This is a genomic window from Amycolatopsis sp. NPDC026612 (genome assembly GCF_040638285.1).
Lineage (GTDB): Bacteria > Actinomycetota > Actinomycetes > Mycobacteriales > Pseudonocardiaceae > Amycolatopsis.
Window position 1 is genome coordinate 1 of the sequence record NZ_JBEZYB010000050.1, and the last position, 56,015, is coordinate 56,015.

The window sequence follows — 56,015 nt, forward strand, 5'->3', positions numbered from 1 at the left end:
CCCGCCGCCGTGCGGGCGTGCGTCGTCGGCATGGCCGGGGTCAGCAAGCTGAGCGACCCGGCCGTGGCGGCGGTCTTCGACGCGGCGTGGGCGCGGATCGGCCTCACGTGCGCGGTCCGGACCGTCGCCGACGCCGAGGTGGCGTACGCGTCGGCGACGTCGGCGCCGGACGGGACGGTCCTCGTCGCCGGCACCGGCTCGATCGTGGGCCGGATCCGGAAGCGGCGGCTCGCCGGGACGACGGGCGGCTACGGCTGGCTGCTCGGCGACGAAGGGTCCGCGTTCTGGCTCGGCCGGGAGGCGGTCCGTTCCACTTTGGAGGCACTCGGGCGCGGGCGGGCGCTCGACGGGCTCCCGTCGGCGGTGCTGGCCGCCGCGCTCGGACTGTCCGGTGTGGACGTCCGCGGCGACGCCGAGCGGCTCGCCGCGTCCCGGGCGTTGATCACGGCGGCCAACGCCGAGGCGCCGGTCCGGCTCGCCCGGTTCGCCCCGTTGGTGAGCGCGGCGCACGACGCGGGTGAGCCCGCGGCCCGCGAGATCGTCGCCCGCGCGGCCGACCTTCTGGTCGCGAACGCCCTCGCCGCGCGCGAGCCCGGCGAGGCGACCCCGGTCGTGCTCGTCGGCTCGGTCCTCACCGGAACCAGTCCGGTCGGCGCGCTCGTGCGCCGCCGGTTGGCCCGGCTCGAGGTGCTGACCAGCTCCGATGGGGTGCTCGGGGCGGCCTGGCTCGCCGCCGTGGACGCCTTCGGCGAGGCGGCGCCGAGACCCCGGTCCCCGGCTTCTTGAGCAAAACGCAGCGCAAAGCCGCGAAAACGTCGACTGAACCCGGGTAGGCCGGGTACCGTAGGCAGTGGCCCCCGGACCCTCCCCCCTCGCCGGGGGCCGCCTTATGCCCTGGGTACGTCGTCCGATCGGGTTTCCGGAGCCAGGCGCAGGCCGGGATGCTCCGGCGGCAACGCCCGGTAGAGCACCCAGCCACTGACCGCGACGGTCAGCGCGACGAGCGGCCACGACAGCACCGTGCGGGCCACGCCGAGCGCGATCACCTGGCCTGCCCACCACAGCAGGCCGTAGACGACCACGCGCACCGTGTACTGGAGCACCCACACCCAGCTGGCCCGGGAGTACGCCCTCAGCAGCACCCGGTCGCGGCGCCAGCGCGTCTTCTGCCCCAGCAGCAGGCCGACGACGACGCCGAGCAGCGGCCAGCGCACGACGATGCTGGCCGCCCACAGCAGCGCGCTGGCCACATTGGACATCAGCTGCAGCAGGAAGAAGTCCTGGGCGCGGCCGGTGTGCAGGGCAATCAGCGCGGCGGCGATGACGGCGGCCAGGCTGACGACCAGCGCGCGGATCTTGCCGCCGCGGACGATCCGGTAGGTCCCGACGGCAACGGCGACGGCGACGGCGGCGCCGGCACCCCAGGCGATGGACTGCCCGGCCGCGAGCCAGCCGGCGACGAAGCCGACGGGCGGGATGCTGGCGTCGAGCGCGCCCCGGCGCCCACCGAGGATCTGCGCGAGCGATTCACGGGGTTCTCCGGCCACGGGTCCAGCCTGCCGGATCCGGCCCGGAACGCCCCGGGCGGGGAGATTTTCGCCACATCGGGTGCCCGCTTTGCCTCCGAGCGTGCGGTTTCACGGCACGTCGAAGGTGAAGACTACGTAATAGAGAGGCGCAGAAGGCCGACAAGATAAGACACTGTGACCGCAGGCTGAATGCTCGGGGCGGAGCGGGTTTGTGGCCGATGGTTAGTTGAGGTGTACAACTACATGTCGGGGTGTGTCGGCCGCGGAGACGGGAAGGGGACCCAACGTGTTCGGAATCGACAGCTACGTAGCCCTCGGTGACAGCTTCACCGAAGGACTCAACGACGACCTGGCGGACGGCTCCTTCCGGGGATGGGCCGACCGGCTCGCGGAAGTGCTGGCGGCGGGCCGGAGCGACTTCCGGTACGCCAACCTGGCGCTGCGGGGCAAGATGCTCGACGAGATCCTGGACGAACAGCTGCCGATCGCGTTGGAACTCAAGCCCGACCTGGTCACGCTCTGTGCGGGCGGCAACGACATCATCGTGCCCGGCGCGGACGTCGACGCGGTCACCGAACGCCTGGAGGAGGGCGTCGCGAAGCTGCGCGAGGCCGGCATCCCGGTGCTGATGTTCAACGGCCCGGACACCAAGGTGCTGTCGGTGATGTCGGTGCTGCGCGGCAAGGTGGCGATCTACAACACGAACCTGTGGGCGATCGCCGAGCGGCACGGCGCCCGCATGGTCGACCTGTGGACGATGGACCCCCTGCACGACCGCCGGGCCTGGAGCGACGACCGGCTCCACTTCTCCCCCGAGGGCCACCGCCGCATCGCCCTCCGGGCGGCGGAGGTGCTAGGCATCCCGGCGCCGGGCGACTGGCGGGAGCCGTGGCCCCTGGAGGCGGCGCCGAGCCGCTGGATCGACTCGCGGCGGTCGGATCTGACGTGGACCAAGGTGCACCTGCTGCCGTGGATCCGGCGGCAGCTGCGCGGCCAGTCCATGGGGGACGGTTTGTCGCCGAAGCGCCCGCAGCTGGTGCCGCTGGTACCCCTGGACGTACTCGAGGTCGCGGACGTGCTCGAGGTGCCCGACAACGCTCGCCGGCAAGCCAGCTGACCTTTCTTCCCGGAGGGACGTACCGCACCGGCCGGCGACCCTGGCGCCGCGAATGACTCATTGGCGACGTTGAGCTCGACCGCGGAAGGCCCAAGTCGGCGAATCCGCGCGCCTTATCGGTCGCCGATGCAGCCAACTCACCACCCACCGCGGCCAACTCACCGGAAGCCCGGGCGAGTTGGCCAGTCCGGGCAGCGAGTTGGCCACGGCGGTCGGCGAGTTGGCCAGGGCGGTCGGCGAGTTGGCCAGGGCGGTCGGCGAGTTGGCCGGACACGACCCGAAAGAACACCTCCCCGGGACGGGCAGGGTTCCGGCAAAGTTCGGCCCCTTCCGACGGAAAGTGTCCGGACGCTCACCGTCCCGCAAGTTGTCCACATGTCGACTCGCCTGGGGACAACTTGTGGATGACCACCCGGATTCAGCTCGCCAACCCGCGGCGCCCGGCTTACAGTCCCCTTATGTCCGGTGGTCGGCGCTGGATCCTCGTGGTCCCGGTTGCGGTGCTGGTCACCGCGCTGCTCGCGGGGGTCGTGACCTGGGCGCGCGCCGGGAACATCGAGCAGGACCTCACCGCGCGGAGCCAAGCCGCGCTGGCCGCCGCCGGGCTGCCGCCGGGGAACGTCAGCTTCGACGGACGAGACGCCACCCTCAGCGGCTTCCCACCCGGACAGGCCCTCCGCGCCCTCGAGGTCGTGCAGGGCCTCGACGGCGTCCGGGCCGCCAAGGTCGACGGCGATGTGACGCCCGTGGCGCCGAGTCCCACCAGCAGCGCACCCGCGCCGCCGTCGAGCACCACCCCGAGCCCGCCGCCGACCACCAGCACCACCGCGCCGCCGCCCACCGACAAGGCCGGGGTGCAGGCCGAGATCGACCGGCTGCTCACCGAGGCGCCGATCGCCTTCGAGCCGGACACCGCGCGGCTCACCCCCGACGGCGAACAGGCCGCCCGCAGCATCGCGATCGCCCTCGCCAAGGCGCCGGCGGCCTTCCGGTACCGCGTCACCGGCCACGTCGCACGCGGCCCCGGCGGCGAGAGCGCCGCGTTGAAGCTTTCCCGGGACCGCGCCCGGGCCGTCGCGCGGATCCTCACCACCAACGGGCTGGCGGCCAAGCGCGTGACGTACCGGGGGCTGGGCGATTCCCGGCCGGCCACCGGCGGGGAAGAGGACAGGCGCGTCGAGATCACGGTCGTTTGAGGGGTGATGAGCAGATGGTGTGGCTGTTCGGGCAGATCTGGCTGTGGCTGATCGTCGCCTTCGCCCTCGGTGCGCTGACCTCGTGGCTCGTGCTGCGCACCGCCGCGGGCGCCAAACCCGGCTCCGAGCCGGCGTACGAGTCCACACCCGAACCCGATGACGAACCGCGGTACGAGCCGGCACCGCCGCCGTTGTCGGTCGAACAGACGCAGTTCATCCCGGCCGCCTGGGCTCAGCACGAACCCGGCCCGCGCGCCGACGTCCACGACGACGAGGAACCCGATCCCGTCGGCCACCGCGAAGGAAACCTGCCACTGCCGCCGCAGCGCGGCCCGCAAGCCGAGGACTGGCCCACCGAGGAAGAGCCGGCCTGGCCGCAGGCCGACGAGCCGCCGGACGCCGCCCGGCAGTGGCCGCCGGCGCCGCACCAGCCTGGGCGCGGCGGCTGACACCCATCCTGGTAAATTCGGCTACGCACTGTGAGCGAGGAATGAGGAAGGGGTGGCGTGGCGCTCCCCCATTGGACGTCGCAGCAGGTCCTGCCACCGGGCCGGCACCCCGGCGACCTCGCGGACGTCTACGAACGCCTGGTGTTCGACGCACCGCACCAGAACGACCGCGAGATCCTGTTCAGCGCGCTCAACAGCTACCTCGGCGTCGCCCGGCGGATCATCCCGTCCGGCCGCGCCTGGATCGGCGGCGAGCTCATCACCCGGACCGCCCACCCGCCGCAGAGCCTCGACGTCGTCCTCATCCCGGACGAGTGGGGCGCGCTCAAACGGCTCGACGGCGCCGGCCGGTCCGCGCTGTACGGCCTGCTCACGCTGCGGGGCGTGATCGTCGGGCAGCCGGCGATGTACCTGGACCAGGTGCAGCCGGTCGGGGGCATGCTGGACGGCTTCCTGTGCCGCCCCGGCGACGAGGACGTGTGGGCCGAGGTCTGGGCCGAAGGCGGCAGGGGCTACCCGGAGATGATCTGGTGAGGAACGAGTTCCGGCGCATCGCCGACGAAATCCCCGGCGGTACGTGGCTCGACGACCTGGCCCGCGCGTCGGCGATGGCCGCCAACGCCAAGTTCGAACGGACGTCCCGCTCGCCGCTGCTGCACGTCTCGGTGATCGGCGAACAGACCATCGACGCCTACACCTTCTCCGACATCAGCCGCGCCCTGCAGGACGCGACGGCGAAGATCGGGCACATCATCCGGAACCCGTCCGGCGAGGTCACCCAGGTCCAGCAGACCGACCGGGACAAGGCGCCGCTGATCCAGCGCGGCCAGGCGGGCAACGCGATCTTCTTCGGCTTCCCCGAGCTCGACGCCGTCGACGACGCGCTGATCGTCGACGGCATCGAGACGCTGTCCGAGCGGGCCGTGAAGGAGCTGTGCGACTTCCTGCCGGCGAACGGCTCGGACGACGGCGCGCTCGACGCCGTGCTGCTCCAGCGCGACACCGTCCGCAACGCGGTGAGCGACATCGTCAACGCCGTCGCGAAGAACGCCGGCATCGGGATGGCGCTGACCCCGACCGCGGGCGAGCAGGTCACCCGCAGCATGACCACCGAGCAGGCGCGGATCCTGCAGGGCAGCCTCCGCGAGTCCCGCGAGGAGGTCGGCTACGAGACCGTGCGGGGCCGGCTCGACGGCGTCCGCACCCGGCGGCGCATCTTCTACCTCGACCGCGAGTCGGGCGGCACGATCCAGGGCGCGGTGGCTCCGGACCTGCTCGACGAGATCAAGGAGAACCTCGACCGGCCGGTGACCGCCCGGCTGCGCGTCGTGCGCACGACGACGATCGACGGCCGCCGCGGCCGGCCGGTGTTCGAGCTGCTCGAAATCACCCCGGAAGTCAGCCTTTTCGACTGAGAAGTCCGATATGCGACTTCCGTCTTGAACGCCGTTACCTACGGTCGTCGTAGGCCTCACGGTGGTTCCGGGATGCCCGTACGGTATTTACGATACCGGCTGCGAGGTCGCAAAAGACCGCGGAAAACAGTGGGAACTCCGATATTCTTCCCATTGATCACCTGGCCACACCCTGCCCGCGATGTCAGGAAATACCGATACCTGACCCAAAATGGTGGGACAATGACTTTTTCCAGAATGTAACAATTTCGTTCGGGACCACACTTATGGGTTAACGTCGTCGCACTCCCACCCGAAGGGGTTCGCATGATGACCGACCCGCAGTACCCGCCGGCCACCGCGCGCCACGGAAGACCCGCGCCGCCGGTGACGGCCACGGAGCGTCGTCAAGCCAATGCGAAACGTGGGCGGAACTTCCTCGCGATCGCCGGCTTGGTGCTCGGCGTGGCGGCACTGGCCGTCACGTTCGTCCCGGACATCGAGTTCGTCGCGTGGCCGCTGGGCGGGCTGGCGCTGGTCCTGGCGATCTCGGGGCTGGTCCAGGTCAAGAAGGGCGCGGTGGGCGACCGCGGGCTGGCGATCACCGCCATCGTCGTCGCGGCCGCCGCGCTGCTCACGACGGCCGGGGTGCTGCTGTATTCGACCTTCCTCGGCGGCGGCGAGTCCGGGCTGCACCTGCCCGCCGTGGCCGGCGACAAGCACGCCGTGACCTTCCAGGTCACTTCGGCCGGCGGCGCCACCGTGCGCTACGGCAGCCTCAGCGACCAGCGCACCGAAAACGCGCCCGCCAGCACCGACGCCTGGCAGGGACAGGCGTCCTACAACAACGGCTCGTACCTGCTGACGCTCACCGCCGACACCCGCAATGCGAGCGTCGACAACGAAATCAACTGCGCCATTCTGGTCGACGGCAAGAAGGTCGCGGAAAACAGCGGGACGACGATCGCGCTCTGCACCGCGAACGTGAACTGAGCGGGCCCCGCACCGCCTGGCGACCGGCCGGCCTACCCCCATCTCGGCCGGCCGGGCCGCCACGAGCCGCTCCTGGCGGCTCCGGACCCCGCCGCGGTTTCCCGTGCGGGGCCTGGCGCCGGCATCTCAGCCTGCCCCTCCCCTAGGGCTCCGCCGGCACCGCCGAACCTACGCGGACACCGCCCGCGCCCACTAAGAATCCACTAAGGATTCAGCGTGCCGGCGGGGTCGTGACCCATTCGCAACCGAATTCCCGCCACCAATCCGAGCCGTCGACACCGCGTTGCCGCAGTTCGGACGAGGCCGGAAAGCCGTCATTGCAGATCGGCGAGTTCGGCGCGGACCTCACCGACGAGCTTGGGGTGGACGCGCTCGTAAATGCGCACGGACAACGCGAGTTGTTCGCGCGCGCCATCGATGTCGCCCCGGGCCCGCAGCACCCGGCCCAGGGTCAGCCGGAGCGCACCCTCCCGCGCGACGAACTCGCGGCTGATCGCGAGGTCGATCGCTTCCCAGACGTACCGCTCGGCCGCCTCGTGGTCCCCGGCCAGCAGGCTGAGCTCGGCCAGCTTGTCCAGCGAGACGACGACCTGGTCGTCGCTGCCCAGTTCGCGGTCGATGCGCAGGCCGGCCAGCTGGTGGGCGATCGCGTCGGGGAGCAGGCCCGCCCGTTTCTCCGCCTGCGCGCAGCTGCTGAGCGCCTGCCCGCGCAGGGTGACGTCGGGAGCGTTCGCGACCGCCGCGGCCAGCCGCTCGATGGCCTTCTCGTGCTCGCCGAGCCGGCTCAGCGCGCGCCCGAGGTGCAGGTCCACCGCCGCGCGCAGCCGCTCGTCGGCCAGTGCGGCGGCCAGCTCCGCCGCCCGTTCGGCGTCGGCGAGGCCGAAGCCGGGCAGCTCGAAGGTCAGCGCGATCTCGCACCGCGCGAGCCGCAGCCAGCACTGCCCCGCCACGTCGCCCGCGGCTTCGGCGGCGGCGACGCCGAGATCGGCCATCCGCGACCACTCGTCCAGCAGCGGGCAGCCGACGCGGTAGGTGTGCCCCAGCCGGGCCAGCCGCCAGACGTCGTCGTGGCGCCCCGAGGCGTACGCGGCGTCGAGGACAGCGAGGAGGTTCGGCCACTCGGCCGCGAACCAGTCCTGTGCCTCGGCGAAGCCGGGAAGCGGCGGCATCGCTTCGTCGGCGAGCACACCGGCGAAGTCGAGTGGGTCGACGACCCGGCCCAGCCGGCGCCGCGCCCGGTCGGCCGCCGCCTGGTAGTAGCGGACCGTCCAGCCGAGCGCTTCGTCGCGCTCCTTCTCGCCGAGCTCCTGTTCCGCGAGTTCACGCAGGTAGAGCGCGACGAGGTCGTGCGGCACGAAGACGTCACGCGCCGTCTCGGCGATGAGGTTGTGCGCGGCCAGTACGCGCAGCCGCCGCCGGGCCTCGGCCACCGGGATCTGCGCGACCGCCGCCATCACGTGCGGCCCGACCAGCACCCCGGGCACCGCGCCCAGCTGCAGGAACGTTTCGGCGACGTCGCCGGGCAGGCCGCGGAAGGACACGTCGAAGGCCGCGCGCACGCCGTCGTCGGCGCCCTCGACCTGCAGCCCGGCCAGCCGGGTGCGTTCGTTGCCGAGCTCGTCGACCAGTTCCTCCGCGGTCCGCTGCGCGCTCGCCGACAGCCGCGCGCCCGCGATCCGCAGGGCGAGCGGGAGGTAGCCGCAGAGCCGGGCCAGGGCGTGGTTGAGGCTCGCCGGACCGGCGAGCTCCTCGATGAGCCGCACGGCGTCGTCGGGCGCCAGCGTGCCGAGGACGCGCTGCTTGGCCGCGTTCGACACGGCGAGCCCGTCGAGGCGCGACCGGCTGGTCACCACCGTCATCGTCCGCGCGCTCGGCGGGAGCAGCGGGCGCACCTGCTCGGCGGTGCGGGCGTCGTCGAGCAGCACGAGCATCCGCCGTCCGGCGATCAAGGACCGGTACAGCGCGACCCGCTCGTGCAGCAGCTCCGGGATCTTCGCGGTTTCGACCCCGAGACCGAGCAGGAACTGGGTGAGCAGCTCGGCCGGCTCCAGCGGCGGGTGGTGCGGGTCGAAGCCGCGCAGCGACGCGAACAGGACCCCGTCCGGGAACCGCGCCGCCACCCGGTGCGCCCACCACACGACCAGCGAGCTCTTGCCGACGCCGGCCGTACCGGTGACCACGGCGATCGTCGTCTCCCCGGCCTCGACGCGGGTGACGAGGCCGTCGAGCCAGGCCAGTTCCTCGGTGCGCCCGGCCAGGCTGGGCACGGCGGCGGGCAGCTGCGAAATCGCTTTCGCCGGCTCGGCACCGGCGGCCGGGGCGACGACGTCCCGCGCCGGGAGGTCGTCGTTGAGGACCCGCTCGTGCAGCCAGCGCAGCTCGGCGCCGGGCTCGACGCCGAGGGTGCGCAGCGTCGCGCGGGAGACGGTCCGGTACAGCTCGAGCGCGTCCCCGCGGCGGCCCGCGTGGTACAGCGCCCGCATCAGCTGTCCCGCCGTCCGCTCGGCCAGCGGATCGGCCCGGACGATCGGGCTGAGCTCGACGATCAGCTCCGCGTGCCTGCCGAGTTCGAGGTCGGCGTCGACCCGGGCACCGCGCACGGCGAGGCGGAGGTCCTCCAGTTCGGGGGCCCGCAAGGAGTCGGGCACCCCGCCCAGCGCGGGGCCCTGCCACAGCGCGAGCGCTTCGGCCAGCAGCGCGGCGGCGACCTCCGGCGGGGCGAGCGACGCGCGGTCCAGCAGCGTGCGCGCCCGGTGGACGTCGATCCGGTCGGGCTCGACGTCCAGCCGGTAGCCCGGCGGGGTGGTGAGGATGCGCGGCCCGTCGATCTCACGCAGGATCCGCCGCAGGTGGGAGACGTTGCCGTGGACGATGGTGCGGGCGGTCGCCGGCGGGTCGTGGCCCCACAGCGCGTCGATGATCTCGTCGAGCCCGACGACCTTGCCCACCTTGAGCGCCAGCAGGGCGAGCAGGCCGCGGACCCCGGGTCCGCCGATCGGGACGGGCTCGTCGCCGTGGAGCAGCTGAACGGGCCCGAGCAGCTGGAGGCGGGTTTGGGCCATGCTCGCGCCCACCTCCCCTGTCCCACGGTGTCCGGCGTCGCCCCCGCCGGAAAATTCAACCTACCGTGATCGCCGGCCGACGAATACCGCCCCACCGGCCGGGGACCAGGACGTTTGCCCGCAGTGCGGATTCCGCAGCGGCGGTGTCCCGGCCCTGCGATTGACGCCGGAATGACAGAACCCCGCACCACCGGTCCCGATCCGGTGGTGCGGGGTCCTGCTGAAACTTCCGGCCGGGCCGCCAGGGGGCCGGTCCGCCCGTCCGCCACCGAGGGCAACCGGGCGGGTGGGCTCACCCCGAGCGAAGCACCGCCGGTCGTCCGCGAAGACGTGTTGCGCGGACCACACGCCCACGCGGTGGCGACACGGTAACAAAGCGCATCGGGACGGTCACCGGCGGGGCCGGGATCTCACTTTCCGGGGACTCCGGGGGCGGCCCGGGACGACTCAGCGCGTGATCGGTGTCGAGTCCCGGCCGGCGATGAACGTCGGCCGCGGTGCGCTCGCCGCGTACGGCTGCTCCAGGGCGTTCTCCACGCTGTTGAACACCAGGAAGATGTTGGAGCGCGGGTACGGGGTGATGTTGTTCCCGGAGCCGTGCATGATGTTCGAGTCGAACCACAGCGCCGAACCGGCCTGGCCGGTGAACTGGTCGATGCCGTGCTCGGCCGCCAGCTTCGTGATGTCGTTCTCGCTCGGCACACCCACCCGCTGGTCCTTGAGCGAGCTCCGGTAGTTGTCGTCCGGCGTCTCGCCGGCGCACTGCACGAACGTCCGGTGCGAGCCCGGCATGATCATCAGGCCGCCGTTGAACGGGTGGTTGTCGGTCAGCGCGATGGAGCAGCTCACCGCGCGCGGGGCCGGCATGCCGTCCTCCGCGTGCCAGGTTTCGAAGTCCGAGTGCCAGTAGAACCCGGTGCCCTTGAAACCGGGCATGTAGTTGACCCGGCTCTGGTGGAGGTACACCTCGGAGCCGAGCAGCTGCCGCGCCCGGTCCAGCACCCGCGGGTCACGCACCAGCTCGGCGATCAGGCCCGAAACCTCGTGGACGTCGAAGATCGACCGGACCTCACCGGTCTTCGCCTCGGTGATCACCCGCTCGTCACGGGCGAACTCCCGGTCGGCGGACAGCCGCACCAGCTCCTGCCAGTACGTCTGGACCTCCCCGACGGAGAGCAGGTCGTCGACCACGGTGTAACCCTTGGTCTCGTGGTTCGCCAGCGTGGCGGCGTCGACCGGGCCGTCGGCTCCGGTACCCCACACCGTCGGGTGCACGCGCGGCAGGTGAGCCGGCGTACCGGTGATCCGGGTCGGGTAGCGGTCTTCGACGCGGGTGTCCGTCAGCGTCACGGGCTTCGCCTCCTGGTTCGTCTCTCCGGTTCCTACGCGTCCTCGGTGATCAGCGGGTACACGCCGTTTTCGTCGTGGACTTCGCGGCCGGTCACCGGGGGGTTGAACACGCACACGCACTTGATCTCGGTCTTCGGGCGGACCTGGTGCTTGTCGTGGTCGTTGAGCAGGTACAGCGTGCCGGGCTTGAGCTCGTACACCTTGCCGGTGGCGAGGTCTTCGATCTCGCCCTCGCCGGAGGTGATGAACACCGCCTCGATGTGGTTGGCGTACCAGAAGTCGTTGACCGTCCCCGCGTAGAGCGTGGTCTCGTGCACCGAGAAGCCGACGCCTTCCTTGGCGAGGATGATCCGCTTGCTGCGCCAGTTCTCGGTCTTGATGTCGGCGTCGGTGTCGGTGATCTCATCGAGCGTGCGGACGAGCACGTCGTACTCCTTTACTTCTTCAGGACGGCCTTGACGGACTCGTCGATGATCGACAGGCCCTGCGTGAGCTCGTCGTCGGTCAGGGTCAGCGGCGGCAGCAGCTTCATGACTTCGCCGTCGGGGCCGGAGGTTTCCATCAGCAGGCCCCGCGCGAACGCCTCGGCGCAGACGCGGCCGGCCAGGTCGCCGTTCTCGAACTCGAGGCCGCGTGCCAGGCCGCGGCCCTTGGCGAGCAGCTTCGCTTCCGGGTAGGCCTCGACGAGGCCCGAGAACGCGGTGGCGATGCGCTCGCCCTTCGCCTTGGTCGACTTCTCGAGCTCGTCGTCGCTCCAGTAGGTGTCGATCGCTTCCTTGGCGGTGACGAACGCCGGGCTGATGCCGCGGAAGGTGCCGTTGTGCTCACCGGGCTCCCAGACGTCGAGCTCCGGCTTGATCAGCGTCAGCGCCATCGGGAGGCCGTAGCCGCTGATCGACTTCGACAGGCAGACGATGTCCGGCGAGATCCCGGCGTCCTCGAAGCTGAAGAACGGGCCGGTGCGGCCGCAGCCCATCTGGACGTCGTCGAGGATCAGCAGGATGTTGTGCCGCTTGCAGAGCTCGTCGAGGCCCTTCAGCCATTCCAGGCGCGCGGCGTTGATGCCGCCCTCGCCCTGCACGCCTTCGACGATCACCGCGGCCGGCTCGTTGAGCCCGCTGCCGGAGTCCTGCAGGAGCTTCTCGAAGTAGAGGAAGTCCGGCATCGCGCCGTCGAAGTACCGGTCGTACGGCATCGGGGTGGCGTGCACCAGCGGGACGCCGGCGGCACCGCGCTTCATCGAGTTCCCGGTGACCGACAGCGCGCCCAGCGTCATGCCGTGGAAGGCGTTGGTGAAGTTGATGACCGACTCCCGGCCGGTCACCTTGCGCGCCAGCTTCAGTGCCGCCTCGACGGCGTTCGCGCCGCCCGGCCCGGGGAACACGACCTTGTAGCCGAGCCCGCGCGGGTCGAGGACCTTGTCGCGGAAGGTCTGCAGGAAGTCGCGCTTGGCCACGGTGTACATGTCGAGCGCGTGGGTGACGCCGTCGCGCTGGATGTAGTCGATCAGGGCCTGCTTCAGCCGCGGGTTGTTGTGCCCGTAGTTCAGCGCGCCGGCCCCGGCGAAGAAGTCCAGATAGGGCTTTCCGCTCTCGTCGTGGAGCCAGCTGCCCTGCGCGCGGTCGAACACGACCGGCCAGCCGCGGCTGTAGCTGCGGACTTCGGATTCGAGCTCTTCGAAGATGCTCATGTGTTTCTTTCTCTCCTACTCGCCCGGATTCGCAGGCGGCGTCAGCGGACCGATGCGGTAAAGCTCTTCCGGCAGGTGCCCGGCTTCGGGGAAATCCTCCCCGCCGAACAGCACACTGGTTTCCATCGCGGCGTTCCACCGCTTCGCGAACGACGCGAACAGCCGGATGGACGCCTCGTTGTCCGGGGTGATGGTGGTCTCGAGGTAACGCACCCCCTCGCTCACCAGGCGCGTGTACAGCGCGTCGAGCAGGGTTCCGGCCAGGCCTTTCCCCCGCTGGGACGCGTCGACCGCGACCTGCCAGACGAGCGCCGACTCCGGCGCGTCCGGCCTGCGGTAGGCGATGACGAAACCGACCGCCTTGCCGTCCTCACGCGCGACCACCGAAGACCCGGCGAAATCGCGGCACCACAGCATGTATGCGTACGGCGAGTTGAGATCGAGCTTGGCGGAATCACGCGCGATTCGCCACAGCTCCGCGCCGTCCGCCTTGGTCGGGGATTCGATCAAGTGCGTTACGGACATACTCAGGAAACGTAACAGAGAATTTTGCGCGTGCCAGCGATGCAGGTCACCGCCCTGCGGTGACCTGCGAGGACGCCGAGTACCCGGTGAGCAGGCCCACAAACATGTTTGACGAGGCCGGTGCCGGGGCAAACGCGCTGCTGAGCGGCACCGTGGCGACCCTCTTCCGCACCATGACCCCGAATTCCGGTGATCGCAAGGCGACGGGCCGGAGAAGGTGCGAGCCGGACGTCAGGCGCGGCGGATCCGGCGCCAGAGGGCACTCACCGGCATCACGACCGCCGGCAGGACCAGCAGTCCCGAGACCGCCAGCCACCACACCGCGCCCTCGCCGCGGCGCCAGCCGGCCACGACGGCACCCAGCCAGCCGAAGAACGGCCGGGCGAGCGGGGGCAGGAACGCCGCCAGCAGCAGCGCCGCCACGACCAGTGCCCCGAGCGCCGCGAACAGCCGGCGCACGGTGCGGCCCGTCGTGAGCAGCGCCGTCACCAGGTAGACGACCGCGCCCGCGAGGACCGGGAGGCCGACCCACTGCAGGACCGCGCCGCCGTTGTTGCCGAGCACCAGCCCGGCCAGCAGCGCCAGCACCCCGGCCGCGAGCGAGCCCGCCGTACCGAGCCGGGACGCGCCCTGCGCGACCCTCGCCGTGTTCCTGGCGACCGTCCGCAGGATGCCCGCGACCGTCTGCGGCCAGCCGCCGGGCAGCCGGAACGCGACCGTCCCGGCGTTGACCGTGGCGGCGCCGAGCGCGACCAGGGTCCGGGTCAGCCGCGCGGTGCCCTGCTCCCCGGCGATCCTCTCGGCCGAGACGCGGCAGGCCTGGAACCGGGCCTGCGCGGTACCCACGTCGACCGGCGGCCGGTCCTCCGCCAGCGCGTCTTCGATGCCCCGGCGGTCGTCGGCGTCGTAGCGAGCCGCGAGCGTGACGACCGGGAGCTCCGCCGCGGCGATCTCGGCCTGCCGCGCCCGGGACAGCACCATGGCCGTCACCGGCATGCTGACCGGGCGGGCGCGGCCGAACCCGGTGGGGGCGAGGTCGGCGTCGAGGCCGAGGAACGCCAGTTCGGCCGTCAGCTCATCGCGCAGCTGCGCCGCCTCGGCGGGCGTGCACCGGTCGTGTTCGTCCGGTTTGCGCCAGGCCGGCCTGAGCGCCGCGACGAGTTCGTCGCGGAACCGCTCCGGCCCGACGACGTCGCGGAGCGTCTCGAGGCGGACCGGGTCGAGCAGGCACTGCACCAGCCAGCCGGCGCCGTCGATGCGGCCCCACATCCAGTCGCTGGCCCGCCACGACGCCTTGTAGAAGGCGCCGAAGTAGCTCGCCTGCATCCCGGTCAGCTTGTCCCACGACCGGCGGCGCGTCATGTCCAGCAGCGTCCGCGAATCGGCGCTGACCTGCACGAGGTCGACCCGCTGGTCGACCGACGGCGCCTGCGCCAGCAGCCCGCGCGTCGCCACGTGCAGGGCCACCAGCCGGGCCTGGACGACGTCGTCGCCGCCCGCGGCGTCCGGTCCCAGCGCCAGCCAGTCCAGCAGGGTGGTCACCGTGCCGGCGGTGTCCTCGGCGGCCAGCGCCCGCAGCGTCGGCGCCGCCGCCCGCAGGCCCGCGACCACCTTCGGCCACGCCTCGGCGACGGCGGCCGAGCGGCCCAGCCCGGCCCACTCCTCGGCGAGCTCGCGGATCCACACTTCCAGGGTGCTGCTCGCGCCGGGCCCGGCGTGCGCGGCCACCCACTGCGCCAGCCGCACCCCGCGGCCCGCGGTCCGGCGCGCCGCGTGCAACTGGGCGCGCGCCTCGTTGAGTTCCTTCGCCTGCGTGGGGTCCGGCTCCAGCCGGAACCCGGCGTTGATCAGCTGCAGGCCGGTCGCGACGGCGTCGTCGAGCGCGGTCGTCCGGTAGCCCACCAGATCCGCCACCTGGAGGCCGGCGGCGGGCGGGCCGGCCGGGACGCCGCTGCTCAGCCCGGTCACGGCGATCGCCCGCAGCTGCCGCGACATCCCGGACGCCCAGTCGCGGTCCGGCGTGTCCGCGTCGGACAGCGCGTACCGCCGGGCGGCGGCGCGCACCAGTTCGGCGGCGTCCTCGGCGGTCCGGCGCTCGAGGTAGGCGGCGGCGATCCGCGTGTCGACCAGGCGTCCGGGGCCGCCGCGCAGGCCCAGCGCGGCCAGGGAAACCCGGGTGTCCCTGGCGCGGAGCACGGCGTCGTTGTGCCGGGTCAGGTCGTCCAGCTCGGCGCTGATCGACTGGCTCATCACGGTGTTGACGACTTTCGCCATCGCGTTCGACAGCAGCGGCGGGTCCGCCGGATCGCAGCCGACGGCGTCGGTTTCGCGTTCCCCGGTCGGCACGACGTAGAGCAGCAGCCGCCGGACGTCGGCGTGCGAGGTGCGTTCGAAGATCTCGCGCAGGGCCGGCCGCAGCGGCTTGTTGAGCAGCACCCCGCCGTCGGTCAGCCAGTGCGAGCGGGTCAGCTCCGTGTACGGCGTCATGTCGGGGTGCAGCCGGTCGGTGCCGTCGGTGCCGATCGGCATCCGGGACAGCTCGAACGCACCGGGGAAGGACGCGGTGGAGCGGGCCGCCAGCGCGAGCGGCCCCTCCACCCCGATCGTCCACAGTGGACCGCAGAACCGGAAGAGCATCCGGTGTTCGGTGTCGCGCACCATGTTCCCGAGCGCGTCGTCGAACCGGGTGGTCTCGCCGTCGATCATCGTGCCGGTGAGCAGCACGGTGATGTCGGGCTCCTCGGCGGGCGGAGTCCCCGCCGCGGTGATCTCCCGCAGCGCCCGTTCGACGTCACCGAGCAGCACGCGGTCCCCGTCGAGCACGGACCGCGGCTGCGGCTCCCGCGCGTCCCGGATCAGGTTCTCCAGCGAGCCGGTGGTGATCCAGGTGTCCCGCAGGACCTCCGGCGTGGACCCGAAGGCCTCGGCCAGGCCGAGACAGGCGGCGTTGATCCCGCCGGCGCTGGTACCGGTCAGGACATCGATCGACACGGTCGCGCGCAGCAGGTCGAGCAGCCCGCGGTAGAGCCCCGGCCCGGCGTCGCCCCGGGACTCCCGCAGCAGCTGCGACGTCTCGGTGGCGACCCCGCCCATCCAGATGGCCAGGCTGGCCCCGCCCACCATGGTCATCGCCAGCCGGATCTCCTGCTGCCACGGTTCCGCTGTGTCGGCCATGGGGTGCTCCCGGCGGTTTGGTCGTCCTGACGCAAAGTAGAGGCGAAAGGCGACGACGGGGATACGTCCCGGGGCGCGGCCGTTCGGGTGGACTTGTTCACCCGAACGGCCGTCGGCGGGCCGCGAACTACGCCGCCAGGTGCTCCAGCAGCAGCACCTGGGCTTCACCGACCGCGAACCCCAGCACCGCGCCCGTCGCGATGAGGATCCACTCGTCCTGCTCGAAGGCCGGCCGGAGCAGGCGCTCGAACTCCTTCGGGGACAGCTCCTTCATCTTCGACACCAGGACGTTGCGGATGTCCATCGCGTCCGTCGCGTAGTCCTCGATGTACCGCATCGTCTCCGGTAACCGTGACATGATCTGCGACGAGATCGCCAGCTTCACGTCCTGGTACTTGCGGCTGCCGACGGCGAACACCAGCAGCGGCTTCGCGACGCTGCCCAGTTCCCGGTCGAGCTGACGCTGGATCAGGGCCAGTACCCGGTCCGACAGCGGTCCGTGCAGGATCGCCTCGATGACGTTGTGCGGGGTGATGATCTCCTGGGCGATCAGCGATCCGTACGCCTCCGCCACTTCCGCGCGACGCTTCAGGAACAGCCCTTGCCAAGTGACGCCGAAGTACTTGCGCGGCTCGATCGGGTAGAAGATCATCCGCAACGCCAGCCAGTCCGTGAACCAGCCGGTGAAGAGCCCGAAGATCGGCATGATCAGCGGGAACTTGAACAGCACCCACGCCACCATCTGGACGACGCCGATCACGCCGCCGAACAGCAGGCCGGAGCGGGCGATGAACTTGAACTCCTTCGCGCCCGCCTCCTGGAAGATCCGGTTCAGCAGCCGCTTGTCCTTGACGAGGCTGGTGACCACCATGCCCTTGAGGTCGAACACGCTGTCCACATCGGACTTGATCAGATCGAGCACGGCCGCGACCATCCGCGGCGACTCGTGCTGGACGCGCTCGATCACCAGCCGCTGCACCCGCACCGGCAGCGACTCCCACAGCCCCGGCTGGTAGTGGCCTGCGACCTCGCGGACGATGTCCTCGACCCCGGCGAGCAGCGGTTTCTCGATTTCCCGGGCGATGCGAGACGCGTCCAGCCGCGCCACCACCTCCGCGGGCTTGATCAGCTGCTCGGTCATCGTGTCGCAGGCGATGCTCGCCATCCGCGCGGCGCGCTTCGGCACGATGCCCTGCCAGCCGAGGAACGGCTTGATGCCGACGAAGTCCACCGGCTGGAACATCATCCGGATCGCGACGAGCTTGGTGCCGTAGCCGATCAGGGCGGCGACGATCGGGATCGAGACGTAGAGGGGCCAGTGCTGCGCGAAGTCGGCGATGATGCCGCTGAGGAAGGCCCCCATCCGGCTAACCGAGACCGGGTGGCCGGGCGGCGGGGTCGCAGGCCAGCCAGAACTGCGCGCCGAGGCGCGAGACGTGGATCGTCCGCCGGACGAACTTCGCGCGCCTGACGTGCTTCTCCGCGTCACGCACGGTTTCGTCGGTCATCAGGATCTCGTACTGCGTCTCCAGCGACGGCACCTCTTCGTCGAGGTCGACGAGGCCGAGCCCGATCAGCCGGGTGACGTAGCCGGGCACCTGGTCGGGCAGCGACACCCCGGCCGCCTTGCCGACCGTGGAGGCGTTGCGCAGCACGACCCGGCCGTTGCCGCCGAGGCCGGTCCGCTCGACGACGTCGAGTGCGGGGAACGGCGAGCCGTCGGACAGCGCGGACAGGATGCGGGCCTCGTCGGGCGTCAGCTGGCGCAGGATGATCGCGTAGAAGTACTCGCGGGCGCGCTCGCGGCCGAAGCCGACGGAGTGGTTGAGCAGCTCGGCCATCGCGGCACGCAGTGGCTCGGCCTGGTTGTCGCGCACCGGCACGAGCGTGACGGTGGCCTCGATCTTCCCGGGTACCGCCGGGCGGTTCATCGCCGACGCCGCGGTGAGCGCCGCGTGGTAGGGGTCGTCGACCTCGTCGAGCCGGCGGCGCAGCTCGGTCAGCACCTGGCGCTCGACCTGCCGCACGCCGCGTTCGGCGGTCTCCACGCCGGGGAGTTTGCGGCCGAGCGCGAAGCCGGTGCGCGCGGCCCAGCCCGCCAGCTGACCGGCGCGGCGGGCGAGGTCGACCACCTCGTCGGTGGCACCCCGGCCGTTCGGTCGCTCTGCGTTCACCGGCGAACTCCCCTCTGTGTACGCGGTGATGCTACCTGCGGGTAGGCCGAATGGAGGTGTGATGTGCGTGTTGGATACAGCCATGAGTCCGACGCGCTGGGGCCCGCCGATCGACGTCCTCCCGTACTTCTCCAAAGAAGAACAAGCGCTGATGACGCTGCTCGGCGCCCTGACCGAGGAGGACTGGACGCGGCCGACGATGTGCGCCGGCTGGTCGGTCAAGGACGTCGCGGCCCACCTGCTGGGCGACAAGGTCGGGCGGCTGTCCCACGGCCGGGACGGCCACGCCGCCGAAGCCCCCCGTCCGGGGGAGGCGTTCCCCCGGTTCATCGACCGGATCAACGGGGAGTGGGTCGTCGCGTGCCGCCGTCTCTCGACGGACGTCCTGCTCACGATGCTGTACGAGTTCATGGGCCAGACGACCGAATACTGGGCGCAGCTGGACCTCGACGTCCTCGGGATACCGGTCAGCTGGGCCGGCGACGAGCCCGCGCCGCGCTGGCTGGACGCGGCCCGCGACTATTCGGAGTTCTGGGTCCACCACGTGCAGATCCGCGAGGCGCTGGAGCACACGCCGCTGGAGGCGGAATACGCCGAGCCGATCGCCGACACGTTCGTGCGGGCGCTGCCGCACACCCTGCGCGACGTCGAAGCCCGGGTCGGCAAGCAGGTCGGCTACACGGTCACCGGCCAAGGCAAGTGGTACGCACGCCGCGAGCGTGACGGCTGGGTCCTGGACCGCGGCGCGCCGCCGTCACGCACCCCGCTGGCGTCGGCGACGACGGACCTGGACACGTTCTGGCGGCTCTGCACCCGCAACGCCGCCGACACCGGCCGCGTGCGCGCGACCGGCGACGAAAGCGTTTGCGCGCTGCTGCTGGGGATGACCTCGATCATCGTCTAACGGCGGCGCGCCTGCTTTCGCAGCTGCAGGATCCGGGCGCCGCCGATCAGCGCGACCAGTGCCGCCCCGCCGATGGCCGAGAACAGCATGGCGATGGCCAGCGGCAGGCTGCCTTCGGCGCCGAAGAAGTGCACCGTCGCCGGGTCGAGGTTCTGCAGGATGAAGACCAGCAGCACGACGAGCACGACCAGGCCGGCGATCACCGCGACCCAGGTGCCGCTGATCCGCGTCGGGCGGGCCCGGCCCGCCGCCGGTTTGGCGGGCGCCGGCCGCACCGGCGTCGCCTCCTCCGCGCCCGGCCGGACGTCGCCGGCGCGGAGCTCGGCGGGTTCCAGGGCGCCTTCCGGCACGTCGGAGCCGGGCAGGTCGTGGTGTGCGGGACCGGTGGGGCGGTCGGCCGCGCCCCCGCGCGCGTGCGTCATGTACTCAGTGTCCGTCCGGCACGCGGGCAGCGCTGACTCAAACCCCCTAACGGGCGAACCCGTCGACGTCCCGCAGGACGCGGAGCGTGTTCTTGCCGGCCAGCTTCGCGCAGTCGTCCTCACTCCACCCGCGCTCGAGCAGCGCGGCGAACAACACCGGGTACTTGGACGTGTCCTCCAGCCCCTCCGGCAGCGAGCCGACGCCGTCGTAGTCGCCGCCGAGGCCGATGTGGTCGATCCCGGCGATCTCGCGGGCGTGCTCGACGTGCGCGACGACGTCCTCGACGGTGGCGAGGGGCTTCGCCGGGCCGTCCCACTCCTGCATGAACTTCCCGCGCAGGCTCAGGTTCCGGTACTCCAGCCCGGCGTCGGCCATCGCGGCTTCGAGCTGTTCGTTCCAGGCGGCGACCTTCGGCGAGACGAACGCCGGCACGAAGGTGATCATCGCGACGCCGCCGTTGCCGGGCAGCTTGGCCAGGACGTCGTCCGGGATGTTGCGCGGGTGGTCGTTCACCGCGATGCAGGACGAGTGGCTGAAGATCACCGGCACCGAGCTGACCTCGATCGCCGCCCGCATCGTCGACGGTGCGACGTGCGACAGGTCGACCATCATCCCGATCTTGTTCATCTCCCGCACGACGTCGCGGCCGAACTCGGTGAGGCCGCCGTGGACCGGCTCGTCGGTGCCGGCGTCGGCCCAGGTGGTGTTGAAGTTGTGCGTCAACGTCATGTAGCGGACGCCGAGGCGGCGCAGGATCCGCAGCACGCCGATCGACTCGGCGATGCTGTGCCCGCCCTCCGCGCCGAGCAGCGACGCGATCCGGCCGTCGGCGAACGCGGCCTCGGCCTCGTCCGCGGTGGTGACCAGCCGGAGCCGGTCGGGGTAGCGCTCGGCCAGCTGGTGCACGACTTCGACCTGCTCCAGGACGGCGGTCACGGCACTGTGGCCTTCGAACTCACAGGGCACGTACACCGACCAGAACTGCATGCTGAGCTTCCCGTCGGCGAGCTTCGGGAAGTCGGTGTGCAGGGCGGGCTGCCGCACGGTCAGGTCGAGCGACGCCGCCGCCTCGACCGGATTCGGCCCGCCGTGCTGGCGCAGTTCCCACGGCAGGTCGTTGTGCCCGTCGGCGAGGATGACGGCGTCCAGCAGTTTCGTAGCACGCTGTAGTGCCTCGTTAGTCATCGGCCGATCGTAGGGACCGGCGATATACGCTTCGTACAAACGTCCTGACGTCTTTCCTGGAAGAAATATTCGGGCGAGGTTTTGCGGTAAAGTGCGGTTCGTGACAGCCGATCCGAACCTCGACGACGACGAGATCGTCACCTGGTGGGGCCTGGTCATCGAGGGTTACCTGGCCACCCAGGACAAGCTGATGGGCGAGATCGCCGATCGGTTCGGGCTCGCGCCCGCGTCGTTCGACATCCTGCTGCGGCTGGTGCGCTCACCCGAGCACCGGATGCCGATGACCCGCCTGGCCATGGAGGCGGCGCTTTCCAGCGGCGGCTTCACGAAGGTGGCGGACCGCCTGGTGGCGGCGGACCTGATCTGCCGGATCCCGAGCCCGGACGACCGCCGCGTCACGTTCGCGTCCCTGACCGACCACGGCCTCGACATCGCGAACAAGGCCCGTGCGGCGGCTGCGGACATCCTGCGCCGCATCGTGCTGACCCCGCTCGGCGACGACGCGGCGGCACTCGCCGAAGCCATGCGGACACTGCGCGCGTTCAACGCCGAGCGTTGAAAAAGCCGAGGTCACGCCGGTGCACCTGCAGGCGCAGGATAGAACCATGCTGACCGAAGCGACCATCACGACGATGCTTCCGGTGACCGACAGTGCACGCGCCGGCCACTTCTACGCGGACTCCCTCGGCCTGAAGCAGACGGGGAAGGGCGAAGACGGCACCCTCTACTTCGCTGCGGCCGGCGGCGCCATCGGGCTCCGGCCGATGCCGGCGGGCACGCAGAGCGAGAACACGGCGCTGAGCTTCGAAGTCGGCGATCTCCCCGCCGAAGTCAGCGCGCTGGAAAGCCGCGGCGTGCGGTTCCAGGACTTCGACCTGGAGGGGCTGAAGACGGTCGACCACATCGCGGAGCTGGGCACCGAGCGGGCGGCGTGGTTCACCGACTCCGAAGGCAACGTGCTCTGCCTGCACGAGGTCCGGGGCTGACCTCTGGGGGCGCGGGGGTGCCGTCAGCGGCACCCCCGCGTGCGCAGCCACTCCTTCGCCGCGGTCTCGGCGTCGGCGGCCGGCTGGTCCGGCGGGATCGGGATGTTGTCGTAGACCCGACCGGTCCGGTCGACATCGCGAGCCACCGTGAGCAACAACGCGAACCCGCCACCGAGGTCGACGACCGTGTTGCCGGTCGCGAACCCCGCAGTGGGCACGCCGAACGAGCGCGAGATCCCGCGCAACGCCACGAGCGCCGCTTCCCCGGAACTGGCGGTGTGGCCGGAGGTCAGCACCGCGATCGGCCGCCGCGGCAGGTTCACCGGGTTCGGCCGGGCGGACATGGACTGGCCCTCCAGCCACATCTGCCCGTCGTGGATCTCCCACACCGTCCGCGTGCCGTCCGGGGTGACGAACGATCCGATCGGACCGTCGCCGAGCAGCGGGGCGAGCACGGTGAGCATCGGGAACACCGCGCCTCCGGTGTCCTCCCGCAGGTCGACGATCCAGCCGCAGACCGGCGGTGCCCCGCCCAGTGCGGCGAACCCCGTGTCGACGTAGTGGCGATCCGCGGCTTCATCCGCGCCCACGCCAGGGACGCGAAGGGTCGCGACACCGCCTTCGGTCCGTACCGACGGGACCTCGCCGTTCGAGGCGATCTCCTGCCCCGGCAACACCAGCATCGTGTGCCGGTCGTGCAGTTCATCGATGACGTCCTGCAGAGCCTCCAGCGTCCCGGCATCGGTTCGCGCACCCCGCGCGAGATAGGCCGCCCGCGCTTCGACTCGCGGCCAGTAGACCCGCGCGGAATCGATGGACCGCGCCCGGATCAGCGCGATCGCCCGGTTCAGGAACTCGGCCGGTGTGTGCGGCCGGATCGGAGCGGCGCCACCCGCGAAGAAGAGCACCAGCGCGGCAGCGACCAGCGAAACGCGACCCCCCATGCGCCCCAGGCTACGCCAGTGACGGCATCAGCTTGATCGCGTTCCCCGACAGCACCCCGCTCAGCACGTCCTCGGGCAGCCCGAGGCCCGCCAGCGTCCGGACGTTCGCGGCCACCGAAGGCACGCCCGGCCAGTCCGTGCCGAACACGAACTTCCCGGCCAGCCGGGCCAGGTCGAACCGCCGGTAGTACTCCGGCAGCTTCTTCGGCGGCAGCCCGGCGAGGTCGAGCCACACGTTGTCCCGGGCCAGCGCCAAGAACGCCGCCACGTCGTACCACCACCCACGGCCGCCGTGGGCGAAGACGAACTGCAGCGACGGGAAGTCCTCGACCACGTCGGACAGCAGCTCCGGGTTGCCGAAACTGGTGCGGGAGCCCGGAAAGCTCGACGTGCCCGAATGGAGGATCACCGGCACCCCGCGCTCGAGGCACAGCTGGTAGACCGGGTACAGCTCCTTGTCCGCCGGCGAGAACGCGCCGTGCACCGGGTGGATCTTCAGCGCCACCGCACCCAGGTCCAGCTGGCGCGCGACCTCCGAAGCCGCCGGGTGGTGCACGTACGGGTTCACGTTCGCCACCAGCCGGAACCGGGCCGGGTTGTGCGCCACCAGCGGCAGGTTGTCCTCGATCGGCTGGATCCCGGTCGCCCGCGGGCTGTACTCGCAGAACAGCAGCACCCGGTCGACGCCCTCGGACTCCATCAGCTCGTCCATCGCCGACGGGATCACCGCGCCGTCGGCCGAGTACACCGAACGCCACGGGTACGACCCCGCGAAGTCGTGCGCCCACTGCAGCCACGCGGGTTTGAGCGTCGGCAGCCGCGGCGTGTGGACGTGCGCGTCGACCACGAAGTGCCCGTCGATCACGGGCTGGGCACCGTGCGCAGCGCGTCGCGGACCAGCTCGCGGATCACGTTGCGGCGGATCTTGCCGGTCGCCGTCTTCGGCAGCTCCGCCAGCTCGACCACCCCGCGCGGGCGCTTGAACGCCGCCAGCCCCTCGCGGCAGAACTCGATCAGCTCGGCCGGGTCCACCGCGAACCCGGGGGCGGGCACCACGCACGCCACCGGCTTGTCGAGGCCGTCGGCGTCCGGCGCGGCGACCACCGCGACCTCCGCCACCGCCGGGTGCCGGCGCAGCCGTTCCTCCACTTCGGACGGTGACACCCAGATCCCGCCCGCCTTCAGCATGTCCCCGAAGCGGCCGAGACAGCTGTACGTCCCGTCCTCGTTCCGCACGTAACTGTCCCCGGTCCGCAGCCACTCCCCCTGGAACACCAGCTTCGTCGCGTCGTAGCGGGCCCAGTAGCCGGTCGCCGTCGACGGCCCGGCCACGAACAGCTCGCCCGCTTCGCCCGCCGTGTCGATCACGACACCCGACTCGTCGCGGAGCTGCACGGCGTACCCGGGCACCGGGACGCCGGTGCTGCCCGGCCGCACCGCGCCGGGCTGGTTCGACAGGAAGATGTGCAGCGCCTCGGTCGACCCGATGCCGTCGAGGATCTCCAGCCCGAACCGGGCGCGGAACCGCTCGAACAGCGACGCGGGCAGCGGCTCGCCCGCCGAGACCGCGTACCGCACCGACGAGAACGAGTCGTCCGGGACGTCGCTGGCGAGCAAGGCCGCGTAGAACGTCGGGACCGCGAAGAACAGGGACGGCCGCTCCTCGCGAGCGCGTCGCGCGAACAACGCGGGTGTCGGGCGCGCGGGCTCGAGCAGCGTCGCGCCGCCCGCGCCGAGCGGGAAGAAGCACGAGTTTCCCAGCCCGTAGGCGAAGAAGAGCTTCGGCACGGACAAGAACCGGTCCTCGCGCGTCGTCGCCAGCACCCCGCGGGCATAGGTCTCGCAGACCGCGCGGATGCTCGCGTGCCGGTGCATCGCGCCCTTCGGCTGCCCCGTCGTCCCCGAGGTGTACAGCCACAGCGCGGGCGAGTCCTCCCACGTCCGTCCACTGGGGACCGGACCGGCCAGCGACGGCCACTCGTGCGTCCGGACGCCGAACCCGGCCGCGTCGCAGCGGTCGAGCACGACGTCGGTGACCTCGGGGGCGAGCTCCAAAGCGGTCACCGCCTGCTCGGCGAACTCGCCGGACACGCACAGCACGCGCGCCCGCGAGTCGGCCAGCACCTGGCCCAGTTCCGGCCCGGTGACCATGGTCGACACCGGGACGGCGACCGCACCGGCCAGCATCGCGCCGAGGATGCCGGTGAGCAGCTCGACGTCATCGACCATGCAGAACATGACCCGGTCTTCGGGCCGCACCCCGAGCCCGGCGAGGCCACCGGCGACGCGCCGGGACTCGGCCGCGAGCTCCGCGTACGTCAGCGATCGGCGGGGAGAAACGACCGCGGTCGCCTCCGGGTGCCCGGCCGAGAGCAGGTACTCCGCGGCATTGAACCCTGTCGCCACCAGGCCTCCTACGTGAGGTACACGTACTCGTAGTCGATGGGCTTCCCGTTGATGCCCTGCCGCGGCGGCGCCACCCAGCTCGCGATCTTTCCCCGCTCGTACACCGGGCGCATCAGCGAGCGCACGAACGTGAGGTCCTCGGTCGTGGGCAGCCACTTGTTCTTGCCGGCCAGCCAGGTCGCCTCGTCGACGATGGTCCCGTCGGGAGTGACGTGGTGGCCGGAGTTTATGCCGACTTCGCGGTTGAAGCCAGGGTGCGGCAACCGGAACGTGAAGTCGATGCCGGCGTCGGCGAGGATCTTGTTCCAGCGCTTCACGCCGGTCTGGCAGTCGGCCATGTACTCGCTGCGCAGGTCGAGGTTCAGCAGCAGGATCGCCTGCAGCTCCTCGGTCGTCCACGTGCCGTCGCCGCCCGGCCGCTCCAGCGTGCGGGCGTCGTCGGTGAGCTTGTGGTCGTCCTTGCGGCGGGTCTCCTGCCAGCGGCCCTTGAGCCCGGCGGTGTAGTAGTTCGCCGCGTTCGTCGACGTCTCGCTGCCGAACAGGTCCAGCGACACCGTGTAGTGGAAGTTGATGTACTTCTGGATCAGGTTCAACGGGATGCCGCCGTGCGGGCCGATGTCGTACGTGTCGTGCTCGCGGATCAGCTCGGCGCTGCGGAGCACCACGCGGTCGACACCGGTGGTGCCGACCATCATGTGGTGCGCCTCCTCCTTCAGCATGAATTCGCAGGTGCGCGAGAGCGGGTCGAAGGAGCTCTCCTTCAGCGTGCCGAGCTGGTACTTCCCGTCGCGGTCGGTGAAGTAGGTGAACATGTAGAAAGCCAGCCAGTCGGCGGTTTCCTCGTTGAACGCGCCCAGGATGCGGGGGGCGTCCGGGCTGCCGGAGTTGCGCAGCAGCAGCCCTTCGGCCTCGTCACGGCCTTCGCGTCCGAAGTAGGCGTGCAGCAGGTACACCATCGCCCACAGGTGACGGCCCTCTTCGACGTTGACCTGGAACAGGTTCCGCAGGTCGTACAGGCTCGGCGCGGTCAGCCCGAGCAGCTTCTGCTGCTCGACCGACGCCGGCTCGGTGTCACCCTGGATGACGATCAGCCGCTGCAGGTCGGCGCGGTATTCGCCGGGCACCTGCTGCCACACCGGCTCGCCCTGGTGCTCGCCGAAGGCGATCCGCCGGTCGGGGTCGCGCTCGGCGAGGAAGATGCCCCAGCGGTAGTCGGGGACGTTGACGTGGTCGAAGTGCGCCCAGCCTTCGCGGCCCACGCTGACGGCGGTGCGCAGGTAGACCCCCTGCGTCTCCAGCGTCGGGCCCATCTCGCCCCACCAGTGCATGAACTTCGGCTGCCAGCCCTCCAGCGCGCGCTGGAGCCGCCGGTCCTCGGAGAGGTTGACGTTGTTGGGGATCTTCGCGTCGTAGTCGATCTTCCCGGGCATCTGCGCTAGACCCGCTTCCTGTCGAAGACGGCCTTCTGCCCAGTACCGTAGCGGCGCAGCGCGCCTTCCGGTCCGGATGCGTTCGGCCGGGTGAAAATCCAGTTCTGCCAAGCCGCCAGCCGGCCGAAGATCTTGGTCTCGATGGTCTCGGGACCGACGAACCGGTGGTTGGCCTCCATGGCGGTGAGCGCGTCCGGGGACAGCGACGCGCGGCCTTCGAGCGCGATCCGGATTTCGTCCTCCCAGTCGAGGTCGTCCGGGGCGTCGGTGACCAGGCCGAGTTCGACGGCTTCGGCGGCGCTCAACTCGCGGTTCTTTTCGCGCGCGAGCCAGGCCAGGTGGTCTTCGTCGCCGTAGAAGCGGGTCTCGAGGCGGGTCAGGCCGTTGCCCATCGGGAAGGCGCCGAAGTTGGCGTCGGTCAGGCGAAGGGACGCCCGTTCGGCGCTTTCCTCGTCGTCGATCGGCGGCCCGTCCAGGATGTACTGGCGGTCGGCGGCCAGCGCGATCTCCAGCAGCGCGCCGGTGAAGCAGCTGCCGGGCTCGATCAGCGCGATCAGGCTGCGGCTGGTGACGTCGAGGCGTTTGAGCGTGCGCTTGAAGTAGTGCGTGATCTCGTTGGCGAGCCAGTCCTTTTCGCCGAGCACCGCCTGCTCGTGCGCCTGCACCTTCGCGGGGTCGCCCTGGGTCCGCAGGATCCACGTCCCGGTTTCGACTTCGTTGGTGCGCAGCCGCAGGATGGCGTCGTCCAGCTCGCGGGTCATCGCGAGGAACCAGCCGTTCGCGCCCTCTTCGTGCAGGTCACCGGGGTCGTTTTCGGGGCCCTTGATGGTGATCGTGGCCTGGTCACCGGTGACCTCGATGTCGACGTACCGATGTTCGAGCGGGGTCAGCTCGACGCCGTGGTCACCTCGCCGGTCCGACCGGCCGGCGAGTTCCCGCGCCTTCTCGAGGACCTTCTCGCGGAAGCCCTGGCGCGGCACCAGTTCGTCGACCAGGCGCCAGTCGACCGCCGTCTTGCCCTTGACGCCGTCCGGGCGGGTCGCGAAGACGTCGGCGAGGTCGCGCCGGACCCGCCGCTTGTCCACCACGCGGGTCAGGCCACCGGTACCGGGCAGCACACCGAGCAGCGGGACCTCCGGCAGCGCGACGGTCGAGGAGTTGTCGTCGATCAGGAAGATTTTTTCGCAGGCCAGCGCGATCTCGTAGCCGCCGCCGGCGCAGGTGCCGTTGACCGCGGCCACGTAGATCTGGCCGGAGTGCTCGGTGGCGTCCTCCATGCCGTTGCGCGTCTCGTTGGTGAACTTGCAGAAGTTGACCTTCCAGTGGTGCTCCGACGCGGCGAGCATGCGGATGTTCGCGCCGGCGCAGAACACCTTGTCCTTGGCGCTGGTCACGATGACCACGCGGACCTCGGGGTGTTCGAACCGCAGCCGCTGCGTGGCGTCGTACAGCTCGATGTCGACGCCGAGGTCGTAGGAGTTGAGCTTGAGCTCGTACCCCGGGACCAGTCCGCCCTGCTCGTCGACGTCCAGCTCCAGCCAGGCCACCTCCCCGTCGAGCCGGAGGCGCCAGTGGCGGTACTCGTCCGGACGGCGGTCGAAGGCAACCGGTGTGGTGGTGGTCACCCCGCCGATTGTCTACAGCATCTCTACGAACGTCAATGTTGTGTAGAAAGTTGATCTCGCGTGGTCACCCGGTTGAGGGTGGCCCAGGCCCAGGTGAGAAAGACCCACAGCGCGAGCCCGGCCCCGGCGTCGGTGAAGATCGTCGCGAACCAGAACGCGGGGATCCGCGGGACGCCGGTCAGGAAGTGGCCCAGCGTGATCATCCCGGCCAGCGAATAGACCAGCAGGAACGCCAGCGCCCGCGGATACCGGCCCCGACGGTACGCGCGGTAACCGAGCCAGCCGGCCGCCGTGAGCACCACCCAGACGGACGCGACGACGATGCCGCCGGCGAGCGGCGAGACTCCCTGGAGCTGCGGGTAGTCCGCGTACCGGACGGTGTTGTGCGCGTAGTGGATCGTCGTGCTGAGCAGCGAGAAGCCGAGGATCGCGCGAAGCGGCGTCAGTCCCTTGTCCATCCACGCCCCCGACTTGATAGATCGCTCTAGCGAGAGCGACGGTAACGGTCCCGGTCGTGAGTGGCAAGGAGGGTTGGAACCCGACTTACCACTCACGACGGGGTCAGACCAGGTCGATGCGGTGCTGCACCACCGGGTAGCCCGCCTTCGCGAACGCCTTCGCCATCGGGACGTTGCCGACGTCGGTGCCCGCGACGATCCGGTCCGCGCCGTGGGCGACGAGGTCGTGCGTCGCCTCGGCCACCAGGTCGTACGCGTAGCCGCGACCCCGGTGTTCCGGCAGGACGGCGATGTAGCCGACCACCGGGTCGTAGACGTTGCGGCTGGGCAGCGTGAGGCCGACGAGCTCGCCTTCGCGCGTGTACGCCAGCCGCCACCAGTCCCGCGGCGCCGGCATCCACCGCATGATGTCGAGGTCCTCCTGCGCGGCCGCGTCGAGGCCGTGCTCCTCGACGGTCTTGCGCACGTGCGCGTCGAGGCTGCCGACGTGGACGCGCCTGAAGACGTCGAGGATGACGTCGTCGTCCGGTTCCGGCCGGAACTCGAGCCTGCCGGGCTTCTCCGGCAGGCCGTTTTCCGGCGTCCAGCGGAAGCGGTAGCGCTCGACGAGCTTGCGGTAGCCCGCCTTTTCGGCCGCTTCGACGCGGACATCGACTTCGTGCGCCACGTCCGGATCGTCCTGCCACGCGGGCGGCGTGGTCAGCGAAAACTCCGCGCGCAGCGGCGCCGTCTTCAGCAGGTGGACACCCGCGTCGAAGTCGGTGAAGTCGAACCAGTCCAGGGCGATCGGGGTGGCGTCGCCGGGCTTGGCCCACCAGGCGGCGCGGGCCACGACGACGTCGTCGCGCAACGCGACCCACGTCCACTCGGGCCGGTATTCGCCCTTCTTCGCCATCTCGGTGAAGTCGTCGCCGAGCAGCGTGCGGCCGACGAGACCGCGGTCGGGCAGGGACGTGAACAGTGCTTCTTCGCCCGCTTCGAGCGGGCGGATGACCAGTTCGGTCACGGAAATCCTTCCGGGAGTGCGCTCCCGGGGTCAGATACCCGGCACCCTCATACCGGAGTGGGAGCGCGTGATCGATTGCGTGATCATCGGTCCCACCTCCTTTCACCTGGCCGAGGGTGCGTCCACGATCCTAGGGGTTCCGCCGGCGGTGATCAACGGATTTTCTGCAGCACCACTCGCGTACTCAACCGAGGCTCCGCGTAGGAGTGCGAAGCCTCCAGGACGTATTCGCCGGCGATGTGCTGCCAGCCGTCCTGCCAGACCGAGATCGACCGCGGCGCGATCGCGATGTCGGCCTCGACGGACTCGCCAGGCCGGGCTTCGACGCTCGCGAACCCGGCCAGCCAGCGGCGCGGCCGGTCGCCGCGTTCGGTCGGGACCAGGTAGAGCTGGACGACTTCGCGCCCCTTGCGGGTGCCCGTGTTGCGCACGCGGACCCGGACGCGGGCGCCGCCTTCGTCGTCCGGACTGGCGTCGAGTTCTTCGTACACCCAGGTCGTGTAGCCCCGGCCGTGGCCGAACCAGTACGCGGGCTGCCGGTCGGTGCGGGCCCAGGCGCCGTAGCCGATGTGCACGCCCTCGTCGTATTCGAGGACGCCTCCCTCCGGCGTCACGTTGGTGATCGGCGCGTCTTCCAGCTTCGCGGGCCAGGTCGTCGGCAGGCGGCCGCCGGGCTCTTCGCGGCCGAAGAGGACATCGGCGAGCGCGTCGCCGCCGGCCTGGCCGGGGAACCAGGTGAGCAGCACCGCGGCGACGTCGTCGCGCCACGGCATCTCCACCGGCGAGCCCGCGTTGACGACCACGACGGTGTTCCGGTTCGCTTCGGCGACCCGCGTGACGAGTTCGTCCTGGCGGCCCGGCAGGGCGAGGGAAGTCCGGTCGAAGCCTTCGCTTTCGACCTCGGCGGTCGTCCCGACCACGACGACGGCGACTTCCGACCTTCCCGCCAGTGCCACGGCTTCTTCGAGGCTCGCGTCCGGGTCGAGGACCGGGCCGCGGTGGCCGAGCGCGAAGGTGACCCAGGCGAACGTGCCCCGGGCGAACTCCGCCATCTCCGACGGGATCCAGTAGGTCAGGCTGACGTCGACCGGCTCGCCCGCGGTCAGCTCGACCTCCCGCCGCTGCTCGTGCACCTGCATGATGGACGTGAAGATGTCCCCGCCCTCCGGCAGGTTCACACCGTCGAAGAGGGTCTGGCCGGCGACGGTGAGGCGGAGGTCGCCGGGGCCGGTGACGCCGAAGGTGTGCGTGCCGCTTTGCTCCGGGAGGAACGTGCCGGCGATCTCGACCGAGGCGAGCGTGCCGATGTCGAGCCCGGCCGGCAGTTCGCCGATCCAGTCGATCCTGGCTTTGCGCAAGGAGAATTCGGCGAGTTCGGTGCCGTCGGCGGCGCGGGCGGTCGCGCGGAGCCGGAAACTGTCGGTGACATCCGGGGCTCCGCCCCAGGTCGGGGGCTTCGCCACCCGAGGCCCCCAAGAAATGTCGGTGGCGGTCGGTAACGTCATCCGCGGATCGGCACCGGGGGCGTAGGCGAGCTCGGTGCCCGGGGGAACGGCCGCTTTCAGGCCGTCGAGAGGGGAGACGACGTGGTCGGGAAACACGGTGGCACTGCCGCCGCCAAGGATCTTCGGGTCCGCGGCGAGCGCACCGATGAGCGCGATGCTCTGCGGGTTCCGCAGGGGCAGCACGCCGGTTTCGTTGCGGAGCAACACGAACGACCGGTGCGCGACCTCGCGCGCGACCGCTTCACCGTCCAGATCGGACGATCCGGGGCCCGGGCTCCCGCCGAGCGCGCCGGTCCGGTGGGCGAGCAGGAGCACGCGGCGCACCATGTCGTCGACGACTTCGGAGCTCACTTCGCCGCCGCGCACGGCTTCGGCGAGTCGCTCGCCGAACACGGTGCGGGGGCCGGGCATGGCCACGTCGAGGCCGCCGTTGGCGGAGGTGACGGTGTCACGCGCGGCCAGCCAGTCGGAGACGACGAAGCCGTCGAAGCCCCACTCGCCGCGCAGCACGCCGTTGAGCAGCTCGGCGTGCTGGGTCATCGTGACGCCGTTGACGCTGTTGTAGGCGGCCATGATCCCCCACGGCTTCGCGCGCCGGACGATGAGTTCGAACGGCGCGAGGTAGAGCTCGCGCAGCGCGCGCTCGCCCAGGTGCACGTCGACGGTGAAGCGTTCGGTCTCGAAGTCGTTGGCGACGAAGTGCTTGACCGTGACGGCGACCCCGCCGTCCTGCACGCCGGTGACGTAGCCGGCGCCGATCATCCCGGTGAGGAGCGGGTCTTCGGAGTAGCACTCGAAGTGCCGGCCGCCCAGCGGCGAACGCTGGAGGTTGACCGTCGGCGCGAGCAGCACGTGCACACCCTTGCGCCGGGCCTCCTGCGCGAGCAGGCGGCCGACGCGCACGGCCAGCCGCGGGTCCCAGCTCGCGGCGAGCGCCGTCGGGCTGGGCAGGGTCACCGAGGGGTCGTCCGGGCTCCACCGCACCCCGCGGACGCCGACCGGGCCGTCGGAGAGGACCAGCGAGGCGAGCCCGATCCGCGGCAGCGCGGGGAGGGACCAGACGTCCTGCCCGGCGAGCAGCCTCGTCTTGGCGTCCAGGTCGAGCTCGGCCAGCAGCGCTTCGACGTCGAAGCTCATGCGCACCCTCCGTGTCGGTCCTGGCGTCACTCTACCTGGCGCCGAGCAGTGAAAGTTATGATTCCGTGATCATTTCTCCCGTACGCTCGGGATCATGACCCGGGCCAGGGGCGCCGACCGCCGAGCCAGCATCGTCCGAGCGGCGTTCGAGGTTATCGCCGAACGCGGCTATCGCGGTACTTCGCTGGCCGCCGTCGCCGAGCGCGTGGGACTGACGCAGCAGGGGCTGATGCACTACTTCCCCACCAAGGACCACCTGCTGACGGCGGTGCTGGAGACCCGGGACGAGTGGGACCTGCTGCACTTCGGCCACGCTCCGGCTGGCGACCCCTCGGCGATGACGGTGAACCAGCTGGCGGACCTCGTCGACTACAACGCCACCCGGCCGGGCATCGTCCAGACGTACACGGTGCTCTCGGCGGACAGCGTCACGGACGACCACCCGGCGCGGCAGTACTTCCACGACCGCTACGCCCGGGTCCGGGCAGGCATGACCCAGATGCTCGAACGCCACCGCGACGAGCTCCCGCCGGGCACCACCCCGGAACAGCTGGCCCCGATCGCGGTCGCCGTCCTCGACGGCCTCCAGCTGCAGTGGCTCCTCGACCCGGCGGAGGTCGACATGTCCGCCGGGTTCCGCTCGTTCCTGACGCTGCTGGGGATCAAGCCGGACTGACGCTCAGCGCATGCCCACGCTCTGCCGCTCGGGCTCGATGAGCGCGACGACCCGCACCTGGTCGCGCGAATAGGGCCCGCCGATGTACTTGGCCGCGATCCGGTCGACGATCGCCCAGGCGGCGTCGCCCTCGACCCACTCGGCGACCCGGCCCCGGATGATCACCGGCTCGAACGGGTTGTCCGGCGGGGTCAGGGAGAGCGCGACCCGCGGGTCGCGCCGCAGGTTGCGGGCCTTGCGCGAGTCCGGGCCGGTGAGGATGGCGATGCGGTCACCTTCGGGGTCGACCCAGACCGGGACGACGTGGGGTGCGCCGTCGGGCAGGACGGTGGCGAGGTGACCGATCGCGGTGGTGGCGAGGATGCGGCGGACGTCGGCGTCGAGCATGGTGGTCGGCTCCTTTGACGGGATGGGGTGAGGGGTTCAGGCGACGGCGTAGTGGAGGTGGGTGACACCGGGCGCGGGAACGGCCTCGACGAGACTCAGGTGCACGTGCGAGGGCAGTTCCCCGAAGAAGGGCCGGCCGCCACCCAGCAGGACCGGCACCTGGTGGAGGACGATTTCGTCGACGAGGCCGGCCTGCAGTGCCGAGGTCAGGACCCCGGCGCCCATGAGGCCGACGTCCTTGCCACCGGCCGCCTCCTTGGCCGCCGCGATCGCGTCCTCGATGGTGCCGGCGAGGGTCTGCCGCTCGGTCAGCTCCGGCGCTGGCCGGTGGCTGACGAGGAAGAGCGGGGCGTCCGGGTGCGGGCTGCCGCCGCCGAAGTGCGCCGAGTCTTCGTAGGTGGTGCGGCCCGCGACGACCGCGCCCACCCGCTCGGCGAAGGCGTCGAAGACGCGGGCGCTCGGTGCGCTGAGCTTGAAGGAGCCGAAGACCCGGCTCGGGGTGTCCCCGTCGGTGTACCAGTCGAAGAGCGTCCCGCCGTCGCCGAGACCGCGGCCGGGACCGGCGCCGCGGCCGGTGACGTACCCGTCGACCGACACGGCGTGGGCGCTGAAGACCTTGCTCATCGTGGCGTTCCCTTCTGGGTTCCTTCAGGAGACTCCAGAACCGTAGCAGTTGAAGTTCCTTGAGGGAACCCCCGACTGCTAGGCTGGATTCATGCAGCGGACGCACTTCAGCGAACTGGCCGCGTGCTCGATCGCGCGCACGCTCGACGTGATCGGGGAACCCTGGTCACCCCTGATCCTGCGGGACATCTGGGCCGGGTTCAACCGGTTCGAGCAGCTCCAGGCGGACCTCGGCATCTCGCGCAAGGTCCTCACCGAGCGACTGAACCACTTGGTCGACAAGGAGATCCTCGAACGCCGCCCGTACGACCGGCGGCCGCGGCACGAGTACGTCCTGACCGAGAAGGGCACCGAACTGGTCGACATGCTGATGGTGATGACCCGCTGGGGCGACAAGTGGCTGGCGGGCGAGGCCGGGCCGCCGGTGCTCTACCGCCACCACGCGTGCGGTGCCGTCAGCACCGTCGAGCTGAGCTGCGCCCACTGCGGCGAGCCGATGCACGCGGGCGACGTCGACCTGCTGGCCGGCCCGGGTGCGGCCGGCTGAGCGCCCGTTACGGCAACCGCTGCTGCGCCAGGACTTCCCGCAACCGCCGCAACGTCCGCAGCGTCGTCTCCAGATCCTCCTGCGGCACCTCGGCCGCCACGTCCTCCGCCCACTGGGCCTGCGCCGCCCCCAATGCGCGCAACGCGTCCTTCGCCCGCCGCGTCAACGACAACAACGGCGCCCGCGCGTCGGCCGGATTCGGCAGGCGGTCGAGCATTCCGTTGCGCAGCAAGCGGTTCACCGTCTCCTGCACGCTCTGCCGGCGCAACCCGCGGCGGCGCGACACGTCCGCGGCCGTCGCCGGGCCGTCTTCGAGGAAACCGAGGACCTGCCACTGGGCCGCGGTCAGCCCGACCGGCGCGGTCAGGGCGTCGCCCGCGGCGAGGAAACCGCCGTTGCACGCGAAGACCGCGTCGATCACGCGGGTGAACGTCTCGGCTCGATGCGACCGCATGCGTGCTAGCCTCGCACATCGACAGGCACCTGTCGAATTGGAGACGACCATGGACATGCCCCGCCTCGGCCCCGCGCACGGTGCGCTGAAAGCGTTCGTCGGTGACTGGACCGGCACCGAGGAACTCGCCGCTTCGCCGTGGGCACCGGCCTCGACCGCGCACGCGGACTGCGAATACCGCTTGGCGCTCAACGGTTTCGCCGTGCTCCAGCACTACCGGCAGCGCCGCGAAGACGGGACGGAGTTCCTCGGCCACAACGTGTTCACGGCCGATCCGGACACCGGCGAAACGCTCTGGTACGGCTTCGACAGCTATGGTTTTCCGCCCGAGTCGCCCGCCCGCGGCCGCTGGACGGGAGCGACGCTGACCCTGGAGAAGAAGACCGCGCGCGGGGTGGCCCGGCACCGGCTCACCCCGGACGACAGGACGCTGACGCACGAGATCGACGTCCGGATGGGTGAAACCGGTGCGTTCAGCCCGTTCCTGCGCGCGCGGTACACCCGGAAAGACCAGTAGCGGGCCAGAAACTGTCGGACCCCCGGAGTACAGATGAAGACGTGCCCAGATCCGCCGAGACCACCGCCACGGACCCGCCCCCGCTGATCGGGGTGGAGAACATGAAGATGCCCGAGTGGGCCCGCGTAGACGAACGCGTGGCCGCCGCGGGCTTCGGCCAGGCCGTGCGCGCGCTGCCCACCGCGATCTCGGTCGTGCTGCGGCTGGCGTGGCGGACGTCGCCGCGGCTGACCCTGCTGGCCGCCGTCGTGCACGTCCTCTCGGGTTGTGTCACGGCGTTCGGGCTGCTCGCCACCGCGAACGTGTTCACCGCCCTGCTCGAACAGGGCCCCACCCCGGACCGCGTGCTGCAGTCGCTGCCGGCGATCGCGGTCGTCACCGGGTCGTACGCCGCGCGCGCGTTGCTGGACGCGGCCGTCGCCGCCGTCGAGGGCGCGCTGCGGCCGCGGGTCACCGCGGCGGCGGACGACGCGGTGACGGCCGCGGTCGTGCGCGTCGGGCTGATCGCGTTCGAGGACGCGGACTTCCGGGAACTGGCGCGGCAGGGCGCCCGGTTCGGGGTGCGGGCCATCGAGACGAGCTTGCGCCGGCTGGCCGACCTGACGTCGTCGGTGATCTCGCTGGCGGCGGCGATGATCACGGCCGGGCTGCTCAACCCGTGGCTGGCCCCGGTGCTGCTGCTGGCCGCGGCGGCCGACGGCTGGGCCGCCGCGCGCGTCGCGAAGCTGAACTACCGGCACTTCCTGGACACCGTCGGGCGCAACATCCGCAAGTCGATCGTCGAAGAGGTCGCCACCTGGCGCTCGATGGCCCTCGAACGGCACGCCCTGACGTTGCAGGAGCCCTTGCTCGGCGAGTACCGGCGCATCTCGCGCAGCCTCACGCGCGAGGAGATCCGGCTGGCGCACCGGAGCAACCTGGTCCGCACCACCGGGCGGGCGGCGGCCGGTTCGGGCACCGCCGTCGCGTACCTCGTGCTCGGCTGGCTGCTCTACAGCGGCACGATGGAACTGGCGCTGGCCGGCACGGCGGTGCTGGCGATGCGCACGGCGTCGACGGCGCTGTCCAACACCATGCGCGCGGTCAACTCGCTGTACGAAGACTCCTTCTACATCGGGTTCTACAACCAGCTGCTCGTGGAGTCCGGGAAGCGGCAGCCGCCGCCGACGGCGGTGACCGCGCCCGCCGACCCCGCGGAGATCCGGCTGGCGGGCGTCACGTTCACCTACCCCGGCCGCGAAACCCCGGCACTGCGGGACATCTCGGTGACGATCCGGCGCGGCGAGGTGGTCGCGCTCGTCGGCGAGAACGGCTCGGGCAAGACCACCCTCGGCAAGCTGCTCACCGGGCTCTACCCGCCGGACGAGGGCAGCGTCCACTGGGACGACGTCGACCTCGCACAGGCCGATCCGGCGTCGGTGCACGCGAACATCGCCGTGATCGCGCAGGAGCCGGCGGAGTGGCCGATGACCGCGGCGAACAACATCACGGTCGGGCGCCTCGGCCGGCCGGACCCGGATCGGCAGGCGTGGCGCGAAGCGATCGACTACTCGGGCGCGGACGAGGTGATCGATTCCCTGCCCGCCAAGGAGAACACGGTCCTGTCGAAGAAGTTCGACGAGGGCCACGACCTGTCCGGCGGCCAGTGGCAGCGCATGGGCATCGCCCGCGGCATCTACCGCGACGCCTCGGTGCTGGTGGCCGACGAGCCGACGGCGGCGCTCGACGCCCGCGCCGAAGCCCGGGTGTTCGCCGGGCTCCAGCACGCGAGCAGGTCGGACCGCGGGCGTCGCACGACGGTCCTGGTGACGCACCGGCTGGCCAACATCCGGTCGGCGGACCGGATCCTGGTGCTGGAGAAAGGCAGGCTGATCGAAGAAGGCACCCACGACGAGCTGATCCGCGCGGGCGGGGTCTACCACGAGCTGTACGAGATCCAGGCCCGCGCCTACCGGAACGGGGGCCCGTGACCGAGCACCTGGCGCGCCCGCGGGTCAGACGGAGAGGGTGATCGAGCCGAGGTGGGAGAAGTGGGCCGCGATGCGGGAGCCGCGGCGGACCGGGACCGCGTCCGTCATGCCGCCGGTCAGGACCAGCCACCCCGCCTCCAGGGCCAGGCCACGCGCGGCCAGGGCGTTCGCCGCCAGTGCCAGTGCTTCCGCCGGGTGGCCCTGGACCGCCGCTCCCGTGGCCGTGTCCACGATCTGGCCGTCGACCTCCAGGAGCGTGGCCTCCAGCGAAAGGTCCAGCCGGGCCGGCGGCAGCCCGACCGGGCCGACGCTGAAGTACGCCGACGAGCCGTTGTCCGCCACCGCGTCCGGGAGCGTGAAGCGGTAGTCCGCGTACCGGCTGTCGATGACCTCGATGCCGCCGTACACGCGGTCGACCGCGGCCATCGCCGTCGCCGCCGTCACGCCGGGGCCCGCCAACGGACGCCCGAGCACGAAGACCAGTTCCGGCTCGGCACGCGGGTGGATCAGCGTGTCGTGCGGCAGCGGCACGCCTGCCGGCAGCACCATCGCGTCGGTCAGCCAGCCCAGCAACGGCGCGTCGATGCCCATCCGCTGCTGCTTGGCCCGGGAAGTCAGGCCCAGCTTCACCCCGACCAGCGTCTCGCCGCGGGCCCGGCGCTGCCGAAGCGCCTCGTCCTGGATCGCGTACGCCGTGTTGACGTCCAGACCCGGCCAGACCTCCGAAAGCGGCGCGCGCTCCGAAAGCGTCCCCAGGAGAGCGGCGGCCGCTTCGCGCACGTTCATGATTCCTCCGAGAAGACCGCGGTGACGCTGCCGACCCCGGCGATCGTGGTGACGATCGTGTCGCCCGGCGACACCGGGATCGCCCGGGTCATCGACCCCGGCAGCACGACGTGCCCGGGTTCGAGGGTGACGCCGAGCGGGCCGACCGTGTTCGCCAGCCACACCAGCGAGTTCAGCGGCGACCCCAGCACCGCACCGCCTGCACCGGTCGCCGCCACCGACCCGTTCTGGTACAGGATGCAGCCGGCGAGCCGCAGGTCGGCGTCGCGCAACGAGACCGGGCTGCTCCCCAGCACCACCCCGCCGGACGACGCGTTGTCCGCGATGGTGTCGAACAGCGAGATCTTCCAGTCCTGGATGCGGGAATCGACGATCTCCAGCGACGGCAGCACGAATTCGACGGCCCGCACGGCGTCGGCGACCGTGACGCCCGGGCCGCGCAGGGCCGAACCGAGCACGAACGCGATCTCCGGCTCGATCCGCGGCTGCAGGAACGCCGACGTCGGGATGGGCTGGTGCTCCAGGTGGAACATGCTGCCGGTGAGGTGCCCGTAGTCGGGCTGGTCGACGCCCATCTGCCGCTGCATCGCCGCCGACGCGAGGCCGACCTTGTGCCCGCGGACGGCGTCACCGCCTTCGACCCAGTGCCGCACCTGCTCCTGCTGGATCCGGTACGCGTCCTCGATCCCCGCGTCCGGGTAGGTCTTGATCAGCGGCTCGATCGGCTCGCGTGTGGCATAAGCCCGCGCCAGTACGGCGGCGGCCTCCTGCACCTTGCTGACGTCCACGCGGGGAACTCTGCCGTGCGCGCCCGTCCCGCACAAGCTTCAGTGTTCCACCCAGTGGAACTCTCGCCAGTCAATCTCTTGCGCGCAAGATAATAGCGGCGTACCGTTCGAGAGACCACCAGGAAGGGACGTGAGGGACATGGCACCGACCCAGGCCGAGGTCACCGAGCTCGCCGGAATCCGCGACGCGCTGCGCGAGCGCCACCTGCACCCGGCGGCCGAACGCCCGGCGACGAACGGCCGCGGCATCCACCACACCGCGCTGATCTCCAGCGACGTCGCGCGGACCATCGAGTTCTACCAGGACATCCTCGGCTTCCCCCTCACCGAACTGATCGAAAACCGGGACTACCCCGGCTCCAGCCACTTCTTCTTCGACGTCGGCAACGGCAACGCGGTCGCGTTCTTCGACCTGCCCGGGCTGGACCTCGGCCCGTACGCGGAAGTCCTGGGTGGACTGCACCACCTGGCCCTGTCCGTCGAGCCGGACCGGTGGAGCGCCATCAAGGACAAGCTGGACGCCGCCGGGGTCGACTACCTCTTGGAGAGCAAGACGTCCATCTACCTGGCCGACCCCGACGGCGCCCGCATCGAGCTGATCTCCGACCCGCTCGGCGAGATGTACGGCGAGAAGATCGGCTGAAAGCGTGGTCCCGGGCGGCGCCCGGCAACTAGCCTGTGCGCGACGTCTGGAGGTCCGATGGCCGACTGGTCGCTCTCCCGCGCGAAGGCCCGGCTCGATCACCGCGAGCAGCTCGACGAACTCACCGCGCGCACCCGCTTCGAGGTGCGGCTGCACCTGAACGAGCCGGTGACGAACGGCGCGTACGACGAGCTCACGAGCATCTTCGCCATCGGCCACGCCGAGTGCGCGGCCCTGCTGGCGCACCACAGACTGCTGCCGTGGTGGGAGCGCGCACTGCTGTTCCGCTACGCGCGGCGCCTGCACGGCAAGGCGATCACCCGCAGCGTCGGCGCAGTTCCCTCCGCGGCTTTCGGGGGTCCAGCGGGCTCACCCCCGGCCGGCCTCCCGGGCTCGTACCCGGCGGCGATGCAGGGCTCGACTCCCGCCGGGATCCGGGGCTCCGCCCCGGAAGGCACCGCGGCGCCCCTGGTCGCGCGCGCGTTCGGCGCCGAGATCGCGGAACTGGCCCCCGGCTCCGGGGACACCGGCGCGAAGTACGACCTGCAGGGCCGCGGCCTGCTGACCGTGTTCCGGATCGCGATCGGCGCCACGGGCGCAACCTGGCCGGACCGCCACGAAGTGGCCACGACGTCCGCCCGCAACATCCTGACCTGCGCCGCGACCTTCGCCCGCCGGAAGCCGTGGCACGTGCTCTGGCCGGTCTACCGCGTGCGCGGCCTGCGGCTTTGGAAGCTTTGAGTCCCTCCGCGCGTTCCACCGGCATGAACGCAGAGGAAATCCTCGCCGGCGCGAACACCGTCGCCGTCGTCGGTCTGAGCCGTGATCCGGCCAAGGCCGCGCACAGCGTCCCGGCCGTCCTGCAGGCGCACGGCTTCCGGATCATCCCGGTGCACCCGACCGCGACCGAGCTGCTCGGCGAAAAGGTCTACCGGTCGCTGAAGGACATCCCGGAGCCGGTGGACCTCGTCGACGTCTTCCGGCCTTCGCCCGAGGCGCCCGGCATCGCCCGGGACGCCGTCGAAATCGGCGCCAAGGCGCTGTGGCTGCAGCAGGGCATCGTCTCCGCGGAAGCGCGCCGCATCGCCGAAGAGGGCGGGCTCGCCTACGTCGAGAACCGCTGCACCGCCGTGGTCCGCGCGACAGCCGCGATCTCCAAGAACTAGGCAAACCCTCACCAGCTCCAGCGGAAGCACGTCCGCCGGTCGAGGAAGCTGTACGCGGGTAGCGGCCCGAGCCAGTCGGCCTGGACGCCGCCGCTACGGCCGAGCCCGGCGACGGCGTCCCGGACGATCAGCAGGTCGCCCAGCCCGACCAGGAACGCCCACCGCTCGTCGGCGCTCTCGCCCGCCGGGAGCGCCACCGAGTCGTGGGCCCGATCGGCGACCTCCGCGAGCAGCACGTCCGAGCGGGCCGCCCGCCACGGCGACCCGGGTCCGGTGAACCGCAGGCAGACGTGGACCTCGGCCAGGCCGTCGAGCCGGTCGAGGTCGGTGCGGTAGGTGTCGGCGGCCGGGGCGAGCACCTCGGTGCGGACGGCATCTTCGTCTTCGGCCACCGTGCCGAACCGCACCGGCAGCACCGGGCCGCCCTCGACGAGCGCGGACACCACCGCCAGGTGCGCCGCCGGGTCGGGATCGGCGGGCGCCTCGCCGACGACCATCGCCAGGTCTTCCCAGCAGACCGTGCGCGGCACCCGCGGGTGCCCGGCCCGGACGACGCCGTAGAGCTGCAGCGTCACGGCCGGCCGACCGGGACGACGGGGTCCACCGGCACCGCGGGCGTCGGCGGCGGGGTCCAGCCGCGGCCCTGCGTGCCGGCGCGCCCGTCGGCGGCCTGTCCCGGTCTGCTCACTTGGCTCCTTCGGTCGTGGGAATGGCGAGTTCCGCGGCGTCAGCCATCGGCCGGTGCGCCGAACTCGACGTCGGTGAACGAATACGGCGGCCACGGCCCCGATGTCTCCACCGTTGCCCCCGCCGCGCGCAGTTCGCGGGCGAACCACTCCACCTCCGCGTGGAACCCCGCCTCCCGCCCGGTCTCCACCAGATACGCGGTCTTCACCAGCACACCGTGCGGTCGCGTCCGCTCCATGCGGTCGGCTGCGTGCCGGCGCAACGCTTCTTCGAGCCGCCCGGCCGCACCGGCCACGTCTTCGCGGGCCCGCTGGATCGCCTTCAGCCTCTCGCGCCGGCGGACGAGGTACTGCGTCCCGGTCAGGCCCGCCGAGCCGGGCCGGCTGGTCGCCGCGGGCTCGGTGTGCCGCACCCGGACGCCCCACTCGCGGTGGCCGGCCACCTCGTCGAGGCAGTCGCGCGCCTGGTCGTAGGCCGCCACCAGGAGCCGGCGGGCGGCGTCTTCGCCGTCGAGGACCGTGCCGAACCGCAGCGGCAGCACGGGCTCGCTGCGGAAGACCGCTCGCACCACCGCGTCGTGGTCGCGGGCGAGCTCGGCGAGCGTGCCGTCGACCGGGTCAAGGGTGTCAATGCGGTCGAAGCGGGCCGGCGCCACCTCGGAGACCACCACGCCGAGGTCCCGGTAGCCGATCAGCCGCGGCGCCGGGTCGATGTCCAAAACGGACGGCCGGTTGCGGGTGATCGCGTACGCGCGCAGCCAGTTTCCGGTGCTCACCGCGGTTCTTCCTTCCCGCCGGCACGGGGAACCGCGCCGGATCAGTCCTGCCGGTCGGCATCGCGTGATTCCCCGCCAATTCTTGCGAATTATTCTTTTGGCCAGAGAACGGTGGTGGCGATTTCGTCATCGCCTTCCTCGTCGCAGGTGGATGCTCACCGTAGCAACACGAAGGATCAGCCGCAGGGACGTCACCGGACGATATTTTCACCGGTTCGCGGGAACGATTGGGCGATCCGCGGCAACCGGCGGCGACAAACGGCGCAGCACCGGAACACCCAGCGGAACCATTATCCGGAAAACACCGGCCCGATTACGATCGAGTAACGTCCACGAGGCGGTACCCGACGCCCCGGACCGTCTCGATGGTGTGGGTGCCGAACGGCGCGTCGATCTTGCGGCGCAGGTACCCGATGTACACCTCGACGACGTTCTCGTCGCCGTCGTAGTGCGCGTCCCAGACGTGGCCGAGGATCTCGTTCTTCGACAACGCCGTCCCCGCCCGCCGCAGCAGGAACTCCAGCAACCCGAACTCCCGCGCGGTCAGCTCGATCCGCTTTTGTCCTCTGTGGACGGTTCGGGCCGAGGGGTCGAGCCGCAGGTCGCCCGCCTCCAGCACCGCCGGGCGGGCCGGGGCGCCGCGGCGCAGCAGCGCTCGCAGCCGGGCGATCAGCACGACGAAGGAGAACGGCTTGGACAGGTAGTCGTCGGCGCCGAGGTCGAACGCGTCGGCTTCGTCGTACTCGCCGTCCTTCGCCGTCAGCATCAGCACCGGTGTCCAGTTCTCCGCCGCCCGCAGGCGCTTGAGCACTTCGTAACCGGACAGCTCGGGCAGCATGATGTCGAGCACCACGACGTCGTACTCGTGCTCGGTCGCCCGCCAGAGGCCGTCGCGACCGGTGTGCGCGACGTCGACGGTGAAGCCCTCGGCGACCAGCCCCCGCCGCAGGGTCTCCGCGAACTCGCGCTCGTCCTCCACGATCAACAGGCGCACTACTCCTCCTTCGGCAGTTCGATCACCGGCAGTTCGATCACGAACCGCGCCCCCGGCTCGTCCGACGCGGCGTAGCGCGCCCGGCCGCCGTGGCGCGCCGCGATGCCGGCCACGATCGGCAGGCCCAGCCCGGTCCCGCCGTGCCCGCGCTGCCGCGACGCGTCGAGCCGGACGAACCGCTCGAAGATCCGTTCCCGGTCGGCTTCCCCGACGCCGGGGCCGTCGTCGCTCACCTCGACGACGGCGAGGTCGCCGCGCACCGTGCTGCTGACGCGGATGCGCGAGCGCGCGTGCCCGCGCGCGTTGTCGACCAGGTTGCGCACCGCCCGCCGCAGCTGGGCCTCGCTGCCGTGCACCTTCGCCGGCCCGGCCCGGACCTCGACGTCCACCGCGGTTTCGCCGCGGACCCGCTCGGCCTCGGCGCGGACGATGTCGTCGAGGTCGACCTCGGTGCGTTGCGGCCGGTCGGTCGCGTCGTCGGTGCGCGCCAGCATGAGCAGGTCGTCGACGAGTTCGCGCAGCCGCGCGGTTTCGCGGGCGATCACCGGCACCAGGTCCCCGGCGCTCTCCGGGTGCCGCCCGGAGACGTCCAGCGCGGTGCTGATCGTCGACAGCGGCGAGCGCAGTTCGTGGCTGGCATCCGCGACGAAGCGGCGTTGCGCGGCCTGCGCCGACGCCAGCCGACCGAGCATCTCGTTGAGCGTCACGGCCAGGCGGTGCACCTCGTCACCGCCCGGCGGCAGCGGTACCCGCGCGGCGAGGTCGCGCGTCGAGATCTCCGCGACGGTCCGCCGCATCCGCTCGACCGGCCGCAGCGCCGAGCCGACCGCGCGGTACACCGCCAGCCCGGCGATCGCCAGCAGCGGCACGGCGATCAGGCCGAACAACAGCGTCAACCGCGTCGACGCCTCCGTCACCGGTTCCAGCGAGCGCGCCGAAATCACGGTGAACGGGCCGCCCGGGCCGGCCACCTCCTGCGACACGACGCGGTAGTCGTCGCTGTCGCCGTTCAGCCCGAGCGGGAGGGTCTCGATGACCTCCTGCCCCACGACCGGGCGGGCCGTGGTCAGCGGCTGGTGCCCGACGATCGCCGGGTCGCTCGCGATCGGCGTGCCCCGCGCGTCCAGCACCTGCGTGACGGCTTCGGTGTCGCCGGTGCTGGCGACGTCGCTCGCGCTCAGGTCACGCGCGCCTTCGCGGACGAGCTGGATGGCGACCTGCCGTCCGGTGCTGCGGGCACTCTCGGTGACGCTGCGGTCGAGCGACTCCTCCAGCAGCAGCACCACGACCACGCCGGCGGCGGCGATGGCCAGCGCGAGCGCGAGCACCGCCACCGCGGTGGTGCGCATCCGGACGCCGGTCGCGGCGATCACCTTGCCCAGTTTCACCAACGCAGCGTAACGACCGCCGCGGACCCCGACCGCCCCAATGTGGCCTTCGGTGCGTTGAACGCACCCAATGTGGCCTTCGGTGCGTTGAACGCACCCAAGGCCACATTGGGGCGCTGGCCGGTGGGCGACAGCGGCGGCCGGGGACGGGGCCGGGCCACGGTTCACCGGCGGCGGCGCGGGACGGCGAGCCGCTCGCCGCGCAGGCGCTCGACCTCGCCGAGGCCCAACGGGCCGAGCGGGTACCCGACCGTCCAGGCCAGCAGCAGATCGGCCAGCGCGGGGTTGCGGGCGAGCGCCGGGCCGTGCAGGTAGGTGCCCACGACGCGATCGGTCACCGCACCCTCGGTGCCGTCGCCGTTTCCGGTGCCGCGCACGACCCGCCCGAGCGGCTCGCTGTCGGCGCCGAGCTTGCTGACGCCCAGGTGGTTCTCGAACCCCGTCAAGGCTTCCCCGTCCAGGAGCCGGGACGACGTCGCGACCAGTTCGGCGACCGCGCGCCGTCCGCCGGGTTCGGTGGTGACGTCGAGCAGGCCGAGCCCGTCGTGGTCGACGCCGTCGAGGCCGCGGAAGCGGAGGCCGAGCACCTGCAGGCCGGCGCACACGCCGAACACCACCGCGCCTGCGGCGACCGCCCGCCGCAGGCCGGGGTACTTCCGCAGGTGCGCGGCGGCCAGCACCTGCGCGCCGTCCTCGCCCCCGCCGAGCAGGTAGAGATCCAAAGTGGACGGGACCGGGTCGCCGAGGCCGACGGGGACCACTTCGGCGTCGAGCCCGCGCCACTGCAGCCGCTTGGCGAGCACCTGGGCGTTGCCCGTATCGCCGTAGGTGCCCAGCACCTCCGGCAGCAGCAGTCCGATGTAGACGGTCGAGTCACCCACCGGGCAGCCTGCCCACCAGCTCGCGGAACGCGGTGTAGTTGGCGACCAGCTCGACGGCGCCGGGCGGCAGCGCGTCGATCGCGGCGACCGGGTCCGGCTCGGCCCAGTGCGCGACTTCGGCGTAGCAGAGCCGCACGGAGAGGTCGGCGCCGCGCTCGCCGGTGACGACCACCTGGCGCCCGCGGAGCCGTTCGAAGTGCACGTCCCACAGCCAGGACAGGTCCCGGCCGTCGGCCTCCTGGGCGTTGACCGCGACGACGACCGGGGTGTCCTCGTCCAGCACGCGCAGCGTTTCCACCCAGCCGGCCGGGTTCTTCGCCAGCATCACCCGCACGGAGTGCCGCGACCGGCGGATCGTCCGGTAGCGGCCGCCGATGTCGGTGATGGTCCGCAGCCGCGCCGCGGCGGTGTGCGGCGGCACGCCGAGCCGGTGCGCCGCGGCGAGCGCGAGCGCGGCGTTCGCCCGGTTCACCTCGCCGGGCAGCCGCAGGTCGAGGTCGACCTCGCGGCCGCCGGGCGTCCGGACGAGCTCGCCGTCGAGCGTCCAGCCGGGTTCCGGCCGGGCGAGCCCGCACTCGCAGCCCCAGTGCCGCTCCCGGGTTTCGACGCGGCCATCGCACCGCGGGCACGCCGTGGAGTCGCCGGTCCAGCGGTGGCCGGTGCTCACCCACACCGCCTTCGCGGCCGCACTCGCCGCGGACGTCACCAGGACGTCGTCGCAGTTCGCGACGACGACGGTGCCGGGCAGCTTTTCGATGGCGGCCCGCAGATCGCGTTCGGTGGCGCGGACCTCGCCGACGCGGTCCAGCTGGTCGCGGCTCAGGTTGAGCAGGACCAAGACCGCGGGCCGGACCTGGTCGGCCACCCAGGGCAGGTAGGTCTCGTCCACCTCGAGGACCGCGTAGGGCGCGTCGGGCCGGGCGGTCAGCGCGGCGAGGATGCCATCGGGCATGTTGGCGCCGTCGCTGTTGGCGGCGACCTCGGCCAGCGTTTCGAGCGCGCGGGCGAGCATCAGCGACGTCGTGGTCTTGCCGTTGGTACCGGTGACGAGCACGACGGTGCGTTCCCGGCCGAGGCGGCGCAGGGCGAGCGGATCGAGCGCCAGCGTGACGCGGCCCCCGATCATGCCACCGCCGCCGAGCCCCGAGCTGCGGGAGAGCCAGGCGGTCAGCCGCCCGGCGGCCACGGAGGCGCGGGTGCGGAGGGGGCTTCGGACGGACACCGGCTGGATGGTGCCCGCCGGGCGCTGTGAGTTTCCTGAGTCCGTGGCGTGGGTCTCCCCAGCGTGACGACCTTGCCGGGTGACGCGTCGCAGAGCCGTTCACTCCCGTTCGGCGCGCTGCGGCGGACGGTGATCGCTGCGTACGCGGACTGCAGGAGCGGGGCGCGCCGGGGCGGCCAGCTTTCGACGAGGTTCAAGCGATAATCGCCCTGGAGCAGCTCGGCGATTCGCCCGGGGCCCAGCGGCCGCTGAGTACCCCCAGGCCGCTGACCACCCGCAGGCGGGCCAAGACGGCTCGCGGTGCGACCCGGGCGGGGCCCCGCGCATGGCAACGTGGGCAAGCCCGCTCCCCCGCGCACCCGAGGCCGTTCGCGGGGGAAGCGCCGGACGAGCCGACGCCGATCGTCACTCGCCCGCGGGGGCGCCCCCCTGGTCCAGCGTATCGACGCGAACCGACGAGAACGGCGAAAGAGCGTTGCCCGGAGCCGGTTTATCCACATTGCGCCAACCCTGTTGACAACTCGCGCGCGCATTCACGGATATGAACGAGCCCGCACGTCGAACTTGTCGAACGCAGCCGGTAGCCGCTGCGCAACCGCCATAGGTAGGAAACTTAACCATCGGATGTTGAACCAATTAGCGCCCACAACTACTCGCGTTGTTGTGAGTCATTCCAAGATCTTCCCCCCATACATCGGAGGTGTTACCGTCCAAACCCAGCCAGCGGAAAGGCGTATCGCTGAGCGGGAAAACGTCCAACGGAGGGCAACGTGGGACCGGAGCGCGGGCTGGACCAGAGCGGAACTCTCGAACGCGGGCTCGCTGTGCTGGAGCACGTGGGCCGGCACCAGGAGATTTCCACCAATGCGATCGCGCGGCAACTGGGGCTTTCCCGCAGCGCCGCCTACCGCATCGTCGGCACCCTGAAGAACCTCGACTATCTGGAAGCCGACCAGGTCACCGGCCGGGTGCGGCTGGGGACGCGGCTCGTCGAACTCGGCGCCCGCGCGATGGCCGCGACCGATCTGCACCGGTGTGCGCCGCGGTACCTCGCCTCGCTCGCGGAACGGTCCGGGGAGACCACCTACCTCGCCGTGCCGGACAACGACACCATGGTCTACGTCGCCACCGAACGCAGTGCCGGCGCCGTCACCCTCGCCTGCCGGCTCGGCACGCGGCGGCCGCAGCACGCGACGTCGCTCGGGAAGGCGTGGCTCGCCGCGCTGCCCGAGGCCGACCGGCTCGAGCGCGTCCGCCGGATGAAGCTGGATTCCCTGACCATCAGGACGATCAACGACCCGCACCGGCTGCTCGACGAGCTCGCGAAGACCAGCCGCCGGGGCTGGGCGGTCGACGAGGTCGAGAACGAGCCGGACGTCGGCTGCGTCGCCGCTGCCGTCCGCGACCACTCGGGACGGCCGATCGCCGCCATCAGCATCGCCGGGCCTGCCCCGCGGGTGCTGCGCCGCCTCGACGAACTCGGCGCCTCCGTTGCCGGGACCGCCGCCGCGCTCTCCCTGCGGCTCGGCTACGTCCGGAGCCGGCCGGCCTGATCACCCGATCCCGGCGAAGGAGCCGACCGTGACCTGGATCCAGGACTACCAGCCGGCCGGCGGGCTGTGGCTTTCCGCGCTGCTCGCCGCGCTCCCGATCATCGTACTGCTCGGTTCGCTCGGGGTGATCCGCTTCTCCGCGCACCTTTCGGCGGCTCTCGCGCTGGTCACCGCCCTCGGCGTCGCCCTGCTGCTGTACCGCATGCCGGCCGCGCTGGCGTTCGGCTCGGCGGCGATGGGTGTCGTGTTCGGCGTGTGGTCGGTGGCCTGGATCGCCTTCCACGCCGTGTACTTCCACAACGTCACGGTCGCCACCGGCCGGTTCGACGCGATCAAGCGGGTGCTCGCCGGGTTCAGCGAGGACCGGCGGCTGCAGGCGCTGCTCATCGCGTTCGGCTTCGGCGCGCTGCTCGAAGGCGTCGCGGGCGGTGGGTCGCCGATCGCGATCACGGCGGCGATGATGGCCGCGCTCGGGTTCCCGCCGGTGAAGGCCGTCGTGCTGGCCCTGCTGGCGAACACCGCCCCGGTGGCGTTCGGCGGGCTGGGCAACCCGCTGATCGTGCTCGGCAGGCTGACCGCGCCGATCATGCACCTCAAGCAGGACCAGGCGACCGAGCTGTTCTCGGCGGCGGTCGGGCGTCAGGTCCCGGTGCTGGCGTTGATCATCCCGGCGTTCCTGGTCGTGGTCCTGGCCGGCTGGAAGCGCATGCTCGAAGTGTGGCCGGCGGTGCTGACCGCCGGGCTCGCGTTCGCGGCCATGCAGTTCGTCGCCTCCAACTACATCAGCGCCAGCCTCGTCGACGTCCTCGCGGCGCTCACCGCGATGGCCGCGCTGTGGATCCTGACGCGGTTCTGGCAGCCCGCGGCGGTGTGGCGCTTCGACGGCGAGGAAGCCGCCGTGGTCAAGAGCCTCGGCGCCGCCCAGGCCGAGCGCGGCGCGCTGTACGCGTGGATGCCCTACCTCGTCCTGATCCTGGCGATCTTCCTGTCGCGGATCGGCACGATCTTCAAGCACCTCCCCGGCTGGCTCGACCTGACCAAGCTGCTGCACAAGGCCGACTGGATCTTCGCGTGGCCGGGACTGCACAACCACGTCGTGCAGCACCCGCCGATCACGGCGAAGAACGCGCCGTACGCGGCGACGCTGACCGTCGACTTCCTGTTCTCGCCGGGCACGGTCGCCCTGATCGCGGCGGTGCTCGCGGGGTTCGCGATGGGCGCGCGGCCCGGTCTGCTGCTCAGGACGTACCGCAGCACGCTGTTCCAGATGCGCTGGGCGCTGGCGACGATCTTCACGATCCTGGCCATCGCGTTCGTGATGAACTACTCGGGCGCGACGCAGACGCTGGGCCTGGCCCTGGCGACGACCGGCGCGGCCTTCCCGCTGTTCTCGGCGTACATCGGCTGGCTGGGTGTGTTCCTGACCGGTTCGGACGCGTCGACGAACAGTCTGTTCGGCCCGATGCAGGTGATCTCGGCGCAGCAGCTGAACCTGAACCCGATCCTGGCGGGCGCGACGAACACCTCGGGCGGCGTGATGGGCAAGATGATCTCGCCGCAGAACCTGTCGATCGGCGCGACGGCGATCGGGCAGAGCGGCAAGGAGGGCTCGCTGCTGCGGCAGACGTTCCTGTGGTCGCTGCTGCTGACTGCCGTGGTCGGCGTGATTTCCCTGCTCCAGGCGACAATCCTGACGGCGATGATCCCGTCGCCCTAGGCTGGGCGGATGAGTGCAGACGGTCTCGCGTCCTTCGGCTACGAGCTGGGCCTGCTCAAGCGCGTCCGGCGGTCGGGGTGGTGGCACGCGGGGGTCCGCGACCCGGAATCGGTCGGCGAGCACAGCCTGCGCGCGGCCCAGCTCGCGGCGTTGATCGCGGTGGAGGAGGGCGCCGCACCGGAGCGGGCGGCGTTCCTCGCGCTGTGGCACGACACGCAGGAGACGCGCACGGGCGACCTGCCGCTGACTGCCTCCGGCTACCTGCGCAAGCCGGAGCCGCGGGAGATCACCGCCGACCAGACGGCTTCGCTGCCCGAGCGGTCCCGTGCGCTGGTCCGGGCGGCGGTCGACGAGTACGAGACCCGCGAGTCGGCGGAAGCGCTGTGCGCGAAGGACGCGGACAAGCTGGAGATGCTGCTGCAGGCGTTGGAATACCGGGACATCGGGGTGCGGCCGGTCGGCGAGTGGATCGAGTCGGCTCGGCAGGGCCTCCGGACGGAGACCGCGCGGAAGATCGCCGAAGCGGCGTTGACGCTGTCGCCGCTCGCCTGGCGGGACCGTTAGCCGCTCACCGCCGTCGCCCTGCCCAGCAGCAGGGCGCGCTCGCGGGCGTTCTCCGTCATCTCCGCCGCCCGCCGGAACTCCTGCTCGGCCTCCGCGAACCGGCCCAGTTTCTGCAGGAGGTCGCCGCGGACGCTCGGCAGCAGGTGGTAGTCCTTCAACGCCGGTTCCGTGGCGACGGCGTCGACGATCGCCAGCCCCTCCTCGGGCCCGTACGCCATCGCCACCGCGACACCGCGGTTGAGCTCGATCACCGGGGACGGCTGCAGCTTGCCGAGGCCTTCGTAGAGCGCCGCGATCCGCGTCCAGTCCGTCTCCTCGGCCGTCCGCGCCCGCGCGTGGCAGGCCGCGATCGCCGCCTGCGCGGAGTACGGGCCATACGCGCCGTCGGCGATCTGCTCGGACAGGGTCAGCGCCGCGAGGCCGTGCTGGATCAGCAGCCGGTCCCAGCGCGAGCGGTCCTGGTCCAGCAGCAGCACGAGCTCGCCGTCCGGGCCGGTGCGGGCCTTCGCCCGGGACGCCTGGAGCTCCATCAGCGCGACCAGGCCGTGGACCTCCGACTCGTCCGGCATCAGCCCGGCGAGCACGCGGCCGAGCCGCATCGCCTCCTCGCAGAGCGCCGGCCGCATCCAGTCGTCGCCGCGGGTGGCCGAATACCCCTCGTTGAAGACCAGGTAGACGACCTCGAGCACGGACGACAGCCGGGCCACCCGCTCGTCGCCCTCGGGTACTTCGAAGGGCACCTTCGCCGCGGCGAGAGCCTTCTTCGCCCGCACGATCCGCTGGGCGATCGTGGCTTCGCGGACCAGGAAGGCGCGCGCGATCTCGTCGGTGGTCAGGCCGCCGAGCATCCGCAGCGTCAGCGCGACCCGCGCCTGCGTGTTCAGCACCGGGTGGCAGGCGACGAACAGCAGGCGGAGGACGTCGTCTTCGATGTGGTCGTCGAGCGCGGCGTCGAAGTCGGGCAGGACGCCTTCGCCGAGCCGCTGGCCGCGCCCCACTTCTTCGAGCTTCTCCGCGTACCGCTCGTTGCGGCGGAACTGGTCGACCGCACGGCGCTTGGCGATGGTCATCAGCCACGCGCCGGGGTTGCGGGGCACGCCGGACTCCGGCCACTGCTCCAGCGCCGCGACCAAGGCGTCCTGCGCCAGCTCCTCGGCGAGGCCGACGTCGCCGCGAGCCATCCGGGCCAGGCCCGCGATGAGCCGCGGCGATTCGATCCGCCAGACCGCCTCGACCGTGCTCCGGGTGTCCGCAACCGTCACCCGGCCATCAGACAGGGTGATCTCCCGCGGTGCAACCCACTACCCGCTGATCGGGCGAATCTCCATCACTCCGCCCTTCGCCTCCGGGTTGGGCGCCTGCTTCATCAGCTCGACGACCTCCTCGAGCGACTCGCCTTCGAGCACCCAGAACCCGGCGACCAGCTCCTTCGTCTCCGCGAAGGGCCCGTCGATGACCTTCGGCTCGGCGTCGCCTTCGAAGACGACGCGCACGCCCTCCGCGCTCGACGTCAGGCCCTCGGCGAGCACGACGCGGCCCTCGGCGAACAGCCGGTCGTTGAACTGCGCCATCTCGGCCAGCTCTTCGGCGCCGGGCTGGAACCCGGGGGCGTCGGACTCGGGGGTGGCCTTGACCATCACCACGAACCGCATCACGCCTCCCGGGCGCTCTGCGCGCGAAGCCGCCCCTCGAGCGCCTCGACTTCGGGCGTCATGTTCTCGAAGTCGGCCGCCTCGGCGACGCGCCGGATCTCGACCTCGCCGGCCTGGCCGTCGGGGTTGGGCATCCGCTTGACCCACTCGACGCACTCTTCGCGGTCGCGGCACTGCAGGATCCAGAAGCCGCCGACGAGCTCCTTGGTCTCGGCGAACGGGCCGTCGACGACCTTGGGCTCTTCGGTGCCGGAGAAGACGACCCGCGCGCCCTGCGAGCTCGGCGTGAGGCCTTCGCCGGCGAGCAGGATGCCGGCCTTGACCATCTCTTCGTTGAACTTCGTCATCTGCTCCAGCAGCTCGGCGCTGGGGCCCTCGCCCGCCTCGGACTCCTCGTTCGACTTGACGATCACCATGAACCGCACAACGGTCTCCCTTCGTTCGCTTTGCCTACGCGTCGAACGGCCGGGTGCCGGATCGACAGCCTCCGCCGAAAACTTTTCGAGCCGGAAAACTAGCAGCTCAGGGCCGATCCCCGAGACATCTCACCGCGGCGGCCCTGGCAAACCGGGCCCCGGCTAATCTGCCGTCGTGGCGGTACTCCCCGACGACCTCTCCTCCGCGCTCGACGACGAGCTGGCCAAGCACCCGGTGGCCCGGCTGGCGCAGGCCGTCGACCGGCTCAGCACGCGCTACCGCCAAGGCGACGCAGCGACTTCGCCCATCCTGAGCTCCGAAGCCGACGTCGCCGCGTACGCGGGCTATCGCATGCCGGCGACGTACGCCGCTGTACACGCTGTACTCACCGAAGCCGCTTCACGCGCTCCCGGCTTCGCACCGCGTACGCAGATCGATGTCGGTGGCGGGACCGGCGCCGCGGTGTGGGCCGCCGCGGCCGTCTGGCCTTCGCTGGCGAAGTGCGCGGTGCTGGAGCAGGTCGCCGGCGCGATCGGCCTCGGCAAGCGGCTCGCGGCGGGTGCCGGGCGCCCGGCGGTCCGGGACACGGAGTGGCGGCGGGGGTTCGCCGACCCGGCCGCGCCTGCCCCGGACGCGGATCTCGTCACGCTGTCCTACGTGCTCGGGGAACTGCCGGAGGGAACGCGCGCCGACGTCGTGCGCTGGCTGGCGGCGAAGGCCGGGGCGGTCGCCCTGGTCGAGCCGGGCACGCCGGCGGGGTACGAGCGGATCCGCGCCGCGCGGGCCCAGCTGATCGAGCTCGGCCTGCACGTGGTGGCGCCGTGCCCGCACGACGCCGCGTGCCCGATCGTGCCCGGCAAGGACTGGTGCCACTTCGCCGCACGGCTCCCGCGCTCGGGACTGCACCGGCGGCTGAAGGCGGCCACGCTCGGGTTCGAAGACGAGAAGTTCGCGTACGTCGTCGCGACGCGGAGCACGCCGGAGCGTCCGGACGCGCGGATCATCCGGCACCCGAAGAAGCACAAGGGCTGGGTCGCGCTCGACCTGTGCACGGCGGACGGCCTGAAGCCGGGTACCGCCGTTTCGAAGAAGCAGGGCCCGCGGTACCGCGCGGCCCGCGACGCCGAGTGGGGTGACGGCTGGTCTTCCGTCTGACCCCGTGGCAGGGTGGCGGCCCATGGGGAAGGTCATCGCGGAGATCAGCATGTCGGCGGACGGCATCGTCGCCGGCCCGGGGACCAGCACCGAACACCGGCTCGGCCGGGGTGGCGACCTGCTGCACGAGTGGCTGTTCGAAGGCACCGACGCCGACAGCGAGATCGCGGCGAAGCTGTTCGACGGCACGGGAGCGTTCGTGGTCGGCCGCACGATGTTCGACGTCGGCGTCGACCCCTGGGGTGAGGACGGCACGTTCAAGAAGCCGGTCTTCGTCGTGACGAACCGGCCGCACGAACCGGTCGTCAAGGGCCCGACGACGTTCACCTTCGTCACCGACGGCCCGGAAAGCGCGCTGCGGCAGGCGAAAGCCGCGGCGGGCCAGGACAACGTCGTCCTGATGGGCGGCGGCACGACCCTGCGGCAGTACCTGCTGGCCGGGCTGGTCGACGAACTGCGCCTGCACGTGGTGCCGCTGCTGTTCGGCGCCGGGGTCCGGCTGTTCGACGCCGAAGCCGGCGAGCACGTGAAGCTGGAGCGCACCGCGGTGGTGGAGACGCCGAACGCGACGCACCTGACGTTCCGCGTACCGCGCTGAGGCATATCTTCTGGGCATGGCCCGGATCCTGCCCCGGTCGACCCGGTGGCGGGTCGCCCTCTTCGCCGCCCTCGCCTCGGCCGTCGTGCTCGGGCTCGGGTCGTCCTGGTTCGTGCGGTCGCTGCGCAGCGGTCTGGACCTCGCCGCGGTGCGGGTCGCCAACGAAAAGGTCGCCGCCATCGCGGGCCTGCTCGAGGCCGGCGTGTCGCCCACCGAAGTGGCCGGGCAGCTGAACTACGGCGGCTACCAGATCAGCCTCGGCAAGGGGGAAGACAGCGGCTGCCCGGAGCGCCTGGACCAGGGTGGGACTGTCGTCGGGAAGGCGCGGGTCCTGGCGCCCGGCTGCGTGGTGGGGATGCCGTTCCCGATCGACGGCGGCATCCAGTCGGTCACCGGGACCAAGGGCGGAAAGTACTTCGTCCAGGCGCAGACCGCGCTCGACCCGGTCGGCCTCGAGACCGTGGCCAATGCCGAGCAGATCCTCTGGGGCGCGGTGCCCGCGGCTTCGCTGCTCATCGGGGCCGTCGCCTGGTTCGCCGTCCGCCGGTCGCTGCGCGCGGTGGGGGCCATCCGCGCGGAGGTCGACGGGGTCCGCGCGCGGGACCTCGGCCGCCGGGTGCCGGTGCCCGACTCCGGCGACGAGATCACCGAACTCGCCGTGACGATGAACGAGATGCTGGCGCGGCTCGACCGGTCGGTGCAGCGGCAGAGCCAGTTCACCGCGGACGCGTCGCACGAGCTGCGCACGCCGCTGGCGTCGATGCGCACCCAGCTCGAGGTTCAGCTCGCCCACCCGGACCGGCTCGACTGGCGCCGCAGCTTCGAAAACGCCGTGCTGGACGTCTCGCGGATGGAGAGCCTGACCGGGGATCTCCTGCTGCTCAGCAAGCTGGACGCCGACCAGCCGGCCGGGACGGCCCGCATCGCGCTCGCGGACCTCGTCACCGGGCACGTTGCCGCCCGGCTCCCCCGCGACGGCGTCGAAGTGCGCACGGAACTCCACGCCGAGCCGGTGGTCCGAGGGCACGCGGGACGGCTGGAGCGGGTGCTGCGCAACCTCGTCGACAACGCCGAGCGGCACGCCGAAGGCTGCGTGACGATCACGCTCACCGAGGCCGGCGGCCACGCCGTGCTGGCCGTCCGGGACGACGGTCCCGGCATCCCGGACGGCCAGCGTGAGCGCGTCTTCGAC

The 56,015-nt window shown here is 71.5% G+C and carries 56 protein-coding genes (1 of these 56 running past the window's edge); 23 read left to right on the forward strand and 33 right to left on the reverse strand.

Going from position 1 to position 56,015, the window contains the following annotated elements; all coding sequences use genetic code 11:
* Positions 1-786 (forward strand): BadF/BadG/BcrA/BcrD ATPase family protein (locus AB0F15_RS32065; RefSeq protein WP_360278519.1); only part of this gene is annotated, 786 nt, incomplete at its 5' end.
* A gap of 101 nt (positions 787-887) precedes the next feature.
* Here the strand turns inward: AB0F15_RS32065 and AB0F15_RS32070 are convergent.
* The gene (locus AB0F15_RS32070) at positions 888-1,547 is read right to left on the reverse strand and encodes a DUF3159 domain-containing protein (RefSeq protein ID WP_360278522.1); all 660 of its coding nucleotides are present in this window, start codon (positions 1,545-1,547) and stop codon (positions 888-890) included.
* Between the two features lie 268 nt (positions 1,548-1,815).
* Between AB0F15_RS32070 and AB0F15_RS32075 the strand changes: the two genes are divergently transcribed.
* The 6 genes from AB0F15_RS32075 to AB0F15_RS32100 all read left to right on the forward strand — a co-directional run bounded on the left by AB0F15_RS32075 (position 1,816) and on the right by AB0F15_RS32100 (position 6,678).
* On the forward strand, positions 1,816-2,646 hold the full coding sequence (locus AB0F15_RS32075) for an SGNH/GDSL hydrolase family protein (protein WP_360278525.1): 831 nt from the start codon (positions 1,816-1,818) through the stop codon (positions 2,644-2,646).
* 458 nt (positions 2,647-3,104) lie between these two features.
* Positions 3,105-3,842, forward strand: coding sequence for an OmpA family protein (locus AB0F15_RS32080; protein ID WP_360278528.1), 738 nt, complete (start codon positions 3,105-3,107; stop codon positions 3,840-3,842).
* A 14-nt stretch (positions 3,843-3,856) separates the two neighbouring features.
* On the forward strand, positions 3,857-4,291 hold the full coding sequence (locus AB0F15_RS32085) for a hypothetical protein (RefSeq protein WP_360278531.1): 435 nt from the start codon (positions 3,857-3,859) through the stop codon (positions 4,289-4,291).
* Between the two features lie 57 nt (positions 4,292-4,348).
* Positions 4,349-4,825 carry a hypothetical protein gene (locus AB0F15_RS32090; RefSeq protein WP_360278534.1) on the forward strand — a complete coding sequence of 159 codons (477 nt, stop codon included), beginning with the start codon at positions 4,349-4,351 and terminating at the stop codon, positions 4,823-4,825.
* Positions 4,822-5,706 (forward strand): hypothetical protein, encoded by an 885-nt coding sequence (locus tag AB0F15_RS32095; protein WP_360278537.1) that lies wholly within the window; start codon positions 4,822-4,824, stop codon positions 5,704-5,706. Before AB0F15_RS32090 ends, AB0F15_RS32095 begins: the two co-directional genes overlap by 4 nt.
* Positions 5,707-6,012: 306 nt before the next feature.
* Positions 6,013-6,678, forward strand: coding sequence for a DUF4190 domain-containing protein (locus tag AB0F15_RS32100; RefSeq protein ID WP_360278540.1), 666 nt, complete (start codon positions 6,013-6,015; stop codon positions 6,676-6,678).
* A gap of 314 nt (positions 6,679-6,992) precedes the next feature.
* On the opposite strand, the gene AB0F15_RS32105 is transcribed toward AB0F15_RS32100, so the two are convergent.
* The 8 genes from AB0F15_RS32105 to AB0F15_RS32140 all read right to left on the reverse strand — a co-directional run bounded on the left by AB0F15_RS32105 (position 6,993) and on the right by AB0F15_RS32140 (position 18,653).
* The gene (locus tag AB0F15_RS32105; RefSeq protein ID WP_360278543.1) at positions 6,993-9,740 is read right to left on the reverse strand and encodes a BTAD domain-containing putative transcriptional regulator; all 2,748 of its coding nucleotides are present in this window, start codon (positions 9,738-9,740) and stop codon (positions 6,993-6,995) included.
* A gap of 447 nt (positions 9,741-10,187) precedes the next feature.
* A complete protein-coding gene (gene thpD, locus AB0F15_RS32110) occupies positions 10,188-11,090 on the reverse strand; it encodes an ectoine hydroxylase (RefSeq protein ID WP_360278546.1) in 903 nt (300 codons plus the stop codon).
* 32 nt (positions 11,091-11,122) lie between these two features.
* Entirely contained in the window at positions 11,123-11,515 is a 393-nt protein-coding gene (locus AB0F15_RS32115) for an ectoine synthase (RefSeq protein ID WP_003071625.1), read from the reverse strand.
* A gap of 11 nt (positions 11,516-11,526) precedes the next feature.
* Positions 11,527-12,780 (reverse strand): diaminobutyrate--2-oxoglutarate transaminase, encoded by a 1,254-nt coding sequence (gene ectB, locus AB0F15_RS32120; protein ID WP_360278550.1) that lies wholly within the window; start codon positions 12,778-12,780, stop codon positions 11,527-11,529.
* Between the two features lie 15 nt (positions 12,781-12,795).
* Positions 12,796-13,350, reverse strand: coding sequence for a diaminobutyrate acetyltransferase (gene ectA, locus AB0F15_RS32125; protein ID WP_360278673.1), 555 nt, complete (start codon positions 13,348-13,350; stop codon positions 12,796-12,798).
* Positions 13,351-13,536: 186 nt separating this feature from the next.
* Positions 13,537-16,479, reverse strand: coding sequence for a patatin-like protein (locus AB0F15_RS32130; RefSeq protein WP_360278553.1), 2,943 nt, complete (start codon positions 16,477-16,479; stop codon positions 13,537-13,539).
* A 127-nt stretch (positions 16,480-16,606) separates the two neighbouring features.
* Positions 16,607-17,842, reverse strand: coding sequence for a DUF445 domain-containing protein (locus tag AB0F15_RS32135; RefSeq protein WP_360278556.1), 1,236 nt, complete (start codon positions 17,840-17,842; stop codon positions 16,607-16,609).
* Positions 17,843-17,846: 4 nt separating this feature from the next.
* Entirely contained in the window at positions 17,847-18,653 is an 807-nt protein-coding gene (locus tag AB0F15_RS32140) for an Abi-alpha family protein (RefSeq protein WP_360278559.1), read from the reverse strand.
* Between the two features lie 82 nt (positions 18,654-18,735).
* Between AB0F15_RS32140 and AB0F15_RS32145 the strand changes: the two genes are divergently transcribed.
* Positions 18,736-19,557 (forward strand): maleylpyruvate isomerase family mycothiol-dependent enzyme, encoded by an 822-nt coding sequence (locus tag AB0F15_RS32145; protein ID WP_360278562.1) that lies wholly within the window; start codon positions 18,736-18,738, stop codon positions 19,555-19,557.
* On the opposite strand, the gene AB0F15_RS32150 is transcribed toward AB0F15_RS32145, so the two are convergent.
* Together AB0F15_RS32150 and AB0F15_RS32155 are read right to left on the reverse strand one after the other, a co-directional pair.
* Positions 19,554-19,979: a lipopolysaccharide assembly protein LapA domain-containing protein gene (locus AB0F15_RS32150; protein WP_360278564.1), complete on the reverse strand. Its 426-nt coding sequence runs from the start codon at positions 19,977-19,979 to the stop codon at positions 19,554-19,556. The two genes, AB0F15_RS32145 and AB0F15_RS32150, sit on opposite strands and share 4 nt — an antisense overlap.
* A gap of 46 nt (positions 19,980-20,025) precedes the next feature.
* Complete coding sequence (locus tag AB0F15_RS32155; protein ID WP_360278567.1) at positions 20,026-21,165, reverse strand: dipeptidase; 1,140 nt, start codon at positions 21,163-21,165, stop codon at positions 20,026-20,028.
* Positions 21,166-21,265: 100 nt separating this feature from the next.
* On the opposite strand from AB0F15_RS32155, the gene AB0F15_RS32160 reads away from it, so the two are divergent.
* Positions 21,266-21,724: a MarR family transcriptional regulator gene (locus AB0F15_RS32160; protein WP_360278570.1), complete on the forward strand. Its 459-nt coding sequence runs from the start codon at positions 21,266-21,268 to the stop codon at positions 21,722-21,724.
* A 46-nt stretch (positions 21,725-21,770) separates the two neighbouring features.
* Positions 21,771-22,151: a VOC family protein gene (locus tag AB0F15_RS32165; protein ID WP_360278572.1), complete on the forward strand. Its 381-nt coding sequence runs from the start codon at positions 21,771-21,773 to the stop codon at positions 22,149-22,151.
* Between the two features lie 23 nt (positions 22,152-22,174).
* Here the strand turns inward: AB0F15_RS32165 and AB0F15_RS32170 are convergent, their stop codons facing one another.
* From AB0F15_RS32170 to AB0F15_RS32205, 8 genes are all read right to left on the reverse strand, one after another.
* Positions 22,175-23,095 carry a S41 family peptidase gene (locus AB0F15_RS32170; protein ID WP_360278575.1) on the reverse strand — a complete coding sequence of 307 codons (921 nt, stop codon included), beginning with the start codon at positions 23,093-23,095 and terminating at the stop codon, positions 22,175-22,177.
* Between the two features lie 10 nt (positions 23,096-23,105).
* A complete protein-coding gene (locus AB0F15_RS32175; protein ID WP_360278578.1) occupies positions 23,106-23,960 on the reverse strand; it encodes an amidohydrolase family protein in 855 nt (284 codons plus the stop codon).
* Complete coding sequence (locus AB0F15_RS32180; RefSeq protein WP_360278580.1) at positions 23,957-25,501, reverse strand: benzoate-CoA ligase family protein; 1,545 nt, start codon at positions 25,499-25,501, stop codon at positions 23,957-23,959. Before AB0F15_RS32180 ends, AB0F15_RS32175 begins: the two co-directional genes overlap by 4 nt.
* Positions 25,502-25,509: 8 nt before the next feature.
* The gene (gene boxB, locus AB0F15_RS32185; RefSeq protein ID WP_360278583.1) at positions 25,510-26,931 is read right to left on the reverse strand and encodes a benzoyl-CoA 2,3-epoxidase subunit BoxB; all 1,422 of its coding nucleotides are present in this window, start codon (positions 26,929-26,931) and stop codon (positions 25,510-25,512) included.
* A gap of 5 nt (positions 26,932-26,936) precedes the next feature.
* On the reverse strand, positions 26,937-28,556 hold the full coding sequence (gene boxC, locus AB0F15_RS32190) for a 2,3-epoxybenzoyl-CoA dihydrolase (protein ID WP_360278586.1): 1,620 nt from the start codon (positions 28,554-28,556) through the stop codon (positions 26,937-26,939).
* 32 nt (positions 28,557-28,588) lie between these two features.
* On the reverse strand, positions 28,589-29,014 hold the full coding sequence (locus AB0F15_RS32195) for a hypothetical protein (RefSeq protein ID WP_360278589.1): 426 nt from the start codon (positions 29,012-29,014) through the stop codon (positions 28,589-28,591).
* Between the two features lie 103 nt (positions 29,015-29,117).
* Positions 29,118-30,020, reverse strand: coding sequence for a GNAT family N-acetyltransferase (locus tag AB0F15_RS32200; RefSeq protein ID WP_360278592.1), 903 nt, complete (start codon positions 30,018-30,020; stop codon positions 29,118-29,120).
* Between the two features lie 152 nt (positions 30,021-30,172).
* Positions 30,173-32,662 carry a glycoside hydrolase family 3 C-terminal domain-containing protein gene (locus AB0F15_RS32205; protein ID WP_360278595.1) on the reverse strand — a complete coding sequence of 830 codons (2,490 nt, stop codon included), beginning with the start codon at positions 32,660-32,662 and terminating at the stop codon, positions 30,173-30,175.
* Positions 32,663-32,756: 94 nt separating this feature from the next.
* On the opposite strand from AB0F15_RS32205, the gene AB0F15_RS32210 reads away from it, so the two are divergent.
* Entirely contained in the window at positions 32,757-33,338 is a 582-nt protein-coding gene (locus tag AB0F15_RS32210; protein ID WP_360278598.1) for a TetR/AcrR family transcriptional regulator, read from the forward strand.
* Between the two features lie 3 nt (positions 33,339-33,341).
* Here AB0F15_RS32210 and AB0F15_RS32215 read toward each other — a convergent pair whose 3' ends face one another.
* Positions 33,342-33,725, reverse strand: a complete 384-nt coding sequence (locus AB0F15_RS32215) for a PPOX class F420-dependent oxidoreductase (protein ID WP_360278601.1) — start codon at positions 33,723-33,725, stop codon at positions 33,342-33,344.
* A gap of 36 nt (positions 33,726-33,761) precedes the next feature.
* Positions 33,762-34,349 (reverse strand): dihydrofolate reductase family protein, encoded by a 588-nt coding sequence (locus AB0F15_RS32220; RefSeq protein ID WP_360278604.1) that lies wholly within the window; start codon positions 34,347-34,349, stop codon positions 33,762-33,764.
* Between the two features lie 91 nt (positions 34,350-34,440).
* Between AB0F15_RS32220 and AB0F15_RS32225 the strand changes: the two genes are divergently transcribed.
* Positions 34,441-34,896, forward strand: a complete 456-nt coding sequence (locus tag AB0F15_RS32225) for a helix-turn-helix domain-containing protein (protein WP_360278607.1) — start codon at positions 34,441-34,443, stop codon at positions 34,894-34,896.
* Between the two features lie 7 nt (positions 34,897-34,903).
* Here the strand turns inward: AB0F15_RS32225 and AB0F15_RS32230 are convergent, their stop codons facing one another.
* On the reverse strand, positions 34,904-35,350 hold the full coding sequence (locus tag AB0F15_RS32230; protein ID WP_360278610.1) for a MarR family winged helix-turn-helix transcriptional regulator: 447 nt from the start codon (positions 35,348-35,350) through the stop codon (positions 34,904-34,906).
* A gap of 49 nt (positions 35,351-35,399) precedes the next feature.
* Here AB0F15_RS32230 and AB0F15_RS32235 point away from each other — a divergent pair, with 49 nt between their 5' ends.
* Positions 35,400-35,867 carry a DUF1579 family protein gene (locus AB0F15_RS32235; RefSeq protein WP_360278613.1) on the forward strand — a complete coding sequence of 156 codons (468 nt, stop codon included), beginning with the start codon at positions 35,400-35,402 and terminating at the stop codon, positions 35,865-35,867.
* 101 nt (positions 35,868-35,968) lie between these two features.
* On the forward strand, positions 35,969-37,837 hold the full coding sequence (locus tag AB0F15_RS32240; RefSeq protein ID WP_360278676.1) for an ABC transporter ATP-binding protein: 1,869 nt from the start codon (positions 35,969-35,971) through the stop codon (positions 37,835-37,837).
* Between the two features lie 24 nt (positions 37,838-37,861).
* On the opposite strand, the gene AB0F15_RS32245 is transcribed toward AB0F15_RS32240, so the two are convergent.
* Entirely contained in the window at positions 37,862-38,623 is a 762-nt protein-coding gene (locus AB0F15_RS32245; protein ID WP_360278616.1) for a fumarylacetoacetate hydrolase family protein, read from the reverse strand.
* Entirely contained in the window at positions 38,620-39,411 is a 792-nt protein-coding gene (locus AB0F15_RS32250; RefSeq protein WP_360278619.1) for a fumarylacetoacetate hydrolase family protein, read from the reverse strand. The genes AB0F15_RS32245 and AB0F15_RS32250 overlap by 4 nt, the downstream gene beginning before the upstream one ends.
* Before the next feature lie 139 nt (positions 39,412-39,550).
* Here AB0F15_RS32250 and AB0F15_RS32255 point away from each other — a divergent pair, with 139 nt between their 5' ends.
* The 3 genes from AB0F15_RS32255 to AB0F15_RS32265 are packed head-to-tail and all read left to right on the forward strand — an operon-like array spanning position 39,551 to position 41,220.
* Positions 39,551-40,054 carry a VOC family protein gene (locus tag AB0F15_RS32255; RefSeq protein WP_360278622.1) on the forward strand — a complete coding sequence of 168 codons (504 nt, stop codon included), beginning with the start codon at positions 39,551-39,553 and terminating at the stop codon, positions 40,052-40,054.
* Between the two features lie 57 nt (positions 40,055-40,111).
* Positions 40,112-40,795 (forward strand): hypothetical protein, encoded by a 684-nt coding sequence (locus tag AB0F15_RS32260; protein WP_360278625.1) that lies wholly within the window; start codon positions 40,112-40,114, stop codon positions 40,793-40,795.
* Positions 40,796-40,818: 23 nt separating this feature from the next.
* Entirely contained in the window at positions 40,819-41,220 is a 402-nt protein-coding gene (locus AB0F15_RS32265) for a CoA-binding protein (RefSeq protein WP_360278628.1), read from the forward strand.
* A gap of 8 nt (positions 41,221-41,228) precedes the next feature.
* Here AB0F15_RS32265 and AB0F15_RS32270 read toward each other — a convergent pair whose 3' ends face one another.
* The 6 genes from AB0F15_RS32270 to AB0F15_RS32295 form a co-directional block, all read right to left on the reverse strand.
* Complete coding sequence (locus AB0F15_RS32270) at positions 41,229-41,795, reverse strand: GvpL/GvpF family gas vesicle protein (protein ID WP_360278631.1); 567 nt, start codon at positions 41,793-41,795, stop codon at positions 41,229-41,231.
* A 152-nt stretch (positions 41,796-41,947) separates the two neighbouring features.
* Positions 41,948-42,682: a GvpL/GvpF family gas vesicle protein gene (locus tag AB0F15_RS32275; RefSeq protein WP_360278634.1), complete on the reverse strand. Its 735-nt coding sequence runs from the start codon at positions 42,680-42,682 to the stop codon at positions 41,948-41,950.
* A 313-nt stretch (positions 42,683-42,995) separates the two neighbouring features.
* A complete protein-coding gene (locus AB0F15_RS32280; protein ID WP_360278637.1) occupies positions 42,996-43,676 on the reverse strand; it encodes a response regulator transcription factor in 681 nt (226 codons plus the stop codon).
* Positions 43,676-45,064: an ATP-binding protein gene (locus AB0F15_RS32285; protein WP_360278640.1), complete on the reverse strand. Its 1,389-nt coding sequence runs from the start codon at positions 45,062-45,064 to the stop codon at positions 43,676-43,678. The genes AB0F15_RS32280 and AB0F15_RS32285 overlap by 1 nt, the downstream gene beginning before the upstream one ends.
* Positions 45,065-45,228: 164 nt before the next feature.
* On the reverse strand, positions 45,229-45,945 hold the full coding sequence (locus AB0F15_RS32290; protein WP_360278642.1) for a glutamine amidotransferase: 717 nt from the start codon (positions 45,943-45,945) through the stop codon (positions 45,229-45,231).
* Positions 45,938-47,131: a MurT ligase domain-containing protein gene (locus tag AB0F15_RS32295; RefSeq protein ID WP_360278679.1), complete on the reverse strand. Its 1,194-nt coding sequence runs from the start codon at positions 47,129-47,131 to the stop codon at positions 45,938-45,940. Before AB0F15_RS32295 ends, AB0F15_RS32290 begins: the two co-directional genes overlap by 8 nt.
* A gap of 806 nt (positions 47,132-47,937) precedes the next feature.
* Between AB0F15_RS32295 and AB0F15_RS32300 the strand changes: the two genes are divergently transcribed.
* The 3 genes from AB0F15_RS32300 to AB0F15_RS32310 are packed head-to-tail and all read left to right on the forward strand — an operon-like array spanning position 47,938 to position 51,001.
* Positions 47,938-48,720 (forward strand): IclR family transcriptional regulator, encoded by a 783-nt coding sequence (locus tag AB0F15_RS32300; protein ID WP_360278645.1) that lies wholly within the window; start codon positions 47,938-47,940, stop codon positions 48,718-48,720.
* Between the two features lie 28 nt (positions 48,721-48,748).
* Positions 48,749-50,437: a lactate permease LctP family transporter gene (locus AB0F15_RS32305; protein WP_360278648.1), complete on the forward strand. Its 1,689-nt coding sequence runs from the start codon at positions 48,749-48,751 to the stop codon at positions 50,435-50,437.
* 9 nt (positions 50,438-50,446) lie between these two features.
* Positions 50,447-51,001, forward strand: coding sequence for an HD domain-containing protein (locus tag AB0F15_RS32310; protein WP_360278651.1), 555 nt, complete (start codon positions 50,447-50,449; stop codon positions 50,999-51,001).
* Here AB0F15_RS32310 and AB0F15_RS32315 read toward each other — a convergent pair.
* From AB0F15_RS32315 to AB0F15_RS32325, 3 genes are read right to left on the reverse strand one after another with little or no spacing between them, the layout of a single operon-like run.
* Positions 50,998-52,263, reverse strand: a complete 1,266-nt coding sequence (locus AB0F15_RS32315) for an RNA polymerase sigma factor (RefSeq protein WP_360278653.1) — start codon at positions 52,261-52,263, stop codon at positions 50,998-51,000. The genes AB0F15_RS32310 and AB0F15_RS32315 overlap by 4 nt on opposite strands.
* Positions 52,264-52,302: 39 nt before the next feature.
* Positions 52,303-52,653 carry a YciI family protein gene (locus AB0F15_RS32320; protein ID WP_360278656.1) on the reverse strand — a complete coding sequence of 117 codons (351 nt, stop codon included), beginning with the start codon at positions 52,651-52,653 and terminating at the stop codon, positions 52,303-52,305.
* Positions 52,653-53,078, reverse strand: a complete 426-nt coding sequence (locus AB0F15_RS32325; protein ID WP_360278659.1) for a YciI family protein — start codon at positions 53,076-53,078, stop codon at positions 52,653-52,655. Before AB0F15_RS32325 ends, AB0F15_RS32320 begins: the two co-directional genes overlap by 1 nt.
* 166 nt (positions 53,079-53,244) lie before the next feature.
* On the opposite strand from AB0F15_RS32325, the gene AB0F15_RS32330 reads away from it, so the two are divergent.
* The 3 genes in view from AB0F15_RS32330 to AB0F15_RS32340 are tightly spaced (at most 22 nt apart) and all read left to right on the forward strand, a layout consistent with a single transcriptional unit that may run on beyond the window.
* Positions 53,245-54,225, forward strand: a complete 981-nt coding sequence (locus AB0F15_RS32330) for a small ribosomal subunit Rsm22 family protein (RefSeq protein WP_360278662.1) — start codon at positions 53,245-53,247, stop codon at positions 54,223-54,225.
* Positions 54,226-54,247: 22 nt separating this feature from the next.
* The gene (locus AB0F15_RS32335) at positions 54,248-54,823 is read left to right on the forward strand and encodes a dihydrofolate reductase family protein (protein ID WP_360278664.1); all 576 of its coding nucleotides are present in this window, start codon (positions 54,248-54,250) and stop codon (positions 54,821-54,823) included.
* 16 nt (positions 54,824-54,839) lie between these two features.
* Positions 54,840-56,015 carry the 5' portion of a HAMP domain-containing sensor histidine kinase gene (locus AB0F15_RS32340; protein ID WP_360278667.1) on the forward strand. Its footprint extends 162 nt past the window's final position, so 1,176 of the gene's 1,338 nt are visible here — the first part of the coding sequence; it begins with the start codon at positions 54,840-54,842; the stop codon falls past the right edge of the window.

What these genes read in the sequence shown, in the direction of transcription:
- AB0F15_RS32080 (WP_360278528.1), top strand. Translation starts at nt 3,105, where the DNA reads ATGTCCGGTGGTCGGCGCTGGATCCTCGTGGTCCCGGTTGCGGTGCTG.
- AB0F15_RS32085 (WP_360278531.1), top strand. Translation starts at nt 3,857, where the DNA reads ATGGTGTGGCTGTTCGGGCAGATCTGGCTGTGGCTGATCGTCGCCTTC.
- AB0F15_RS32100 (WP_360278540.1), top strand. Translation starts at nt 6,013, where the DNA reads ATGATGACCGACCCGCAGTACCCGCCGGCCACCGCGCGCCACGGAAGA.
- AB0F15_RS32105 (WP_360278543.1), bottom strand. Translation starts at nt 9,740, where the DNA reads ATGGCCCAAACCCGCCTCCAGCTGCTCGGGCCCGTTCAGCTGCTCCAC.
- ectB (WP_360278550.1), bottom strand. Translation starts at nt 12,780, where the DNA reads ATGAGCATCTTCGAAGAGCTCGAATCCGAAGTCCGCAGCTACAGCCGC.
- AB0F15_RS32130 (WP_360278553.1), bottom strand. Translation starts at nt 16,479, where the DNA reads ATGGCCGACACAGCGGAACCGTGGCAGCAGGAGATCCGGCTGGCGATG.
- AB0F15_RS32135 (WP_360278556.1), bottom strand. Translation starts at nt 17,842, where the DNA reads ATGGGGGCCTTCCTCAGCGGCATCATCGCCGACTTCGCGCAGCACTGG.
- AB0F15_RS32145 (WP_360278562.1), top strand. Translation starts at nt 18,736, where the DNA reads ATGAGTCCGACGCGCTGGGGCCCGCCGATCGACGTCCTCCCGTACTTC.
- AB0F15_RS32150 (WP_360278564.1), bottom strand. Translation starts at nt 19,979, where the DNA reads ATGACGCACGCGCGCGGGGGCGCGGCCGACCGCCCCACCGGTCCCGCA.
- AB0F15_RS32155 (WP_360278567.1), bottom strand. Translation starts at nt 21,165, where the DNA reads ATGACTAACGAGGCACTACAGCGTGCTACGAAACTGCTGGACGCCGTC.
- AB0F15_RS32165 (WP_360278572.1), top strand. Translation starts at nt 21,771, where the DNA reads ATGCTGACCGAAGCGACCATCACGACGATGCTTCCGGTGACCGACAGT.
- AB0F15_RS32170 (WP_360278575.1), bottom strand. Translation starts at nt 23,095, where the DNA reads ATGGGGGGTCGCGTTTCGCTGGTCGCTGCCGCGCTGGTGCTCTTCTTC.
- boxB (WP_360278583.1), bottom strand. Translation starts at nt 26,931, where the DNA reads ATGCCCGGGAAGATCGACTACGACGCGAAGATCCCCAACAACGTCAAC.
- AB0F15_RS32195 (WP_360278589.1), bottom strand. Translation starts at nt 29,014, where the DNA reads ATGGACAAGGGACTGACGCCGCTTCGCGCGATCCTCGGCTTCTCGCTG.
- AB0F15_RS32205 (WP_360278595.1), bottom strand. Translation starts at nt 32,662, where the DNA reads ATGAGCTTCGACGTCGAAGCGCTGCTGGCCGAGCTCGACCTGGACGCC.
- AB0F15_RS32210 (WP_360278598.1), top strand. Translation starts at nt 32,757, where the DNA reads ATGACCCGGGCCAGGGGCGCCGACCGCCGAGCCAGCATCGTCCGAGCG.
- AB0F15_RS32215 (WP_360278601.1), bottom strand. Translation starts at nt 33,725, where the DNA reads ATGCTCGACGCCGACGTCCGCCGCATCCTCGCCACCACCGCGATCGGT.
- AB0F15_RS32220 (WP_360278604.1), bottom strand. Translation starts at nt 34,349, where the DNA reads ATGAGCAAGGTCTTCAGCGCCCACGCCGTGTCGGTCGACGGGTACGTC.
- AB0F15_RS32225 (WP_360278607.1), top strand. Translation starts at nt 34,441, where the DNA reads ATGCAGCGGACGCACTTCAGCGAACTGGCCGCGTGCTCGATCGCGCGC.
- AB0F15_RS32230 (WP_360278610.1), bottom strand. Translation starts at nt 35,350, where the DNA reads ATGCGGTCGCATCGAGCCGAGACGTTCACCCGCGTGATCGACGCGGTC.
- AB0F15_RS32235 (WP_360278613.1), top strand. Translation starts at nt 35,400, where the DNA reads ATGGACATGCCCCGCCTCGGCCCCGCGCACGGTGCGCTGAAAGCGTTC.
- AB0F15_RS32240 (WP_360278676.1), top strand. Translation starts at nt 35,969, where the DNA reads ATGAAGATGCCCGAGTGGGCCCGCGTAGACGAACGCGTGGCCGCCGCG.
- AB0F15_RS32245 (WP_360278616.1), bottom strand. Translation starts at nt 38,623, where the DNA reads ATGAACGTGCGCGAAGCGGCCGCCGCTCTCCTGGGGACGCTTTCGGAG.
- AB0F15_RS32255 (WP_360278622.1), top strand. Translation starts at nt 39,551, where the DNA reads ATGGCACCGACCCAGGCCGAGGTCACCGAGCTCGCCGGAATCCGCGAC.
- AB0F15_RS32260 (WP_360278625.1), top strand. Translation starts at nt 40,112, where the DNA reads ATGGCCGACTGGTCGCTCTCCCGCGCGAAGGCCCGGCTCGATCACCGC.
- AB0F15_RS32265 (WP_360278628.1), top strand. Translation starts at nt 40,819, where the DNA reads ATGAACGCAGAGGAAATCCTCGCCGGCGCGAACACCGTCGCCGTCGTC.
- AB0F15_RS32310 (WP_360278651.1), top strand. Translation starts at nt 50,447, where the DNA reads ATGAGTGCAGACGGTCTCGCGTCCTTCGGCTACGAGCTGGGCCTGCTC.
- AB0F15_RS32320 (WP_360278656.1), bottom strand. Translation starts at nt 52,653, where the DNA reads ATGCGGTTCGTGGTGATGGTCAAGGCCACCCCCGAGTCCGACGCCCCC.
- AB0F15_RS32335 (WP_360278664.1), top strand. Translation starts at nt 54,248, where the DNA reads ATGGGGAAGGTCATCGCGGAGATCAGCATGTCGGCGGACGGCATCGTC.